Source organism: Pantoea sp. CFSAN033090 (assembly GCF_001264395.1).
In the GTDB taxonomy this organism is placed as follows: Bacteria; Pseudomonadota; Gammaproteobacteria; order Enterobacterales; family Enterobacteriaceae; genus Pantoea; species Pantoea agglomerans.
Window position 1 is genome coordinate 54,961 of record NZ_LGYX01000031.1, and the last position, 55,745, is coordinate 110,705.

At 54.3% G+C, this 55,745-nt stretch carries 59 protein-coding genes and 1 other RNA gene (2 of these 60 only partly in view); 29 read left to right on the forward strand and 31 right to left on the reverse strand.

Annotation, left to right across the window (positions count from 1 at the left end; all coding sequences use genetic code 11):
* From dnaX to AFL22_RS21145, 3 genes are all read right to left on the reverse strand, one after another.
* Positions 1-69, reverse strand: partial view of a DNA polymerase III subunit gamma/tau gene (dnaX, locus tag AFL22_RS21135; protein ID WP_052272126.1) — the 5' portion only. The gene continues 2,028 nt to the left of window position 1, outside the view; 69 of the gene's 2,097 nt are visible here — the first part of the coding sequence; the start codon lies at positions 67-69; the stop codon falls past the left edge of the window.
* A gap of 158 nt (positions 70-227) precedes the next feature.
* Positions 228-779 carry an adenine phosphoribosyltransferase gene (gene apt, locus AFL22_RS21140; RefSeq protein ID WP_010671221.1) on the reverse strand — a complete coding sequence of 184 codons (552 nt, stop codon included), beginning with the start codon at positions 777-779 and terminating at the stop codon, positions 228-230.
* Between the two features lie 144 nt (positions 780-923).
* Positions 924-1,313: a DUF454 family protein gene (locus AFL22_RS21145; RefSeq protein ID WP_010255914.1), complete on the reverse strand. Its 390-nt coding sequence runs from the start codon at positions 1,311-1,313 to the stop codon at positions 924-926.
* Positions 1,314-1,370: 57 nt separating this feature from the next.
* On the opposite strand from AFL22_RS21145, the gene AFL22_RS21150 reads away from it, so the two are divergent.
* Genes AFL22_RS21150 through rsmS form a run of 3 tightly spaced genes read left to right on the forward strand, consistent with a single transcriptional unit; the run spans position 1,371 to position 2,356 of the window.
* Positions 1,371-1,892, forward strand: a complete 522-nt coding sequence (locus tag AFL22_RS21150; RefSeq protein WP_052272127.1) for a primosomal replication protein — start codon at positions 1,371-1,373, stop codon at positions 1,890-1,892.
* A 57-nt stretch (positions 1,893-1,949) separates the two neighbouring features.
* Positions 1,950-2,195 (forward strand): hypothetical protein, encoded by a 246-nt coding sequence (locus AFL22_RS21155; RefSeq protein ID WP_052272128.1) that lies wholly within the window; start codon positions 1,950-1,952, stop codon positions 2,193-2,195.
* An 8-nt stretch (positions 2,196-2,203) separates the two neighbouring features.
* A complete protein-coding gene (gene rsmS / locus AFL22_RS23660; RefSeq protein ID WP_010255907.1) occupies positions 2,204-2,356 on the forward strand; it encodes a pleiotropic regulatory protein RsmS in 153 nt (50 codons plus the stop codon).
* On the opposite strand, the gene acrR is transcribed toward rsmS, so the two are convergent.
* Positions 2,353-2,991 carry a multidrug efflux transporter transcriptional repressor AcrR gene (acrR, locus tag AFL22_RS21160; protein WP_010255906.1) on the reverse strand — a complete coding sequence of 213 codons (639 nt, stop codon included), beginning with the start codon at positions 2,989-2,991 and terminating at the stop codon, positions 2,353-2,355. The two genes, rsmS and acrR, sit on opposite strands and share 4 nt — an antisense overlap.
* A gap of 142 nt (positions 2,992-3,133) precedes the next feature.
* Here acrR and AFL22_RS21165 point away from each other — a divergent pair, with 142 nt between their 5' ends.
* The 4 genes from AFL22_RS21165 to ykgO all read left to right on the forward strand — a co-directional run bounded on the left by AFL22_RS21165 (position 3,134) and on the right by ykgO (position 8,068).
* Positions 3,134-4,327, forward strand: a complete 1,194-nt coding sequence (locus AFL22_RS21165; RefSeq protein ID WP_010255904.1) for an efflux RND transporter periplasmic adaptor subunit — start codon at positions 3,134-3,136, stop codon at positions 4,325-4,327.
* Positions 4,328-4,343: 16 nt separating this feature from the next.
* Positions 4,344-7,499, forward strand: coding sequence for a multidrug efflux RND transporter permease subunit AcrB (locus AFL22_RS21170; protein WP_052272129.1), 3,156 nt, complete (start codon positions 4,344-4,346; stop codon positions 7,497-7,499).
* 162 nt (positions 7,500-7,661) lie between these two features.
* Positions 7,662-7,916, forward strand: coding sequence for a type B 50S ribosomal protein L31 (locus tag AFL22_RS21175; RefSeq protein ID WP_010671219.1), 255 nt, complete (start codon positions 7,662-7,664; stop codon positions 7,914-7,916).
* Between the two features lie 11 nt (positions 7,917-7,927).
* Complete coding sequence (ykgO, locus tag AFL22_RS21180) at positions 7,928-8,068, forward strand: type B 50S ribosomal protein L36 (protein WP_010255896.1); 141 nt, start codon at positions 7,928-7,930, stop codon at positions 8,066-8,068.
* A gap of 45 nt (positions 8,069-8,113) precedes the next feature.
* Here the strand turns inward: ykgO and AFL22_RS21185 are convergent, their stop codons facing one another.
* The 3 genes from AFL22_RS21185 to AFL22_RS21195 are packed head-to-tail and all read right to left on the reverse strand — an operon-like array spanning position 8,114 to position 10,512.
* The gene (locus AFL22_RS21185) at positions 8,114-8,992 is read right to left on the reverse strand and encodes a metal ABC transporter substrate-binding protein (RefSeq protein WP_052272130.1); all 879 of its coding nucleotides are present in this window, start codon (positions 8,990-8,992) and stop codon (positions 8,114-8,116) included.
* 15 nt (positions 8,993-9,007) lie between these two features.
* Complete coding sequence (locus AFL22_RS21190) at positions 9,008-9,847, reverse strand: metal ABC transporter permease (protein WP_010255890.1); 840 nt, start codon at positions 9,845-9,847, stop codon at positions 9,008-9,010.
* On the reverse strand, positions 9,844-10,512 hold the full coding sequence (locus AFL22_RS21195) for an ABC transporter ATP-binding protein (protein WP_052272156.1): 669 nt from the start codon (positions 10,510-10,512) through the stop codon (positions 9,844-9,846). Before AFL22_RS21195 ends, AFL22_RS21190 begins: the two co-directional genes overlap by 4 nt.
* 341 nt (positions 10,513-10,853) lie before the next feature.
* Here AFL22_RS21195 and AFL22_RS21200 point away from each other — a divergent pair, with 341 nt between their 5' ends.
* The 3 genes from AFL22_RS21200 to AFL22_RS21210 all read left to right on the forward strand — a co-directional run bounded on the left by AFL22_RS21200 (position 10,854) and on the right by AFL22_RS21210 (position 11,972).
* Positions 10,854-11,207: a hypothetical protein gene (locus AFL22_RS21200; protein WP_052272131.1), complete on the forward strand. Its 354-nt coding sequence runs from the start codon at positions 10,854-10,856 to the stop codon at positions 11,205-11,207.
* A 147-nt stretch (positions 11,208-11,354) separates the two neighbouring features.
* Positions 11,355-11,732 (forward strand): Hha toxicity modulator TomB, encoded by a 378-nt coding sequence (gene tomB / locus AFL22_RS21205; protein ID WP_003850455.1) that lies wholly within the window; start codon positions 11,355-11,357, stop codon positions 11,730-11,732.
* 24 nt (positions 11,733-11,756) lie between these two features.
* A complete protein-coding gene (locus tag AFL22_RS21210) occupies positions 11,757-11,972 on the forward strand; it encodes an HHA domain-containing protein (protein ID WP_003850458.1) in 216 nt (71 codons plus the stop codon).
* Between the two features lie 134 nt (positions 11,973-12,106).
* Here the strand turns inward: AFL22_RS21210 and ffs are convergent.
* Positions 12,107-12,203: signal recognition particle sRNA small type (gene ffs / locus AFL22_RS23665), an RNA gene on the reverse strand.
* A 175-nt stretch (positions 12,204-12,378) separates the two neighbouring features.
* Between ffs and AFL22_RS21215 the strand changes: the two genes are divergently transcribed.
* The gene (locus AFL22_RS21215) at positions 12,379-12,690 is read left to right on the forward strand and encodes an MGMT family protein (protein ID WP_010255882.1); all 312 of its coding nucleotides are present in this window, start codon (positions 12,379-12,381) and stop codon (positions 12,688-12,690) included.
* A gap of 39 nt (positions 12,691-12,729) precedes the next feature.
* On the opposite strand, the gene AFL22_RS21220 is transcribed toward AFL22_RS21215, so the two are convergent.
* The gene (locus AFL22_RS21220; protein WP_010255881.1) at positions 12,730-13,287 is read right to left on the reverse strand and encodes a YbaY family lipoprotein; all 558 of its coding nucleotides are present in this window, start codon (positions 13,285-13,287) and stop codon (positions 12,730-12,732) included.
* A 190-nt stretch (positions 13,288-13,477) separates the two neighbouring features.
* Here AFL22_RS21220 and tesB point away from each other — a divergent pair, with 190 nt between their 5' ends.
* Positions 13,478-14,341, forward strand: a complete 864-nt coding sequence (gene tesB / locus AFL22_RS21225; protein ID WP_045140707.1) for an acyl-CoA thioesterase II — start codon at positions 13,478-13,480, stop codon at positions 14,339-14,341.
* Positions 14,342-14,390: 49 nt separating this feature from the next.
* On the opposite strand, the gene amtB is transcribed toward tesB, so the two are convergent.
* The 5 genes from amtB to AFL22_RS21250 form a co-directional block, all read right to left on the reverse strand.
* Complete coding sequence (gene amtB, locus AFL22_RS21230; RefSeq protein WP_010255877.1) at positions 14,391-15,677, reverse strand: ammonium transporter AmtB; 1,287 nt, start codon at positions 15,675-15,677, stop codon at positions 14,391-14,393.
* Positions 15,678-15,711: 34 nt separating this feature from the next.
* The gene (gene glnK / locus AFL22_RS21235; protein ID WP_003850469.1) at positions 15,712-16,050 is read right to left on the reverse strand and encodes a P-II family nitrogen regulator; all 339 of its coding nucleotides are present in this window, start codon (positions 16,048-16,050) and stop codon (positions 15,712-15,714) included.
* A gap of 257 nt (positions 16,051-16,307) precedes the next feature.
* Positions 16,308-18,083: a SmdB family multidrug efflux ABC transporter permease/ATP-binding protein gene (locus AFL22_RS21240; RefSeq protein WP_052272132.1), complete on the reverse strand. Its 1,776-nt coding sequence runs from the start codon at positions 18,081-18,083 to the stop codon at positions 16,308-16,310.
* Entirely contained in the window at positions 18,076-19,845 is a 1,770-nt protein-coding gene (locus AFL22_RS21245; RefSeq protein WP_010255867.1) for a SmdA family multidrug ABC transporter permease/ATP-binding protein, read from the reverse strand. The genes AFL22_RS21240 and AFL22_RS21245 overlap by 8 nt, the downstream gene beginning before the upstream one ends.
* A gap of 24 nt (positions 19,846-19,869) precedes the next feature.
* The gene (locus AFL22_RS21250; RefSeq protein WP_010671213.1) at positions 19,870-20,331 is read right to left on the reverse strand and encodes an Lrp/AsnC family transcriptional regulator; all 462 of its coding nucleotides are present in this window, start codon (positions 20,329-20,331) and stop codon (positions 19,870-19,872) included.
* 117 nt (positions 20,332-20,448) lie between these two features.
* Between AFL22_RS21250 and AFL22_RS21255 the strand changes: the two genes are divergently transcribed.
* Positions 20,449-21,483 carry a PLP-dependent cysteine synthase family protein gene (locus AFL22_RS21255; protein ID WP_052272133.1) on the forward strand — a complete coding sequence of 345 codons (1,035 nt, stop codon included), beginning with the start codon at positions 20,449-20,451 and terminating at the stop codon, positions 21,481-21,483.
* A 34-nt stretch (positions 21,484-21,517) separates the two neighbouring features.
* Here AFL22_RS21255 and cof read toward each other — a convergent pair whose 3' ends face one another.
* Positions 21,518-22,339 carry an HMP-PP phosphatase gene (gene cof, locus AFL22_RS21260; protein WP_033771080.1) on the reverse strand — a complete coding sequence of 274 codons (822 nt, stop codon included), beginning with the start codon at positions 22,337-22,339 and terminating at the stop codon, positions 21,518-21,520.
* Positions 22,340-22,431: 92 nt separating this feature from the next.
* On the opposite strand from cof, the gene AFL22_RS21265 reads away from it, so the two are divergent.
* Both AFL22_RS21265 and queC read left to right on the forward strand, forming a co-directional pair.
* Complete coding sequence (locus AFL22_RS21265; protein ID WP_052272134.1) at positions 22,432-24,150, forward strand: SgrR family transcriptional regulator; 1,719 nt, start codon at positions 22,432-22,434, stop codon at positions 24,148-24,150.
* Between the two features lie 41 nt (positions 24,151-24,191).
* On the forward strand, positions 24,192-24,887 hold the full coding sequence (gene queC, locus AFL22_RS21270; protein WP_052272157.1) for a 7-cyano-7-deazaguanine synthase QueC: 696 nt from the start codon (positions 24,192-24,194) through the stop codon (positions 24,885-24,887).
* Between the two features lie 50 nt (positions 24,888-24,937).
* On the opposite strand, the gene AFL22_RS21275 is transcribed toward queC, so the two are convergent.
* The 9 genes from AFL22_RS21275 to bolA all read right to left on the reverse strand — a co-directional run bounded on the left by AFL22_RS21275 (position 24,938) and on the right by bolA (position 35,353).
* Complete coding sequence (locus tag AFL22_RS21275) at positions 24,938-25,336, reverse strand: YbgC/FadM family acyl-CoA thioesterase (RefSeq protein ID WP_010671209.1); 399 nt, start codon at positions 25,334-25,336, stop codon at positions 24,938-24,940.
* A gap of 100 nt (positions 25,337-25,436) precedes the next feature.
* The gene (locus AFL22_RS21280) at positions 25,437-25,790 is read right to left on the reverse strand and encodes a helix-hairpin-helix domain-containing protein (RefSeq protein WP_033771076.1); all 354 of its coding nucleotides are present in this window, start codon (positions 25,788-25,790) and stop codon (positions 25,437-25,439) included.
* Between the two features lie 140 nt (positions 25,791-25,930).
* Positions 25,931-27,799, reverse strand: coding sequence for a peptidylprolyl isomerase (ppiD, locus tag AFL22_RS21285; RefSeq protein WP_010255421.1), 1,869 nt, complete (start codon positions 27,797-27,799; stop codon positions 25,931-25,933).
* Between the two features lie 247 nt (positions 27,800-28,046).
* A complete protein-coding gene (gene hupB / locus AFL22_RS21290) occupies positions 28,047-28,319 on the reverse strand; it encodes a nucleoid-associated protein HU-beta (protein ID WP_009091701.1) in 273 nt (90 codons plus the stop codon).
* A 214-nt stretch (positions 28,320-28,533) separates the two neighbouring features.
* Positions 28,534-30,888: an endopeptidase La gene (lon, locus tag AFL22_RS21295; protein WP_010671206.1), complete on the reverse strand. Its 2,355-nt coding sequence runs from the start codon at positions 30,886-30,888 to the stop codon at positions 28,534-28,536.
* Positions 30,889-31,074: 186 nt separating this feature from the next.
* Positions 31,075-32,346, reverse strand: coding sequence for an ATP-dependent protease ATP-binding subunit ClpX (gene clpX / locus AFL22_RS21300; protein WP_010671205.1), 1,272 nt, complete (start codon positions 32,344-32,346; stop codon positions 31,075-31,077).
* A 134-nt stretch (positions 32,347-32,480) separates the two neighbouring features.
* Complete coding sequence (gene clpP, locus AFL22_RS21305) at positions 32,481-33,104, reverse strand: ATP-dependent Clp endopeptidase proteolytic subunit ClpP (RefSeq protein WP_010255410.1); 624 nt, start codon at positions 33,102-33,104, stop codon at positions 32,481-32,483.
* Between the two features lie 336 nt (positions 33,105-33,440).
* Positions 33,441-34,745 carry a trigger factor gene (gene tig, locus AFL22_RS21310; protein WP_052272135.1) on the reverse strand — a complete coding sequence of 435 codons (1,305 nt, stop codon included), beginning with the start codon at positions 34,743-34,745 and terminating at the stop codon, positions 33,441-33,443.
* Positions 34,746-35,038: 293 nt separating this feature from the next.
* On the reverse strand, positions 35,039-35,353 hold the full coding sequence (gene bolA / locus AFL22_RS21315; RefSeq protein WP_008924895.1) for a transcriptional regulator BolA: 315 nt from the start codon (positions 35,351-35,353) through the stop codon (positions 35,039-35,041).
* A gap of 286 nt (positions 35,354-35,639) precedes the next feature.
* On the opposite strand from bolA, the gene AFL22_RS21320 reads away from it, so the two are divergent.
* The 8 genes from AFL22_RS21320 to AFL22_RS21355 all read left to right on the forward strand — a co-directional run bounded on the left by AFL22_RS21320 (position 35,640) and on the right by AFL22_RS21355 (position 44,468).
* On the forward strand, positions 35,640-36,218 hold the full coding sequence (locus AFL22_RS21320) for a lipoprotein (protein WP_010255406.1): 579 nt from the start codon (positions 35,640-35,642) through the stop codon (positions 36,216-36,218).
* Positions 36,219-36,275: 57 nt separating this feature from the next.
* Positions 36,276-37,766: a muropeptide MFS transporter AmpG gene (gene ampG, locus AFL22_RS21325; RefSeq protein WP_010255404.1), complete on the forward strand. Its 1,491-nt coding sequence runs from the start codon at positions 36,276-36,278 to the stop codon at positions 37,764-37,766.
* Between the two features lie 444 nt (positions 37,767-38,210).
* On the forward strand, positions 38,211-39,137 hold the full coding sequence (cyoA, locus tag AFL22_RS21330) for a cytochrome o ubiquinol oxidase subunit II (protein WP_010255402.1): 927 nt from the start codon (positions 38,211-38,213) through the stop codon (positions 39,135-39,137).
* 4 nt (positions 39,138-39,141) lie between these two features.
* Positions 39,142-41,124: a cytochrome o ubiquinol oxidase subunit I gene (gene cyoB / locus AFL22_RS21335; protein WP_010255400.1), complete on the forward strand. Its 1,983-nt coding sequence runs from the start codon at positions 39,142-39,144 to the stop codon at positions 41,122-41,124.
* Positions 41,124-41,741 (forward strand): cytochrome o ubiquinol oxidase subunit III, encoded by a 618-nt coding sequence (locus tag AFL22_RS21340; protein WP_009091720.1) that lies wholly within the window; start codon positions 41,124-41,126, stop codon positions 41,739-41,741. Before cyoB ends, AFL22_RS21340 begins: the two co-directional genes overlap by 1 nt.
* Positions 41,741-42,070 (forward strand): cytochrome o ubiquinol oxidase subunit IV, encoded by a 330-nt coding sequence (locus AFL22_RS21345; RefSeq protein WP_008924889.1) that lies wholly within the window; start codon positions 41,741-41,743, stop codon positions 42,068-42,070. The genes AFL22_RS21340 and AFL22_RS21345 overlap by 1 nt, the downstream gene beginning before the upstream one ends.
* 13 nt (positions 42,071-42,083) lie before the next feature.
* Positions 42,084-42,971 (forward strand): heme o synthase, encoded by an 888-nt coding sequence (cyoE, locus tag AFL22_RS21350; RefSeq protein ID WP_010255394.1) that lies wholly within the window; start codon positions 42,084-42,086, stop codon positions 42,969-42,971.
* Between the two features lie 132 nt (positions 42,972-43,103).
* Complete coding sequence (locus tag AFL22_RS21355) at positions 43,104-44,468, forward strand: MFS transporter (protein ID WP_010255391.1); 1,365 nt, start codon at positions 43,104-43,106, stop codon at positions 44,466-44,468.
* Between the two features lie 606 nt (positions 44,469-45,074).
* Here AFL22_RS21355 and AFL22_RS21360 read toward each other — a convergent pair.
* Entirely contained in the window at positions 45,075-45,566 is a 492-nt protein-coding gene (locus AFL22_RS21360) for a YajQ family cyclic di-GMP-binding protein (RefSeq protein WP_003852530.1), read from the reverse strand.
* A 135-nt stretch (positions 45,567-45,701) separates the two neighbouring features.
* On the opposite strand from AFL22_RS21360, the gene panE reads away from it, so the two are divergent.
* Positions 45,702-46,622, forward strand: coding sequence for a 2-dehydropantoate 2-reductase (panE, locus tag AFL22_RS21365; protein WP_033756769.1), 921 nt, complete (start codon positions 45,702-45,704; stop codon positions 46,620-46,622).
* On the forward strand, positions 46,576-47,172 hold the full coding sequence (gene yajL, locus AFL22_RS21370; protein ID WP_010671202.1) for a protein deglycase YajL: 597 nt from the start codon (positions 46,576-46,578) through the stop codon (positions 47,170-47,172). Before panE ends, yajL begins: the two co-directional genes overlap by 47 nt.
* Before the next feature lie 80 nt (positions 47,173-47,252).
* On the opposite strand, the gene thiI is transcribed toward yajL, so the two are convergent.
* The gene (thiI, locus tag AFL22_RS21375) at positions 47,253-48,701 is read right to left on the reverse strand and encodes a tRNA uracil 4-sulfurtransferase ThiI (RefSeq protein WP_052272136.1); all 1,449 of its coding nucleotides are present in this window, start codon (positions 48,699-48,701) and stop codon (positions 47,253-47,255) included.
* A 235-nt stretch (positions 48,702-48,936) separates the two neighbouring features.
* Here thiI and xseB point away from each other — a divergent pair, with 235 nt between their 5' ends.
* The 4 genes from xseB (at position 48,937) to AFL22_RS21395 (ending at position 53,019) form a co-directional block, all read left to right on the forward strand.
* A complete protein-coding gene (xseB, locus tag AFL22_RS21380) occupies positions 48,937-49,179 on the forward strand; it encodes an exodeoxyribonuclease VII small subunit (RefSeq protein WP_010255382.1) in 243 nt (80 codons plus the stop codon).
* Positions 49,179-50,078 (forward strand): (2E,6E)-farnesyl diphosphate synthase, encoded by a 900-nt coding sequence (ispA, locus tag AFL22_RS21385; RefSeq protein WP_052272137.1) that lies wholly within the window; start codon positions 49,179-49,181, stop codon positions 50,076-50,078. The genes xseB and ispA overlap by 1 nt, the downstream gene beginning before the upstream one ends.
* Before the next feature lie 19 nt (positions 50,079-50,097).
* A complete protein-coding gene (gene dxs / locus AFL22_RS21390) occupies positions 50,098-51,963 on the forward strand; it encodes a 1-deoxy-D-xylulose-5-phosphate synthase (protein ID WP_010255380.1) in 1,866 nt (621 codons plus the stop codon).
* Between the two features lie 81 nt (positions 51,964-52,044).
* Positions 52,045-53,019 carry an aldo/keto reductase gene (locus AFL22_RS21395; RefSeq protein ID WP_052272138.1) on the forward strand — a complete coding sequence of 325 codons (975 nt, stop codon included), beginning with the start codon at positions 52,045-52,047 and terminating at the stop codon, positions 53,017-53,019.
* Positions 53,020-53,085: 66 nt separating this feature from the next.
* Here the strand turns inward: AFL22_RS21395 and pgpA are convergent, their stop codons facing one another.
* From pgpA to ribD, 5 genes are all read right to left on the reverse strand, one after another.
* The gene (gene pgpA / locus AFL22_RS21400; protein WP_031293112.1) at positions 53,086-53,580 is read right to left on the reverse strand and encodes a phosphatidylglycerophosphatase A; all 495 of its coding nucleotides are present in this window, start codon (positions 53,578-53,580) and stop codon (positions 53,086-53,088) included.
* Positions 53,570-54,547, reverse strand: a complete 978-nt coding sequence (gene thiL / locus AFL22_RS21405; RefSeq protein ID WP_010255374.1) for a thiamine-phosphate kinase — start codon at positions 54,545-54,547, stop codon at positions 53,570-53,572. The genes pgpA and thiL overlap by 11 nt, the downstream gene beginning before the upstream one ends.
* 55 nt (positions 54,548-54,602) lie before the next feature.
* Positions 54,603-55,022, reverse strand: coding sequence for a transcription antitermination factor NusB (nusB, locus tag AFL22_RS21410; protein WP_010255372.1), 420 nt, complete (start codon positions 55,020-55,022; stop codon positions 54,603-54,605).
* Positions 55,023-55,041: 19 nt separating this feature from the next.
* Positions 55,042-55,512 carry a 6,7-dimethyl-8-ribityllumazine synthase gene (gene ribE / locus AFL22_RS21415; RefSeq protein ID WP_010255369.1) on the reverse strand — a complete coding sequence of 157 codons (471 nt, stop codon included), beginning with the start codon at positions 55,510-55,512 and terminating at the stop codon, positions 55,042-55,044.
* A gap of 90 nt (positions 55,513-55,602) precedes the next feature.
* On the reverse strand, positions 55,603-55,745 hold the 3' end of the coding sequence (gene ribD / locus AFL22_RS21420) for a bifunctional diaminohydroxyphosphoribosylaminopyrimidine deaminase/5-amino-6-(5-phosphoribosylamino)uracil reductase RibD (protein ID WP_052272139.1). It continues 958 nt past the right edge of the window; only the last 143 of its 1,101 coding nucleotides appear in the window; the start codon falls outside the window, past its right edge; it ends in the stop codon at positions 55,603-55,605.

The window sequence follows — 55,745 nt, forward strand, 5'->3', positions numbered from 1 at the left end:
ATGTTCCTGACCGACAACATCAGCAAAAGCCTGGGGACGCCATTTTCGCGCAAGTACCTGATAGCTCATGTGGAGTTCGACGAAGTTGGATGGAAAGATGAGCGCAGACGCTCTGCAACCCCTGTATAAGATTGCAGTAGTCTATCAGCTACGCTTTTGGCTGGCACTCGTTATCTTGACGCCGAAGGCGTGACGGCCTCGCCGGATGGCAAGGCCGAAAGAGTGGCTTAGTGGCCGGGGAATTTAACCAGGCTGTAGCTCTCAACGCCCATGGCATTAAGACGCGTTTCTCCGGTCAGATCGAACAGATTAATAATGAAAGCCGCGTCTTTAACTTCACCGCCTGCACGACGAATCAGTTTAACGGTCGCTTCAATCGTCCCGCCGGTCGCCAGCAGGTCGTCAACCACCAGCACCAGATCGCCTGGCTGGATGGCATCTTTGTGCAATTCCAGCTTATCGGTGCCGTACTCCAGCTCATAGGATTCGCTGTAGACTTCACGGGGCAGTTTGCCGGGCTTACGCACCGGAACAAAACCGACGCCGAGGCCTAACGCCACCGGTGCACCAAACAGGAAACCGCGCGCTTCCGTCCCCACCACCTTAGTGATGCCTTTATTACGGTAACGCTCAACCAGCAGCGCAATCGACGCGGCATAGGCTTTGGGATCTTCCAGCAGGCTGGTGACATCGCGGAACAGGATGCCTGGCTTAGGATAATCGGGAATGCTTTTAATGCTGTTTTTAATGAATTCAAGCTGCTGCGCAGTGTCGGTCATAATGATACGCCTGGTAAAAAATTCTGTTTCGCGCAGCTTCAAAAGCGCTAATACCTGATAACAGGCTCAGCGGAAGTCAATTCACAAAGGGAAGCCACGCACGAAGACGCCCAAATCTAAGCAAATGACCGGCTAAATGCAACTTTATCGCGGCGGCGGCGGTGCGTCCGCTGCTTCTGCCACCACCGGAATACGCCACATAAACAGCAGCAGCGCCGCCAGCATGATCAGCAGCATGATGCGTACCCAGAGCTGATGCACCAGGAAGAGTGAGAGACTAAAGGTGGCGACGATCAGGCAGATAGCGCGTACTTTAGCCCCTGGCGGCATCGCGCGATGCTGCTGCCAGTGACGCAGATAGCGGCCAAATGGCGATTTCCACAGCAGCCAGTGATGAAAACGCGGCGATGAACGGGCAAAACACCAGGCCGCCAGCAGCATGAATGGCGTGGTAGGTAATAAAGGTAATACAATGCCCAGCGTCCCCAGCACAATCGCCAGCCAGCCGAGGGTTAATAACAGAATGCGTTGCATGAATGCCGCCCAACTCTTTCCTCATCAGCGTACGTTAGCACAATTGAGCGTCACGCGATGAGTGAGATCGCCATACAACAGCGCCTGCAACAGCTCCTTATCGCCCTGCGGCACGAGCTTGCCTGCCATTCAGATGGGGTTTGCCGTCTGCCACGTTTTGATACTCAGCTGTTTCGCACCAAAGGCACGCGGCTGGCTGATTACCTGCTGGAAGTGGAACAGAATTTTGCCCGGCTCTGCGACAGCAGCCACGATCTGGCCCGCAGTGCGTGGCTGGCTGAACGCCTGGTCGATCAGATTGCCGCCCTGCAACGCGAGGCGAGTACGCAACAGCTGCGTACCCGACGCGAACAGCCCATCAGGAACCCACGCGCCGCAAAATATCAGGAGTACCGTGAATTTGAACGGCGTTTACTGGCAATGATCGATCAGCGTGAGCAGCGCCTGGCGCTGGCCGAAACGCTGGCGGTACAGCATCAGCTGAAACAGGATCTGGAAACGTTAGAGCAGCGACTGGCACGCTGTCGGCAGGCGATTCGCTCTGTCGAATGGGCCTCTTCGTTGCGCGGCAGCGAATAAAGCGCAGCGTGACAAAAGCGCTCCTATACTGGGTGTGATTCGGCGCGGAGAAGAACCATGGCTTTACTTGTGTGGCTGTTAAGCGGTTTACTGCTGGGGTTGCTGAAGCGTCTGCTGATGCCGGGACCACCGGGCGGCCTGGTTGCTACCCTGACGCTGTCGATGATCGGGGCACTGATTGGCGGCTATATCGCCACCTATTTTGAACTGGGCACCCTGGCAACGCTGCATATTGGCGCACTGGGCATGGCGATTCTCGGTGCATTAGTGATGCTGCTGGTCGCGGCCCGACTACATATTTAGGAGAAGAGATGTCACTGGAAAATGCCCCTGACGACGTCAAACTGGCAGTTGATCTGATTCAGCTACTGGAAGAGCATCAACTGCCGGTAGAAACCGTGCTCTCAGCGCTGGCCATGGTGCAGCGCGATTTCGAAAACAAGCGTGATCGCCCATCGGCTTAGTGGTGGGCAGTCAGCGTCGGACTGAGGCGCAGCATATCGATAAAGGCATTGACCAGCGTCGGCGCGTCTCCGGCTAAATCAAAACTGTCCGGCGCAAACAGCCAGCTTTCCATCATACCGTTGACGTAACCGCGCAGGATAAGAGCGGCCTGACGCGTGCTGAGACTGCCAGGAAGTTGTCCGGCTTCGATACACTGGCGCAGGACATCTTCAATTTTGTCGTAGCACTCCAGCAGTAAGCTCTGCTGCATATTCTTCAGCGCCGACATTTCGCCCACAAATTCACATTTGTGGAAAATGATCTCCATCAAGGCGCGGCGCTGCGGATCCTTTGCTGTCGCGTCAAAGATATAGACCAGCATCGCTCGCAACACAGAGAGTGGATCGCCAGGGTATTTTGTCTGATACTCAAGTTCCACATCGTCCAGACCAGCATCACAACGAAGCCATATTTCATGTAATACATCGGCTTTATTTTTGAAGTGCCAGTAGATGGCCCCTCGCGTGACGCTGGCAGCGGTTGCAATATCCGCCAGAGAAGTGGCTGAAACGCCCTGCTGCGAAAACAGAACAATGGCGGCATCAAGAATTTGATGTCGCGTTTCAAGTGCTTGCGCTTTGGTTTTTCGTGCCATAAGGGGCTTTTTTTACAAACAGGTAAGTTTACATACATTTGCGAATGTATGTACCATAGCATGACCTGCGACTTGACACAGCAATGGGTTTTTCAGTTTGTGATCCATTGACCAATTGATATCGGACACTAGAGGTTTATTTATGAATAAAATCAGAGGATTATCGCCTCTGGCGGCCGTCCTGATGCTATCAGGCAGCTTTTTGTTAACAGGATGTGACAACAATAAATCCGAACAAGCCGCCCAGCAACCGCCAGCAGTGGGGGTTGTAACACTGAAAACTGAACCCCTGAAAATCTCGACTGAATTACCTGGCCGCACCTCGGCATATCGTGTCGCCGAAGTCCGTCCGCAGGTTTCCGGTATCATTCTGAAGCGTAACTTTGTTGAAGGCAGCGATGTCAAAGCGGGTCAGTCTCTTTATCAGATCGATCCTGCTACCTATCAGGCCGCCTATGACAGCGCCAAAGGTGATTTAACTCAGGCGCAGGCCAATGCTCGCATCGCTCAGCTGACCGTCAAACGTTATAAGCCTTTACTCGGCACCAAATATATCAGTCAGCAGGATTACGACACCGCCGTTGCCACGGCCGCGCAAAACGATGCTGCGGTTCAGGTAGCAAAAGCCAATGTAGAAACGGCCCGCATTAACCTGGCTTATACCAAAGTCACCTCGCCTATCAGTGGCCGCATCGGCAAATCGTCAGTAACGGAAGGTGCGCTGGTACAAAACGCGCAAACCACCGCTCTGGCCACTGTGCAGCAACTTGACCCGATGTATGTCGACGTCACCCAGTCGAGCGAAGATTTCATGCGCTTACGTTCAGAACTGGAGTCGGGTCAGCTGAAGCAGAACGATGGCAAAGCCAACGTGACCCTGCTGATGCAGAACGGCAACAGCTATCCACAGACAGGTACGCTGGAGTTCTCTGACGTTACCGTTGATGAAACCACCGGTTCTATCACTCTGCGCGCCATTGTCCCGAACCCGAACCATGCGCTGTTACCTGGCATGTTTGTTCGCGCTCGTCTGGATGAAGGTACCAATCCTAATGCGTTGCTGGTTCCGCAACAGGCGGTAGCCCGCACCCCAACGGGTCAGGCAACGGTCATGGTGGTAGGTGCAGATAACAAAGTGGAAGCTCGTCAGGTCACCACCTCTCAGGCGATTGGCGACAAGTGGTTAGTCACCGACGGTGTTAAAGCGGGTGAACGTGTGATCAGCACGGGTCTGCAGCGAGCCAAGCCGGGCGCACAGGTTACCCCACAAGAAGTCTCAGACGATGCGAAAGCGGCACCCGATTCAAAGCCGCAGTCTGACAAGTCATCGTCATAACAGGAGCCGTTGATTCATGGCTAAGTTCTTTATCGATCGGCCCATCTTTGCGTGGGTGCTCGCCATCATCATTATGCTGGTCGGTGCGCTATCGATTCTCAAACTTCCGATTGAGCAATATCCCAATGTTGCACCGCCGGCGATTGAGATTCAGGCCACCTACCCTGGTGCAGATGCTAAAACGCTGCAGGACTCGGTGACCCAGGTCATCGAACAAAATATGAACGGCATTGATGGACTGATGTATATGTCCTCAAGCAGCGACTCATCCGGTACGCTGACCCTGACGATCTCCTTTGAGTCAGGAACAGATGCCGATATCGCGCAGGTTCAGGTGCAGAACAAACTGCAGCTGGCGACGCCGCTGTTACCGCAGGAAGTACAGCAACAGGGGATTCAGGTTAAGAAATCTTCCAGTAGCTTCCTGATGGTAGCGGGCTTCATCAGCGACGATGACAATATGACGCAGAATGATATTTCTGACTTTATTTCATCGTCCATCAAAGACCCGATCAGCCGTACCAAAGGCGTGGGTGATACCCAGGTATTTGGTGCGCAGTACGCGATGCGTATCTGGATGGATCCGCACAAGCTGAACAACTACAACCTGACGCCGGTTGATGTTATCAGCGCCCTGAATACGCAGAACACCCAGGTTGCTGCCGGTCAGTTGGGCGGTACGCCTCCGGTTCCGGGACAGCAGCTTAACGCCTCGATCATTGCGCAAACCCGTCTCACCTCTACCGATGAATTCGGCAAAATCCTGCTGAAAGTGAATGAAGATGGTTCTCAGGTTCGTCTGCGTGATGTGGCAAGGATTGAACTTGGCGCGGAAAACTACGAGATCGTTGCCCGTTATAACGGCAAGCCTGCGTCCGGTATCGGTATCAAGCTGGCCACCGGTGCGAATGCGCTGGATACCGCCAATGCGGTGAAAGAAGAACTGGCCAAATTGCAGCCGACGTTCCCGGCCGGTTTGAAAGTGGTCTATCCGTATGACACTACGCCTTTCGTTAAGATCTCGATTTTCGAAGTGGTGAAAACGCTGATCGAAGCGATCGTGCTGGTGTTCCTGGTCATGTATCTGTTTCTGCAGAACTTCCGCGCCACGCTCATTCCTACCATTGCGGTCCCCGTGGTATTGCTGGGTACGTTTGCCGTTATCAGCGCTTTTGGCTATTCGATAAACACCCTGACGATGTTCGGGATGGTGCTGGCCATCGGCTTGCTGGTGGATGACGCCATCGTGGTGGTCGAGAACGTTGAGCGCGTAATGGCGGAAGAGGGATTACCGCCAAAAGAAGCGACTAAGCGTTCTATGGAGCAGATCCAGGGCGCACTGGTCGGTATCGCGCTGGTGCTGGCTGCCGTATTTATTCCGATGGCGTTCTTTGGTGGTTCGACCGGTGTTATCTACCGTCAGTTCTCCATCACTATCGTTTCGGCAATGGCGCTGTCGGTGCTGGTCGCCTTTATTCTGACGCCGGCACTCTGTGCCACCATGCTGAAACCGATTAAAAAAGGCGAGCACGGTAAAACCACCGGTTTCTTCGGCTGGTTCAACCGCATGTTCGACAAAAGCACCAACCACTATGTGGATGGTGTGGGTCACATGGTTCGCAGTACGGGTCGCTATATGGTGATCTATCTGGTGATCGTGGTCGGTATGGCGTTTCTGTTTGTGCGCCTGCCCTCTTCATTCTTACCGGAAGAGGATCAGGGTCTGCTGCTGGCTCAGGCGCAGCTGCCTGCTGGTGCAACCCAGGAGCGTACGCAGAAAGTGCTGGACCAGGTGACGGATTACTTCCTGATCCAGGAGAAAGACACGGTTAAATCGGTGTTTACCGTTAACGGCTTCGGCTTTGCCGGTCGTGGACAGAACACCGGTATCGCCTTCGTCAGTCTCAAGCCGTGGGATGAGCGTACCGGCAGCGACATGAAAGTACCGGCGATTGCTGGCCGTGCCATGCAGGCGCTGGGCGCGATCAAAGATGCAATGGTCATTCCTTTCAACCTGCCAGCCATTATTGAACTGGGTAACGCGACCGGCTTCGACTTTGAGCTGATCGACCAGAATAACCTTGGCCACGATAAGCTGACGGAAGCGCGTAATCAGCTGTTCGGCATGATTGCGCAGCATCCTGATACGCTGGTTGGCGTCCGTCCTAACGGGATGGAAGATACCCCGCAGTACAAGCTGACCATCGATCAGGAGAAAGCACAGGCGCTGGGCGTATCACTGAGTGATATCAACACCACGCTGGCGGCTTCCTGGGGCGGTTCCTACGTCAATGACTTCATTGACCGCGGTCGCGTGAAGAAAGTTTACGTCATGGGTAAAGCGGACGCCCGCATGCTGCCGGACGACATTGGTAAATGGTACGTGCGCAACAGCAGCGGAACCATGGTGCCCTTCTCTGCCTTCTCGTCAGCGAAATGGCAATATGGCTCACCGCGCCTTGAGCGTTACAACGGTCTGCCTGCGATGGAAATCCTGGGACAGGCTGCGCCAGGCAAAAGTTCGGGTGCGGCAATGGACCTGATGGAAGAGCTGGCGGCGAAACTGCCTGCCGGTATCGGCTATGACTGGACCGGTATGTCCTATCAGGAACGCTTGTCAGGTAACCAGGCCCCTGCGCTCTATGCCATCTCGCTGATTGTGGTCTTCCTGTGTCTCGCCGCACTGTACGAGAGCTGGTCGATTCCATTCTCGGTTATGCTGGTTGTCCCGCTCGGGGTCATTGGTGCACTGATCTTTACCACCCTGCGTGGCCTGAGTAATGACGTCTACTTCGTAGTGGGGTTACTGACAACCATCGGCCTCTCCACCAAGAACGCCATCCTTATCGTCGAATTTGCTAAAGATTTGATGGATAAAGAGGGTAAAGGGCTGATTGAAGCTGCGCTGGAAGCGTGCCGTATGCGTCTGCGTCCTATCCTGATGACGTCACTGGCGTTTATTCTCGGGGTACTGCCGCTGGCGATCAGTACTGGTGCCGGTTCCGGTTCGCAAAACGCCGTAGGTACCGGTGTTATCGGTGGTATGGTCACCGCGACCATACTGGCGATCTTCTTCGTTCCTGTGTTCTTTGTGGTGGTACGCCGCCGCTTTGGCAAGAAAAAAGAAGAATCAGCGAACAGTCATCCGGTTGAGCATAACCAGACTCACTAAGCTGTAAATCATCTGAGGCCGCGCAAGCGGCCTTTTTTTATGCCTGCGATTCAGCCCTTCTCATTTCCTGTTCCCTTGCTTTTCCTGTCTCACGGACAGTTGCAATCCTGGCCTGTGCATCGCATAATATTGTTATAGTATAACATTACATAGGTGTGCATTATGAAAGCGAATATTCATCCTCACTATCGTCACGTGGTTTTCCATGACACATCGGCTGATGTCTGGTTCAAAATCGGATCAACCATCAAAACCGATCGCACCGTGGAGTTCGAAGGCGAAACGCTGCCCTACGTCACCCTGGATGTGTCGTCTGCCTCACATGTGTTCTACACCGGTAAACAGAAAGATTTTGCCAAAGAGGGCAGCACCGCGCGCTTTAACCAGCGTTTCGGGCGCTTTCTTGGAAAGAAATAGAGGAGAGGATCATGCAGGTATTAAGCTCGCTGCGTTCAGCAAAAAATCGCCATCGGGATTGTAAAGTGGTCCGCCGCAAAGGCCGTATTTACGTGATCTGTAAATCGAACCCGCGGTTTAAAGCAGTACAGGGAAGAAAGAAAAAACGCTAGTTTGTGTCGTGATGACTGGCCGGGCTTGCCCGGCCTTTTTTATGCTTAGTGCATGCTCTTCAGCATCGCATTCACGTTGTGTTTAAAAGCCGCCTGATAGGTGGCTGCCGGGCCAGAGGCCGTGGATAACGCTTCCGGATAGAGCTCACCACCCGGCTCTGCCCCGGTGGCGCTGGCAATCTGTTTTACCAGACGCGGGTCGGTCTGGTTCTCAATGAAATAGCGATTGATGTGCTGCTGCTTAAGCTGGGTGATTAAATTACCCACGTTGCTGGCACTCGCTTCCGCCTCAGTAGAGAACCCTACCGGCGCAAGGAAAGTCACGCCATATCGCTGTCCAAAATAACCAAACGCATCATGACTGGTCAGCACTTTACGCTTATCGGCTGGCACAGCGTCAAAGGCGGTTTTTGCCCAGCGATCCAGCGCCTGCAGTTGCTGAATGTAATTCTGTCCACGCTGACGAATGGCCGGAGCATCTTCAGGATCGGCTTTGACCAGCGCATTCATCACGTTGGTCGCGTAGATAACGCCGTTCTGCATGCTGTTCCAGGCGTGAGGATCGGTAACGGTTTTACCCTCCTCCTCCATGCTGCGGGTGGTGATACCGGTTGAAGCGACAACGGGCTGACCGCGATACCCTGAGGCGCTGACCAGCCGATCCATCCACCCTTCCAGTCCCAGTCCGCTGACAAACACCAGATCGGCCTTCGCCAGCGCCTGACTGTCCTGCGGTGTCGGTTCAAAAGTATGAGGATCGCCATTCGGCCCCACCAGGCTTTTAACCTTTACATGCTCGCCGCCGACCTGCTTAACGATGTCAGCCAGCACGGTAAAGCTGGCCACGACATCCACCGTTTTGGCCATCGCCAGAGGCGTGGCAAACAGCGCAGCGAGCGCCAGGCTAACCGGTAATTTTTTCATAGATACCCCTTAAGATTAATGGCGGCGTAAAATTCCGCCGCACGGCCCTGTAAGAATGGAGAAAAAAAACAGCATGGCGGCGCTCAGCACTACAGCGGGACCCGCCGGCAATGAGAAGTGCCAGGAGAGCATCAGCCCGGCCAGCGCCGAAATCATTGCCATGAAAATGGCGATAACCAGCATTGCGGCGAGATGGCGACTCCAGAAGCGGGCGCTGGCGGCGGGCAACATCATTAAACCCACCGACATCAGAGTGCCCAGCACCTGAAAACCCGCCACCAGATTCAGCACCACCAGCATTAAAAACAGACCATGCACCAGCGGCGCGCTCCATTTTCCCTGCGCACGCAGGAAGTCGCCGTCAAACGCATCGATGACCAGCGGACGATAGATCACCGCCAGCAGAATCAGCGTAAAGGCAGCGATGCCGCCCACCAGCAACAGCGCTGCGTTGTCTACCGCCAGCAGCGAGCCAAACAGAACGTGCAGCAGATCCACACTTGAGCCGCGTAATGAAACCAGCGTGACGCCCAGCGCCAGTGAACCCAGATAGAACCCGGCAAAACTGGCATCCTCTTTCAGCGGCGTGTAGCGACTGACCGCGCCAGAGAGCAGCGCCACGGCTAAACCAGCGATCAGGCCGCCAACACCCATCGCGACCAGTGACAATCCGGAGATCAGATAGCCAATGGCGGCACCGGGCAGCACCGCGTGTGATAAGGCATCGCCAATCAGGCTCATACGTCGCAGGGAGAGGAATACCCCGAGCGGCGTGGCGCTGACGGCCAGCGCCAGACAGGCCACCAGCGCGCGTCGCATAAAACCAAACTCAATAAAGGGTTGAATCAGGGTCACGGCGCACGACTCCCCAGAGAGGAAGCAGGCAGGCAGGTGCAGTTAACCTCACCTTCATCCATCGACATCACGTTACTGAAGTAGCGCGCCACCAGCGGACGATCGTGCAGCACCACCAGCAGGGTTGTTCCGGCCTGCTGTTGCTGCTCAAGGATCGACATCAGTAGTGTCACTGTCTGGCTGTCAATGCCGTTAAAAGGCTCATCCAGAAGCCAGAGCTGGCTGCGCTGCAGCATCAGCCGCGCAAACAATACCCGCTGCAGTTGTCCACCGGATAACGTCGCGGGCTGCGCATCTGCATAATCACTCATCTGAACCGCTTCCAGCGACTGCCAGATCTCCCGACGCAGTATCCGGTTAATGCCGCCGAACCAGCCGCAGCGTGGCCAGCAGCCAATAGAGACCAGTTCAAATACCGTCAGGGGAAAGCGGGTCTCAAGTTCGGTGCGCTGCGGCAACCAGCCGATATCCCGGCGTGCAACCTGCAGCTCACAGCGCCCGGCTATCGGTGGCAGTAAGCCAGCAATGGTTTTTAACAGGGTTGATTTGCCGCTACCGTTCGCGCCGACCAGCGCGGTCATCGAGCCGGCTGCGAGCTGGCCGGTAATAGCCGGGGTCACAACCTGTCCCTGGTAGCCCGCGCGAAGCGCGTTAAACAGGATCATGCGCTGATCCCCCATTTTATTGCCACAGCAAGCAGCGTGATAAATAGCAGTGCTACTCCCAGCCGCCCGCCCAGTGACATAAGTAGTCCACTCTGACGCATTACTTCACCATAATGTTATAACATAACAGTGAAGATACCTGATGTTGCTCTCTGTTGAATGTGGGATTGTGTATCAAAAGATAAATATCAGCTGCACGCACTGGCAGACCCGCGCTGGCGGTAAGGCCTGCGGCTGCGTCTGGCAAATCTCAGAAACTGAGAGTTTTGTGCTCAACTGACTTGCAAACCAGTTGCAGAAAACCAATGATAGGTTTATTAACGGTTATAAGTGGAACAGATATGCTGTCACGCATTGAATGTGATATTGCCGCGGGTGAATCGGACTGCGCAAAAATAGCAGAGATTGTTCAGCGGAATATTCTCAAAATAACCGATTTGCTGGTAGGGGATTTACGCTGGTACTCACAAAATGCCCGGTTAGTTCCAGGCAGTTTAAAAATCATTTCGGTTGAATACCAGGATCTGAATAGTTTTAAATTACTTTACGATTTTGACTGGAATTTATTTAGTCCCTGCCTGGATCTAAATGAAACCGTGACGCAGTCAGAACAGGTAAAATTTCACATTAAGCCCGGTGCACTTGAGTTTGATGTGATCGACAATGAGCAACCCTCCCCTGGCGATGAATTGTAATATTTAGTAATGGAGGTGAGCAGAACTAATGGTTTTACACTATCTTTAAGGTATCCCGTTTAATAACTGCCCGAATAATCGCTTCCTGGCCGCGTGATCTTCTCTCGCCGCCCTGCGGCAACTGTGCTAGCTATGGAGGGGAAAAAGATGGACGAATACTCACCGAAACGGCATGATATTGCCCAGCTTAAATACCTTTGTGAGAGTCTGTTTGACGACAGCATGGCAACATTAACCGACAGTCATCATGGCTGGGTTAATGATCCCACTTCTGAAAGCAATCTACAGCTTAACGATTTGATTGAGCATATCGCCTCTTTCACCATGAATTACAAAATTAAGCACGTTGAAGATGAAGCGCTGATTTCGCAAATCGATGAATATCTTGATGATACTTTTATGCTATTCAGCAATTATGGTGTCAATAGTCCGGATCTTCAGCGGTGGCAACGTTCAGCAAAACGCTTATTTAATCTGTTCACTGAAGAGTGCGCTTTTCTCCAGCAACCGAGCCATTCATTATAGTAAAGACATGAGAACGGTTTATTTATGAACAAAACCCTGACTAAAACCGATTATTTGATGCGACTGCGGCGCTGCCGCTCTCTTGATACCCTGGAAAGGGTGATTGAAAAAAATAAGTATGAATTACCGGAAGATGAATTAGCGGTATTTTACTCAGCAGCTGACCATCGCCTGGCGGAACTGACGATGAACAAGCTCTACGATAAAGTCCCGGGTTCAGTATGGAAATTTGTCCGTTAATCTGATCGCTTACGGCTCAGTTTTACCCCAATAAAGTACCGGATAATCCTGCCTGCCGGCAAAGGATCGGCCCAGGCGGGTTTTGCCTGTCTGCAGCTTAGGGGGAGAATATCGAAGGGAGAAAGTGGTGGGGGCCCTGCCAGCTACATCCCGGCACACGCGTCACCTGCTACGGCTGCTTCCTTCCGGATCTGACCGAGTTCACAAGCTAGCATTGCGGGAGAACCAACAGGGCCCCCATTGACAAGCCCTCTTTACGAGAGCGGGGGCATTATCTGGGAAGGAGGTGGCAATTGCAAGCGTAGTCGGGACAACCGTTGTTTTCTTGAACAACCACCGCTTTTACGCTTTCTCCGCCTTTTCCCCGTGCTAAATTTAAAACCCTTTTTCCTGATGAAATAAGTACATGAATCAGCCAGACACTTTCCAGCAACGCATCTGGCAAATTGTTGCCGCTATTCCGGCTGGCCGCGTCACCACCTATGGCGATGTGGCGCTACTGGCCGGTTCTCCGCGCGCGGCGCGTCAGGTTGGTGGCGTGCTGAGTCGCTTACCCGAGGGCACTACCCTTCCCTGGCATCGCGTCGTAAACCGACACGGCACAATTTCTCTTCAGGGTGACCGTCTGTTGCGGCAGCGGGATGCACTGGAGGCGGAAGGCATAGAGGTGAGTGATGATGGACAGCTCGATCTCGAGGCTTATCGCTGGCGAGTTTAGACAGGGTAAAAAGGGCGACAATGTCGCCCCGAAATGAGTTTACAGACGGGTTGGAGCAGGAACCGCAGCAGACGGCGTCACCTGAGTCGGTGAGGTCGAAGGAACGGTGGTCGCTGCGCCCGGCTGGGTTGGCATCGCCATAGACGGTACCGGTACCAGCAGCAGCTCTGCTTTGGTGCCACCCTGGTTAATCACTGGCTTCACGCCTTCAGTGATAAAGGCCAGTTTACCGTCGATTGAGATAGCTGCGCTTAACAGAATGCGTGCATCAGGCTTGATGTCGGCTGGGTTAAACGGCAGCACGAACTGGAACGGTGCCTGTTTGCCTTCGGTACGCACCACGCGCTGCGACAGCACTTTTGAGGGTGCATCGGCGACGGACGCATCAGAGAGCGTCACGGTTAATACTGCATCCGGCGGCAGCGCAATGCGCTGGCGGATAAAGACTGAACCACTTACGTTAGGCTGCGCAATCGCCGCCGTCTGTCCTGCAACCGCAGAACCCAGAGTTGGCGTTGGCACGGGTTTACTCTTGTCGGCGCATCCTACAACAGCAACCGCCATAACTACTCCACTGAACACATGCCTGAGTTTCATTGATGTCGTCTCCATTTGATCAAAATGATTGTCGGCAGCGAATCCTGCTTACAGCGCTTCACTCGCCGTATGTCCTTAATGTTGGCACAAAAATGAAATTTTGCCTGGCACCGACAATGTAGAAAGTCTGATTGACGTCAACTGGTCCGATCTTTCACACTGAGCAGGTCACTATATTGAGGAACGCGCCATGAGTCAGGCACTGCAAAATCTGCTGAATTTATTAAATCTGGAAAAACTGGAAGAGGGTTTATATCGCGGCCAGAGCGAAGATATTGGCCTTCGTCAGGTGTTTGGCGGTCAGGTGGTGGGTCAGGCGCTGTATGCCGCAAAGCAAACTGTGGCGGAAGATCGCATTATTCACTCTTTTCACAGCTATTTTTTGCGGCCCGGCGATAGTCAGAAAGCGATTATTTACGATGTTGAAACGCTGCGTGATGGCAAAAGTTTCAGCGCACGTAGGGTCAGTGCCATTCAGAATGGGCAGCCGATTTTTTATATGACCGCCTCGTTCCAGTCACCGGAAAGCGGCTTTGAACATCAGAATCCGATGCCACAGGTGGCGGGGCCAGAGAATCTGTTAACTGAACAGGCGATGGCGCAGAAAATGGCGCATCTGCTGCCAGAAAAGCTACGTGAAAAATTCATTGCTGAGCGTCCGCTGGAGATCCGCCCGGTACAGATTCACAATCCTCTCCGGGGCCATGTGGATAAGCCTGAACGCCAGGTCTGGATCCGTGCCACCGGCCCACTGCCCGACGATTTGCGTATCCATCAGTATCTGCTCGGCTATGCTTCCGATCTCAATTTCCTGCCGGTCGCGCTCCAGCCGCACGGCAAAGGCTTTTTAGAGCCGGACATGCAGGTCGCCACTATCGACCACTCAATGTGGTTCCACCGCCCGTTCGACTTCAGTGAATGGCTGCTCTATAGCGTAGTCAGTACTTCGGCGTCAGGCGCACGGGGTTTTGTCCGGGGCGAGTTCTACAATCAGAAGGGTGTGCTGGTGGCCTCAACGGTTCAGGAAGGGGTCATGCGTCAGCGCAGCGAATAAAAAAAGGGGCGATTACTCGCCCCCGATTGATCTTTTCACTGCCCATCCATTACTGGTTGTAAGCATTCTCGCCGTGGCTGTTTACATCCAGACCTTCACGCTCATGCTCTTCCGGAACGCGCAGACCGACAATCAAATCAGCCAGCTTGAAGCCGATGAAGGCGACAACGCCCGACCAGACGATAGTCAGGCCCACGCTGAAGAGCTGTACCCAAACCTGATGGCCCATGGTGACACCCTCTGCGTAGCCTACGCCGCCCAGTGAAGAGGAGGCAAACACGCCAGTCAGGATACAGCCGACAATGCCGCACACGCCATGCACGCCGAACACATCGCAGGGATCATCCACGCGCAGCCATTTTTTCAGGGTGGTCACGCCCCACAGTCCCGCCAGTCCGCCGACCAGGCCGATGATTAATGCACCGCCGACGCCGACGTAACCACAGGCAGGCGTAATCGCTACCAGCCCGGCAATAAAGCCTGAACAGGCACCCAGCAGCGAAGGCTTACCACGTACCGCCCACTCGCCAAAGGTCCATGACAACACGGCGCCCGCTGTTGCGACAACGGTGTTCAGGAAGGCCAGCGCCGCGATTTCGTTTGCTGCAGAAGCAGAACCGGCGTTGAAACCGAACCAGCCGACATACAGAATGGCGGTGCCGGTGAATACCATTGGCAGGTTGTGTGGTTTGAAGGCCTCTTTACCAAAGCCGGCACGTTTGCCCACCAGATAAGCGCCCACCAGACCGGCGACAGCGGCGTTAATATGCACCACGGTGCCGCCAGCAAAGTCCAGCGCGCCATCCTGTGCCAGGAAACCGCCAGCCCACACCATGTGCGCGATAGGCAGGTAAGCCAGGGTCAGCCAGACGCCGACAAAAATCAGTACGGCAGAGAAACGGATGCGTTCTGCGATAGCACCAACAATCAGGCCCACCGTGATACAGGCAAACGAGGCCTGGAACGCGACGTGAATATATTGATAGAAGCTGCCCATGACGGCGGTCAGCTGAATGTTTTTCAGCATCACCCAGTTAAAGCTGCCAAAGAATGCGTTGCCTTCACTGAACGCCAGTGAATAGCCGTAAACCATCCACAATACGCAGACCAGTGAGAAGGTGACGGCAACCTGGGTCAGCATCGACAGCACGTTTTTACCGCGAATCAAACCACCGTAAAACAGCGCGATACCTGGAATTGACATAAACAGCACCAGCGCGGTGCAAATCATCATAAATGCGTTATCAGCCTTGTCCGCAACGGCAGGCGCAGCCATCGCGAGTGAGGGTAACAGTGCCAGGCTGGTGAGGCCCAACTTAGCGAAAATTTTATTCATTTTTATTCCATCCCATCACAGTACTGAGTCTTTATTACAGAGCGGCTTCGTCGGTCTCGCCGGTACGAATACGGATGACGCGCTGCAGTTCAGCCACGAAAATTTTACCGTCGCCAATTTTGCCGGTGTAAGCCGCTTTACTGATGACATCCACCACTTCGTCTAACTGATCGTCGGCAATAGCGATATCAATTTTGACCTTAGGCAGGAAGTTCACGCTGTACTCTGCGCCACGATAAAGCTCTGCATGGCCCTTCTGACGGCCAAAACCTTTCACTTCGGAGACGGTCAGTCCCTGAATGCCGATAGAGGATAAAGCTTCACGTACATCCTCCAGCTTGAATGGCTTAATTACGACGGTAACCAGCTTCATTGGATCCCCTCCAGCGAGTAAATAGGTAACGTTTACGGACACGCAGGGATATAAGCAAAGCCTGTGCCAGAGTGTGAAAATGACGGTAATACGTTGTTCAGGCGAGACGCGACAAGGGATGCTTTAAAGAGGATGGGAAACAGAGAGGCCGTACAGGGGAAATTGCAGCGGAGGGCTGCACTCCTTTGGTGCTTCAAGCGTCAAAGGAGTGCATTTATACAGATTAATCTGATAAAGGTGCGCAAAAAAGGTGCAACTCAGCCTTCAGTTGTTACAGCGACGCCCGATACCAGATCTTCACCTGCCTGCTGCAGCTGATACATCTGCCAGTAACGTCCCTGCATCGCCAGCAGTTGCTGATGCGTACCCTGCTCAACCACACGACCACGATGCAGCACCAGAATCTTGTCTGCTTCAATAATCGTTGAGAGGCGGTGAGCAATCACCACCAGCGTGCTGTGCTGGCGCAGCGTCTCAAGCGTCTGCTGAATGGCCTGCTCGGTGCCGGAATCAATATTGGCCGTCGCTTCGTCGAGGATCAGTATCTGCGGCAGATCAACCAGCACCCGGGCCAGTGCCAGCAGCTGCTTCTGCCCGACCGACAGATTATTGCCCTGCTCGCCCAGCCGGGTATGTATTCCCTCCGGCAACGCATGCGCCAGCGGAGCCAGCTGCACCTGTTCCAGCACCGTCCAGACGGCCTCTTCGCTGATGTCGCGTCCCAGCCGCACATTCGCCAGCAGCGTATCGGCCAGCACCACCGGATCCTGCTGCACCATCGCGATACCGCGCCGCAGCACGGCATGGCTCAGGTCACTAATGGGTCGATCATCAATGCGGATCTCGCCACGCGTCACCGGATAGTAACCCATTAACAGGTTCGCCAGCGTGCTTTTACCGCTGCCGGTATGTCCCACCAGCGCCACAAACTCGCGTGGGGCAACCTCAAGATTGATATCACTGAGCACATCGCGGTTTTCACGGTAGGCAAAGCTCAGATTGTTCAGGGTGATACGACCTGAAGCCAGCGGTTGCTGATCGGCACCATACTGCTGCTGTGCGGCATCCATCAGTTCGAAAATACGTTCACCTGAAACCACCGCCTGCTGCAGCATCGATTGCTGAGTGGTCAGCTCAATCAGCGGCTCATTCAGACGCCCCAGATAGGTAATAAAGGCATAGAGTACCCCCACTTCAAACACGCCAGGCATCGAGAAACTAAACAGGATCAGCAGCCCACACAACACCATCGCTGAAAACAGGCTCAACAGCGGACGCAGCAGAAAACCATCCAGACGCAGCGTTTCCATTCGCGCCAGATAGTGAGAGCGGCTCGCTTCGCCCATTCGCTCACCAAATCGCGCCTGCTGACGAAACTGCTGGATCACGCTCATACCGCTGATCACTTCGTTGAAGCCATTATTGATGTCTGCCAGATAGCTGCGAACCCGACGGGCAATGGGCGTGCTGTAACGCTGATAGATGAACATCACCACCAGTACCAGCGGGAATATCATCATCGCCACCAGCGCCATGCGCCAGTCAAGGCTGAACATCGCCACCATCATGGCGCCGACCAGTGCGGCACTGCGCAACACGGTTGAAACCACCGTGACGTAGAGATCGCGGATGACTTCGGTGTCGTTAGTCACGCGTGAAATAATCTGCCCGACCGGCTGGGTATCAAAGGCACTCAGCGGCTGACAGAGTGCGGCATTCATCACGTCACTGCGTAACTGCTGTACCACGCCGATAGCGGCTCGGTTAAACAACAGCGCCTGCCAGTAGTGCAGCCCGGCGGCCAGCAGCTGAAGCAGGATAAAACTGACCACCAGTCCGGCGACTACTCCCCAGGGCATCTGATGTTTCGCCACCAGGTTATCGATAAAGTAGCTGACCAGCACCGGTCCGGTCACTTCCGCCGCGGCAGCGATCCACAGCATCCCTACCGCCAGCGACAGGGATTTACGCCACGGCTTACCGTAGCTCAGCAGACGCTTCAGGGTAGGCCACAAGCGTGCAGACTTAGCCATGCGGCACTCCTTTCTCATTTTCATCATCATCCAGCGCCGCTTCCAGTTGCTGGTAACGGTACATGTCCCGATACCAGCCAGCACTGCCGGTCAGCGCATCGTGGTCGCCCCGCTGCGCCACTCTGCCCTGCTGCAGGACCAGGATTTCACTGGCTTCCGTCAGTGCCGATAAGCGGTGCGCGCTGATAATCAGCGTGCGTCCCTGCCCCCAGATGCGCAGGTTATGCAGGATTTCGTGTTCGGTACGGCCATCCACCGCGGAAAGCGCGTCGTCCAGAATCAGGATTTCCGCATTCAGCAGCAGCGCCCGGGCAATCGAAAGACGCTGCTTCTGTCCACCCGACAGCATCACACCGCGCTCCCCGACTTCCGTTTCATAGCCCTGCGGCAGACGCAGGATATCGTCATGAACGCAGGCCAGCGTGGCGGCATGCTCAATCTCCTGCTGGGTTGCGCCCGGTTTCCCCAGCGCAATATTGTTCGCCACGCTGTCTGAGAACAGGAACGGTGTCTGGCTGACCACGGCCAGACGGCTGCGCCAGCTGTCCAGCCGCAACTGCGGCAGCGGGATCTGGTGATAACGGATGTCGCCCTGCTGAATATCAAAGTGGCGCTGAATCAGGCTAAGCAGCGTACTTTTGCCACTGCCGGTTGGCCCGCACAGCCCCAGCATCTCGCCGGGTTTCAGCTGGAAGCTGACATCGCTTAAGACCGGACCCACGCTGGCCGGATAGTTAAAGGCACGAATCGCGACCTGCAGCGTGCCCGGTTCAGATGGCAGTGACTTATCGCCATCTTCCACCGCTGGCGCTTCCGCCAGCAGCGCGCCGATGCGGCTCCAGGCGGCGCTGCCGCGTTCAACAATATTAAACATCCACGCCAGCGCCAGCATCGGCCAGATCATCAGGCCGAGATACATCACAAAGCTGGTGAGCTGCCCCAGCGTCATCTCTCCATGCCAGACCAGCCAGCTGCCGCCACCAATCGCCAGCAGGTTTGAGAAGCCGATAGCGATATAGATAGTGGGGTCGAAACGGGCATCGACCCGCGCCACGCGCAGGTTTTTTTCACCGGTATCGCGGGCGATATCGGAAAATTGCTGCGACTGATGCTGTTCAAGGCCAAAGGATTTAATCATCCGGATGCTGGTCAGGCTCTCCTGCGTCTGATCGTTGAGACTGGAGAAGGCGGCCTGTGCCAGCTTAAAGCGATGGTGCAGTTGATTACCGTAGCGATGGATCACGATGGCCATAATGGGCATCGGCACCAGCGCAAGCAGCGTCAGCTGCCAGCTGATCTGCGTGCTCATTACCAGCAGCACCACGCAGCCCATGACCAGCGAGTCGACCAGCGTCAGTACTCCTTCCCCGGCAGCAAACACCACCCGATCCACGTCGTTGGTGGCGCGCGCAATCAGGTCGCCGGTGCGGTGACGCAGATAAAATGCCGGTTGCTGACGACTCAGCTGGCGATAGAAATCTTCGCGCAGCTCAACCGCCAGCTGGTAGGAGGCACCAAACAGTAGCACGCGCCAGACGTAGCGCAGCAGATAGACCACCACCGCCGTTGCCAGCATGATCCCAATCCACATCATGATGCGGCTGGTGCTCATGTTGTCACGCGTCACGCCATCGACAATCACCCCGACCACATGCGGTGGCAGCAGCTGCAGAATAGCAATAACAATCAGCAGGAGGACCGCGCCCAGATAGCGCCGCCACTCCCGCAGAAAATACCAACTTAATTGACTGAATAATCGCACAACGCTGCTCTCAATCTCAGGCCCTCAGGGGGCGACAGGTAAAGCCGTGGTGTATTTAATCTCTTCCATGGCGAAGCTGGATGTCACATCAATCAGGCCGGGCACCCCATTCACTAATCGCTTGTAGAAAGCATCATAGCTTTTCATGTCGGCCACCTGAATGCGCAGCAGGTAATCATACTCGCCTGCCATACGGTAAAAGGCCATTACCTCCGGCATGCTGCTCACCACCGAGACAAATGCCTGATACCAGTCGCGACTGTGCTGCTGCGTTTTAACAAACATAAACGCCGTCAGTGACAGTCCGATTTTATCTCCATCCAGCAACGCCACCCGTGCGCGAATAATGCCATCATCTTCAAGCTTTTTCAGGCGCTTCCAGCAAGGTGTGGTGGTGAGGTTGACGGCATCCGCCAGCGCCTGCAGCGACAGCGTGCAGTCATGCTGCAGCAGTGAGAGCAATTTAAGGTCAGTTTTATCTAACATTCGCGGCTCCGGGAGAATCATTTTCTCCATTACCGCCATTTTAGCGGTAATTGTGCAATCTCTTTTTCCTGCACGTGCCATAAAATAGCCGCATCACTTTTTTACCGGACGCCTGAGATGCACACCTGCTGGATTCGCCACGCTATCAACGAAATTAACGCTGATTTTCAACGATCGGCTGAGACCCATTTGATCCGTTTCGATCTGGCGGACTTTCCCGGTATCTGGTTCTATCTGAAAGATGAAAGTACCCATCCCAGTGGCAGTCTTAAACACCGGCTGGCACGATCCCTGTTCCTCTACGGCCTCTCCAACGGCTGGATTAAACAGGATACGCCGATTATCGAAGCCTCGTCAGGCAGCACTGCCGTTTCTGAGGCGTACTTCGCAAGGCTGCTGGGTCTGCCCTTTATTGCGGTGATGCCGGCGAGCACGGCGAAGCGTAAAATTGAGCAGATCACCTTTTATGGCGGACAGTGCCATTTTGTTGAAGATCCCTGCCAGCTCTATGCTGAATCTGAACGGCTGGCGCGGGAGCTCAATGGCCATTTTATGGATCAGTTTACCTATGCTGAACGTGCCACCGACTGGCGCGGCAATAACAATATTGCAGAGAGCATTTTCCGTCAGATGGAGCATGAACCTTATCCGATTCCCCATACGATAATCATGAGTGCGGGCACGGGCGGCACTTCAGCCACGCTGGGCCGCTATATCCGTTATCAGGGACTGGAAACCAAACTGCTGGTGGTTGATCCGCAGCATTCGGTGTTTTTTGATTACTGGCAGCAGCGTGATGCTACCCTGACCAGCGCGCGCGGCAGCTTGATCGAAGGAATTGGCCGTCCGCGAGTGGAGCCGTCGTTTATGCCTGACGTGATCGACGAAATGATCAAAGTGCCGGATGGTGCAACGCTGGCCGCCATGCTGAAACTGGAAAAGATTCTGGGACGCAAGCCTGGCGCCTCTACCGGCACCAATTTCTGGGGCATGATGCAGGTGGCAAAACGCCTACGGGCAGCGAATCAGCAGGGAGCGCTGGTGACACTGCTGTGCGACAGCGGCGAACGTTATCCCGATAGCTACTATCAGCCTGAGTGGGTGGCAAAACATATTGGCGATATCACGCCATGGCAGCGCGAGCTGGAATAAAAAACCGGACATCCTGTCCGGTTCACGGCAATCCTCAGCATTCGGGGGAATACGCGAGGTCGGGTGTTGCCAGCCAGTGATTTAAATAGTGAGACACCGCCTGTGTCTCGCAATGCCCTAATACCGGCAGATGCGGTAGCGCGGCTTTCAGCTGCGCCATCGCATTGCCCATGATAAAACCCTGTCCGGCCTGCGCCAGCATCTCGCGATCGTTCATCGCATCACCAAACGCCATACACTCCGCCATGGTCAGCGACAGATGGTCACATAACAGTGCCAGCGCGCTGCCTTTATTGCAGCTGGCGGGTAACACCTCCAGACAATCCACGGCAGAGAAGCAGATGTTAGCCTGCTCGCCCAATGCGGCATCCAGCTCTGTTTTTAGCTGACAGAGGCGCTGATGCTGATCGATAAAGCAGATTTTTGTCACCTGATGCGCGGGCAATCTTTTAAGATCGCACAGCTGATAGCCAAATCCGCTGATCTGATGGGCCACCAGCAGTTCAGGCTGTGGGTGATCGGTAAACCACCCCTGATCGTTGAAAACATGCAGGGTGGCGTGCGTATCCCAGCGGCGGTGGATCACCTCTTCGGCGACCGCAGAGGGCAGATCACGCGCAAAGATCAGATTGCCCTGCCTGTCGTGTACACGAGTGCCATTACCGGTAATCAGCCACGCGGGCAGTGTCATTTTTTCCCGTAAGATCTGCATCTCCAGCAGATGGCGGCCCGTCGCCAGCGCCAGATTAACGCCACGCAGATGCAACGCCTGCAGGCTATCCAGCGTCTGCTGACCTAGTTGATGATCCGGCAGCAATAATGTGCCATCCATATCGAACGCGGCTAAACGCACCATGATTTACCTCCTGCTGAAAGATGAACTCCACTATTGCCTGTTAATTGCGGAACTAATAGTGAATACTTTTAAAAAACTCTTCCGGGTTTAACATGCGCCAGCTTAACCGTCTTAATCAGTTCCAGCGTCTGTGGCAGCAGAGTCAGGGCGCCCCACAGCAAACCTGCGTGGCGGAGATGGCCCGCCACTGTATCTGCAGCGAGCGTCATCTGCGCACGTTGCTGTCACAGTGGCAGCATGCAGGCTGGCTCAGCTGGCGCGGCGAGCCAGGCCGTGGCAAACAGGGACAAATAGTGTTTCTGCGCTCACCTGAACAATTACGGCAGCAGTTGCTGCAACAACAGCTCGACGCCGGAGACGCCGCTGAGGCCTTGCAGCTGCTGGATCTGCCGCCGGAAAGGCTGATCAATATGCTGCGGCCATTAATGGGTGGACAGTGGCAGAACGATACGCCGGTTCTGCGCATCCCCTACTATCGTCCGATGGAGAGCACAGAGCCGCGCCAGATTACCGGTCGGGCCGAGCAGCACCTGGCTCGCCAGATCTATTCCGGTCTGACTCGCTTTGAGCAGGATGAGCCGGTCGGCGATCTGGCGCATCACTGGCAACATGACGAGGCGTCATCTGGCTGGTTATTCTGGTTACGGCCTCAGCTGATGTGGCACAACGACGAACCTGTGCAGGCCGCACAACTGGTGGCGCAGTTCCACCAGCTGTTGCGGGATAGGCGCGTCAGTATGTTACTGGCCGATGTGGTCAGCGTGGATGCGCCCCATCCGCTTGCGGTGCGTTTCGTAATGCGACGCCCTGATTTCTGGCTGCCCCATCGGCTCGCCCACTTGTTGTGCCTGCTGCCCCATCCCATCGATCTCGCCACGGGCAGCGGGCCGTGGAAACTCAGGCACTTCAGCACCGAGCTGGTCAGGATTGAAAGTCACGCGCGCTGGCATCTGCAGCGCCCTCTGCTGCAGGCAGTAGAGTACTGGATTACCCCTCAGCTGTTTGATCCCGCTCTCGGCAGCAGCTGTCGTCATCCGGTGCAGATTGCGATAGGCGATGCCACAGAGCTCAGGACGCTGCAACCGGTCAGCAGCAGTATCAGCCTCGGCTTCTGTTATCTGGTCTGCCGACCACGAGCCGGATTTACCCCTGATCAGGCGCGCACGCTTTTCCAGCTGATCCAGCAAAGCGGCATTGTCAGCCGGTTGCCTCTGGATGAGGGACTCATCACTCCCAGTAAAGAGCTGTTACCTGGCTGGAGTGTACCGCTGATTGATGCTGTCAGGGTTCCCTTACCGGCAACCCTGACGCTGCATTATCAGTTGCCGGTTGAGCTGCATCAGATGTCACAGGCGCTGGTTGCACTGTTAAAACAGCACGGCTGCACCCTGAAGGTAGTTTTTCATCCGGTAAAAAACTGGCACGGCATCGACCCGCTTGATGAGGCAGATATCGTGATGGGCGACAGACTGATTGGTGATGCGCCGGTCTTTACGCTGGCCAGCTGGTTGCAGACTGACCCGCTATGGCGGCCGCTGTGGCCCACACTGCAGGGCGAAGAGATTCAGGCGCAACTGCTGGCTATCCAGCAAATTGCTGACGACGAAACCCGTGCCCGTTCGCTGCATCAGCTTTATCATCAGCTGATGACGGGCGGCATCCTGCTGCCACTGTTCAATTATCGCTATCAAATCTACGCGCCGCCGGGCGTTGAAGGGATTGAACTGAATACGCTGGGCTGGTTCGATTTCAGCCGCGCATGGATCCCGCCGCCCATTGATCTGCCATGCAGCTGTTCAGCGGCGGACTGAGGCATTACCATAAGCGCAAAATTAATTATCAGGAAAACACCATGAAACGCGCTGTTGTAGTTTTCAGCGGTGGACAAGACTCCACTACCTGCCTGATTCAGGCATTACAGCAATATGATGATGTTCATTGCGTCACTTTCGACTATGGACAACGCCATCGGGAAGAGATCGATGTGGCCCGCGACCTGGCGATTAAATTGGGCGCGCGCGCGCATAAAGTGCTGGATGTCACCATGCTGAACGAACTCGCCGTCAGCAGCCTGACACGGGATAACATTCCGGTGCCGGCTTATAATCCCGAGGCCAGTGGATTACCCAGTACGTTTGTGCCGGGACGCAATATTCTCTTTCTGACGCTGGCCTCGGTTTACGCTTATCAGGTCGAAGCGGAAGCGGTGATCACTGGTGTCTGTGAGACCGATTTCTCCGGCTATCCCGATTGCCGCGATGAGTTTGTCAAAGCGCTGAACCATGCGGTGTCGCTGGGCATGGCGCGCGATGTTCGTTTTGAGACGCCGCTGATGTGGCTCAATAAAGCGGAAACCTGGGCGCTGGCGGATTACTGGCAGCAGCTTGCGCTGGTACGCGAGCAGACGCTGACCTGCTATAACGGCGTGAAAGGTGATGGATGCGGTGAGTGTGCAGCCTGTCATTTACGAGCCAATGGCCTGCAGGGTTATCTCAACGATCGTGCTGGCGTAATGGCGGCAATGAAAGCAAAAAGCGGCCTTAACTAAGACTGTCTGAGGTGGCGGCAGAGAATCCGGGTTGCCGCCTTTTTATCGACTCATGCCATCAGACGCATCAGTCGCTCGCGCAACTCCCCTTCCAGCGCAACCGCCTTCTGAGTCCGCAAATCAATACAGACAAAAGTGAGTGCGGCATCCGCCACCACGGTCTCCTGCCCTGCCAGCAAAACCCGCTGCGCAATAATGCCGCTTTTGCCATTCAACTGCGTGATCTCACTGTCGATAGTCAGTACGTCGCCCAGCACGGCCGGGCGACGGTAGTTGATGTTGATGTTTACCACCACAAAAGCCAGTTTCTGTTCCTGCAACCAGTGGAATGCTTCCACCTCTTCCAGCCATTCCCAGCGCGCCTCCTCAAGAAACTCAAGATAGCGCGCATTATTGACGTGCTGATAGACATCCAGATGATAGCCGCGCACTTTTATGGTGGTCTGCATGGTCATGCTCTCCTGCTGCTGTGAATTAACTGGTTGGACCTGTTCACTTTAGCAGAGTCGCCTGTCTATCGTGGGTTAAGCATCACAGATGTGTACTGCTTCACAATTTCAGCCGGGCCGCATTTCGCTCTATCAACGCATTGCCGATACCCGGTACTTCACTGAGTTGCTGAATTGCGCTAAACGGTCCGTACTGTTCGCGATAGCTCACAATTGCCTGCGCCTTTTTCAGCCCCACCCCATTCATAACGGCAGAGAGCTGTTCGGCTGTTGCTTCATTAATGCTGACCTGATCCTGCTGTGGCTGCGCGGCGGCTTCCGGCTTCGACGCAGGGTGTGAGTTCTGCGTGACGGCTGCGCTGACAGGTTCAGGTGCCGCAGAGACGCTGCTGTGACAGAGTGCGCCGCCCAGCGCGAGTGAAAGATAGAGGGCAACGAGTTTAGGTTTAGCCATGCTGTGTTTCTCCTTGTGTGTAAACAGCAGCGACAGAGTGGCACTACTGCACGCAAGGCTCAAAAGCGGGATATCAGAAATGGAAAAGGCCGCGAATGCGGCCTTTGATTGTTACAGTCGTTGCGCAGTTTCTGCGAGGCTTACTGCATTTGTGCGGCAGCGCCGTACTTAATTTTGGCCTCTTTACGCAGGTTTTGCAGTAACGCTTCAAACGCCAGCTGCGCATTATTCTGCGTGACGCCTTTGACCATTTCGTCAATCTGCGCCTGCGGCATGCTGCCGGTTTTAACTTTATCAACCGCCACCAGTACCACATTGCCCTGCATATCTTCGCTGACACCCCAGGAAGGTTTATTTTCCGCAGGCTGAGGCAGGTTAAAGGCAGTCTGTGCCACCGGATCCTGCGCATTGCGATCAACGGTCTTGCTGGCGCTCAGCGTCAGACCCGCTGCAGTCAGCGCATCCTGCTTACCGGCTTTGAGATCGGCCAGCAGCTTATCGGCCTGAGCTTTCGCCTGCTGCGTCGCTTTATCATGCTTAAGCGTGTCAGTGATCTGCGCCTTAACCTGCTCAAGCGGTTTTACCGCTTCCGGTTTATGCTCACTGATACGCAGCACAAAGGCACGGTCGCCATCGACAGTGATGATATCGGAGTTGTTGCCCGGCGCGCCGTTTTGCCCGACCAGACCGCCATTAAAGATCGCCTGCTTCACCGCATCAAAGTTAAGCTCATCTGGCAGCGTATCCTGACTGAACCAGCCAGTCTCTTTCGCTTTCAGACCAGAAGCCTGCTCTGCACCCGCCAGTGACTCATTGTCATTGCTGGCCGCTTCGCTGACTTTCTGTTGCACTTTGTAGAAGGCATCAACGCCCTTCTCCTGCTTCACTTTCGCTGCAATGGCGCTGCGCACTTCATCCAGTGGCTTAACCTGCTCTGGCTGAATATCGTCAAGACGAACCACCAGGAAGCCCACTGAAGATTTGATCACGCCTGACATCTGGCCTTTCTCAGTCAGACCGGCATTTTTCAGCTCATCCGGCGTCGTAGAGGGTTCCAGCCAGCCCATATCGCCGCCCTTACGCGCCGAGATCGGGTCAATGGATTTGGCTTTTGCCACGTCAGCGAAGCTGGCACCCGCTTTCAGCTGCGCCAGGACCGCATTGGCATCGGCTTCAGTTTTGGTCTGAATGACGCTGTAGCGCGTACGCTGTGGCTGCGAATAGTCCGCTTTATGCTGGTCGTACCAGGCCTGAATATCGGCCTCGCTGGCATCCTGCTGCATGCTGGCCGCATCCATCAGGAGGTAGCTGACACGGAACTGCTCTGGTGCCATAAAGCTGGTTTTATGCTGCTGATAATACTGACTGATTTCGTCGTCAGTAACGGCCTGCTTCGCCGCCAGTGCATTGACGTCCAGCGTCGCCTGACGAATCTCACGCTGCTGTGAAACCAGGTCCACCAGTTTGCTGGCTTCGCCTTTCAGCGTGAAGTCGGTGTTAGCCACGGCATTAATCAGCTGTTGATTGGAGAGCTGCTTACGCAGCGCTTCGGCATACTGGTCGGCGCTGAAGCCCATATTGCTGATCAGACTAAGATATTTGGCATTGTCGAATTTACCGTTGGTCTGAAAAGCCTGCTGATTGAAGATAGCCTGCTTCACCTGATCGTCGCTGATGCTGAGGTGGAGATCTTTGATGTAGCTATCCAGCAGCGCCTGATCGATTAACTGCGACAGCGCCTGCTGGCGAATCTGCTGCATGTAGCCATCGTTGCTGGCCAGCTGTGAGAACTGATCGCCCAGCATCTGCTGCTGACGACTGCGCTCGCTGTTGAACGCCTGCTCCAGCTGACCCCGGCTAATCTCCTGGCCGTTAACTTTGGCCGCATAGTCGTTATTGCCGCCAATCAGATAGTTGCCAACGCCCGTCAGCACAAAGGAGAGGATAATCAGCCCCAAAATAATCTTGAGCACGACATGGTTCGACGCCGCGCGTAAATTGTCCATCATGGTATGGCAACACTCCGCTGTAGTGTGAATGTAAAGCTCGGTCGCAATTCGCCATTGGCTGGCGACTCACGCAACTGCTGGCTTAGCTGGCAGTCTCAATCCGGTCCAGGTCCATCTTACGGCCCGATTCTCACCGGTTAAAACAAAAAAGGCACATCTGATTGATGTGCCCGTATGTTACATGAGAACGGGTTAATCGTCCTCTAATCCACTGAAGAAAATGCGTCAATGAATCTATTCGTTGTTATTAATTGACAGCGTCTTTCAATGCTTTACCAGCACGGAAGCCTGGTACTTTACCGGCCGGGATGGTGATCTCTTTACCGGTTTGCGGGTTGCGGCCGGTACGTGCAGCGCGGTCACGCACAGAGAATGTGCCGAAACCTACCAGAGCCACTTCATCACCGTCTTTCAGCGCATCTGAAACTGAGCCCATAAATGCATCTAAAACACGTCCCGCTGCAGCTTTAGAAATATCAGCATCGGCAGCAATTTTGTCGATCAATTGTGACTTATTCACTCTCTTCATCCCCTCTTTTATTATTTCACATCGTACCCTGCATCCGGCAGGGTGCGAACGCGCAGCAAGTTATATCAAGCCTGTGGAGCCGAAACAACGGAATTTCTCTGAGAACGTCGCGTCGGCAGCCACCTAAATTAACGGCACAAAAAAAAGCTGGCAAGCGCCAATTGCCTTGCCAGCTCCGCTTTTTAACGGTTTTTGCCGTTAATCACTATTTTGCTGTTACAACCTGCATACCGTATGGCGCATTTTCCAGTGCCAGATTCAGCACCTCTTCAATGCGTTTCACCGGATGAATCTCCAGATCGGCAATCACGTTCTGTGGAATCTCTTCCAGGTCGCGCTTGTTGTCATCAGGGATCAGCACGGTTTTAATGCCACCACGGTGCGCTGCCAGCAGTTTCTCTTTCAGCCCGCCAATTGGCAACACCTGACCACGCAGGGTGATCTCACCGGTCATCGCCACATCCGCCCGCACCGGGTTACCGGTCAGACAGGAGACCAGCGCAGTACACATGGCGATACCGGCACTTGGACCATCTTTCGGCGTAGCGCCTTCAGGTACGTGAACGTGAATATCACGTTTTTCGTAGAAATCACCATTGATGCCCAGCTTCTCGGCACGGGCACGCACCACGGTCAGCGCAGCCTGAATCGACTCCTGCATCACTTCACCCAGAGAACCAGTGTAAGTCAGCTTGCCTTTACCTGGTACGCAGGCGGTTTCGATGGTCAGCAGATCGCCACCCACTTCCGTCCAGGCCAGACCCGTTACCTGACCCACACGGTTTTCGCTGTCCGCACGACCGTAGTCGAAGCGCTGAACGCCCAGGAAATCCTTGAGGTTTTCGCCATTGATGTTGATGTGCTTTTTCGTCTTGTCCATCAGCAGTGATTTTACCGCTTTACGGCACAGTTTCGACAGCTCACGCTCAAGGCTACGCACACCAGCTTCACGGGTGTAGTAACGGATAATGCCCACAATCGCGCTGTCTTCAACCGTAATTTCATTGGCTTTCAGGGCATTGCGCTCAATCTGCTTGGTCAGCAGATGCTGCTTAGCGATGTTCAGTTTTTCATCTTCGGTATAACCCGACAGACGAATCACTTCCATACGGTCCAGCAGCGGTGCCGGGATGTTCATTGAGTTCGATGTAGCAACGAACATCACATCAGAAAGGTCATAGTCGACTTCCAGATAGTGGTCGTTGAACGCAATGTTCTGCTCAGGATCAAGCACTTCCAGCAGCGCTGAAGCCGGATCGCCGCGCATGTCAGAGGACATTTTGTCGATTTCATCCAGCAGGAACAGTGGGTTTTTAACCCCGACTTTCGCCATTTTCTGGATTAATTTACCCGGCATAGAGCCGATGTAAGTACGACGGTGACCGCGGATTTCAGCTTCATCACGCACGCCACCCAGCGCCATACGCACATATTTGCGTCCGGTCGCTTTGGCGATCGACTGACCGAGAGAGGTTTTACCTACCCCTGGCGGTCCGACCAGGCACAGAATCGGCCCTTTGATTTTGCTGACGCGACTCTGAACCGCAAGATACTCAAGAATACGATCCTTCACGCGCTCCAGCCCGTAATGGTCGGTATCCAGCGTCTCCTGCGCTTTACGCAGATCTTTCTTCACTTTGCTGCGCGCGTTCCACGGAACCTGCACCATCCAGTCGATATAGCCGCGAACCACGGTCGCTTCAGCGGACATCGGGGACATCATCTTCAGCTTCTGCAGCTCAGCTTCCGCTTTCTCGCGCGCTTCTTCCGGCATTTTTGCCGCGTCGATTTTGCGTTTTAACGCTTCGTACTCGTCGGGCGCGTCGTCCATCTCGCCCAGCTCTTTCTGAATCGCCTTCATCTGCTCATTCAGATAGTACTCGCGCTGGCTCTTCTCCATCTGCTTCTTAACACGGTTGCGAATGCGCTTCTCAACCTGCAGCAGATCGATTTCAGATTCCATCATCGCCATCAGATATTCCAGACGTTCGTTGACGTCGGACATCTCCAGCACAGACTGTTTGTCTGCCAGCTTCAGTGGCATATGTGCTGCGACGGTGTCGGCAAGGCGGGCCGCATCGTCAATGTTGTTCAGCGAGGTTAAAACCTCGGGTGGGATCTTCTTGTTGAGTTTGATGTAGCCTTCAAACTGATTGATCGCCGTGCGCACCAGCACTTCCTGCTCGCGCTCTTCAATCTCTGGCGAAACCAGATATTCAGCTTGTGCCACAAAATGGTCACCGTTATCGGCCAGCGTCGTAATGTGGGCGCGCTGTAAACCTTCGACCAGGACTTTGACGGTGCCATCCGGCAGTTTCAGCATTTGTAATACTGATGCAACGGTCCCTACTGAGAAGAGATCGTTAATGCCAGGTTCATCCGTTGAAGCCTCTTTCTGTGCGACCAGCATGATTTTTTTATCATGATCCATTGCGGCTTCAAGGCACCGAATTGATTTTTCCCGGCCAACAAACAACGGAATTACCATGTGCGGATAAACCACCACGTCGCGCAGCGGCAACACGGGGATTTCAATGCGTTCAGAACGCTCAGGATTCATAGAGCTCTCTCTTTGTTTAATGTCCGCCAGGTGATGGGAACCGCATCAGGCAGGTATGCAGTTAAACCCACAGGTATCTGAGTATATGGGGATGATTGTCCGACATTCAACGTCACAGAGGCGAGAAAAGCAAAAGGGGAAACATTTTCCCCTTTTTTATTACAACAAGATGGACGATCTGTTTAATTATTCGCCAGATGCCTGGGCTTCATGCTTACCGTAGATCAACATGGGCTCAGACTGACCTTCAATAACTGATTCATCAATCACTACTTTTTCCACGTCGTCCATGGAAGGCAGGTCATACATCGTTTCCAGTAACGCGCCTTCTACAATTGAACGCAGACCACGTGCACCGGTTTTACGTGACATCGCTTTCTTAGCAATGGCGGTTAACGCCTCGTCACGGAACTCCAGCTCAACGCCTTCCAGGTTAAACAGCGCCTGGTACTGTTTGGTCAGGGCGTTCTTAGGCTCACGCAGAATCTGAATCAGCGCTTCTTCGCTCAGCTCGCTCAGGGTCGCAACAACAGGCAGACGACCGATGAACTCAGGGATCAGACCAAATTTGATCAAATCTTCTGGTTCACACTGCGCAAGCAGTTCGCCTTCGCTGGCTTTCTGCGATTTCCCTTTCACGGTCGCGCCGAAGCCGATACCGGATCCGGTTTCAACACGCTGGGCAATCACTTTGTCCAGGCCGGCAAATGCGCCGCCGCAGATAAACAGAATTTTAGAGGTATCAACCTGCAAAAATTCCTGCTGCGGATGCTTACGTCCACCCTGCGGGGGAACGGCAGCCACGGTGCCTTCAATCAGTTTAAGCAGTGCCTGCTGTACGCCTTCGCCTGACACGTCACGGGTAATCGACGGGTTATCAGACTTACGTGAGATTTTGTCGATTTCATCGATGTAAACGATGCCGCGCTGTGCTTTCTGTACGTCGTAGTCGCATTTCTGCAGCAGTTTCTGGATGATGTTTTCAACATCTTCACCCACGTAACCGGCTTCAGTCAGCGTGGTGGCATCAGCCATGGTAAACGGCACATCCAGCAGGCGTGCCAGCGTTTCTGCCAGCAGCGTTTTACCACTACCGGTCGGGCCAATCAGCAGAATGTTGCTTTTGCCCAGCTCGATACCATTGCTGGTATCGCCGTTGCGCAGACGCTTGTAGTGGTTGTAAACCGCAACCGCCAGCACTTTCTTCGCTCTTTCCTGACCGATGACATAATCATCGAGGTGATGGCGAATTTCATGTGGGGTTGGCAACGCACTACGTTCACGATGCGGGGCAACTTCCTTAATCTCTTCGCGAATGATGTCGTTGCACAGGTCAACACACTCATCGCAGATATACACTGACGGCCCGGCAATCAGCTTTCGCACTTCATGCTGGCTTTTGCCGCAAAAAGAGCAGTACAGCAACTTTCCTGAACCGTCTTTGCGCTTATCTGTCATCAGTTAACCTCTTCTTGTTCTCAGGCCATACCCGCGTACGGCTCAGGCCGTGCGGAGACGGCCGAAATTCATTCAACCCATAATAGTACCGTTGTCCTGTTAACTATAGACCAGGGACAACGGTAAGTCGGGTCTTATTGGCGATGCGTCAGAATTGAATCGACTAATCCATACTCTACCGCTTCATTTGCAGAGAGGAAACGGTCACGCTCGGTGTCACGCTCAATTTCTTCCAGCGTTTTACCGGTGTGCTCAGCCATCAGCTCATTCATACGCTGCTTAACTTTAAGGATTTCGCGCGCATGGATCTCGATGTCTGACGCCTGACCCTGATAACCGCCCAGCGGTTGGTGGATCATCACACGTGAGTTTGGCAGACAGAAACGTTTGCCTTTGGTCCCCGCCGTCAGCAGGAAAGCACCCATAGAACAGGCCTGACCCATACAGATAGTGCTGACATCCGGTTTGATAAATTTCATGGTGTCGTAGATCGACATACCGGCCGTGATGACACCGCCTGGCGAGTTAATGTAGAGATAGATATCTTTTTCCGGGTTTTCAGCTTCCAGAAACAGCATCTGCGCCACAATCAGATTAGCCATGTGGTCTTCGACCTGGCCAGTCAGAAAAATGACGCGCTCTTTAAGCAGACGGGAGTAGATGTCGTAAGAACGCTCACCACGCGAAGTTTGTTCAACCACCATTGGCACCAGCGCATTGTGCGGTGCTGTATATTCACGATCGCCACTGTATGACATTACCGTCTCCTGGATAAATTTCATTGGCAACATTCTGTACCGATTCTACGTAAGACGCGCGGGAAACTCCACGCCGCGCCTTTTTCCGACACCTTCAGGACGGTTAATCAGCCAGCCTCACTCTTATTTCTGCATACTCCCTGTATCTGGGGATGCTGCACGCATGTTTCAAGCATAACAATCTTTTCCCTGTTCGCTAACCCGGAAAAAGCGATGCGTGAATAATTCGCCTGTTTATTAAACAAATAGCGGCGAAGAGTGGCTATCCGGACGCAAAACACAAAAAAGCCCGCGACTTTTCAGTCACGGGCTTAGCACAGACGGTTAAATGCGTGATCAGGCCTGAGCGGTCTGATTCATCAGATCCTGGAAGTTGGTCTCTTTCTCGGTCACTTTAGCTTTCGCCAGGACCGCTTCAACCGCTTGCTCTTCCAGCGCAACGTTGCGCATATTGTTCATCAGCTCGTTATTCTTGCTGTAGAACTCGATCACTTCCTGCGGATCTTCATACGCAGAAGCCATCTCTTCAATCATGGTGCTTACGCGTGCTTCGTCAGCTTTCAGCTCGTGGGTACGAATCACTTCGCCCAGCAGCAGACCGACAACCACACGGCGTTTAGCCTGCTCTTCGAACAGTTCGCGTGGCAGTTCCAGCGCCTGCTGTTCGTTGCCACCGAAACGCTGTGCAGCCTGACGACGCAGAACGTCGATTTCGCTGTCAACCAGCGCAGCTGGCACGTCGATTTCGTTCGCTTCAACCAGACCGTCGATTGCCTGAGTTTTGATGCGATTACGGATAGCGCCTTTCAGCTCGCGATCCATGTTCTTACGTACTTCAGTACGCAGACCGGCAACTGAACCATCTTCAACGCCGAAACGTTTGATGAACTCTTCAGTCAGCTCTGGCAGTTCGCGCGTTTCAACTTTCTTCAGCACGATCTCGAACTTCGCATCTTTCCCTTTCAGGTTTTCTGCGTGGTAGTCGTCCGGGAATTTCACGTCGATAGTGAAAGTTTCGCCCGCTTTGTGACCCACAACGCCTTCTTCAAAGCCTGGGATCATGCGGCCCTGGCCCATGGCCAGAACGAAATCAGAGGCTTTGCCGCCTTCGAACTCTTCACCATTCACAGAACCGTTGAAATCGATAGTGGCACGATCTTCCGGACCTGCTGCAGCGTCGCTTTCGATCCAGTTGGCCTGCTGCTTGCGCAGGGTGTCCAGCATGGTATCAACGTCAGCATCAGTTACTTCAACGACAGGTTTTTCGACTTCGATGTTTTCCAGGCCTTTCAGCTCAACTTCCGGATAGACTTCGAATTCAACCGCGTAGGTGAAATCCTGACCTTCTTTGTATTCGCCTGGCACGTAGTTCGGTGCGCCAGCCGGATTAATTTTTTCTTTGATGATGGCGTCAACAAAGTTGCGCGTCATCAGCTCGCCCAGCACGTCCTGACGGACAGAAGCGCCGTAACGCTGTGCCACGATGTTCATCGGCACTTTGCCTTTACGGAAACCATCGATGCGAACTTTCCTGGCAACGTCAACCAGTTCTTTTTTTACAGCGCTTTCGATGCTGTCAGCAGCGACAGTAATCGTAATGCGACGGCCCAGGCCCTGAGTGGTTTCTACAGAAACTTGCATCTTGTTACCTCAAAAAATCACGTGCTCGGTCAACTTCAGACACCACACATAGTGAAATGCGCCGTATCCAACAACCGGGACGGCTTCCGTGAAGAGAACCTGATCCCTGTTACCAGAAGCGTCCCGAAGACATTCCGGAAAAATAGACGCAGCATTATAGCGGCATCGCTGGAATGAGTCGAGGATGCTAACTCACCACTTTTCAGCAGGTTTGCTGCTTTTTTGAGCCAGGGATCGCGTTTTTCGCTAAATAACAGAAAAAACGGCCCGCAGGCCGTTTCAGAGAAGGGAGATCAGGCGAGTGTTCCGGCACCACGACAGTTAGGCGAAGCCAGTACGGTATCCTGCAACCCTTCCCACTCTTTCAGGGTGTAAGTATGCAGGGCTAAGGCGTGTACGCTGCCCGCTAACTCAGCGGCCAGTTCGCCATAAATCAGGCGATGACGCGCCAGAAAGCGCTGGCCTGCAAAGCAGTCGCTCACGATGACCACTTTGAAGTGACTTTCCGATCCGGCAGGAACATTGTGCCGGTAACTTTCGTCGTGCACTTCCAGATGAGCTGGCTGAAACGCCACACGCAGCTTTTCTTCTATTTGTTCGCGGATCATGGCTATTACTCCTCAATGGCGAGCGCAGTGCCCCATCTCATTCAATCTTAGTCGCTTTTAGTGCGCTTACCCGCAAGCGCACGCTAAATATTGCATTTTATGTCAGGCCGCTTCCGGCACGCATAATAACGCAGCTGAAACGAACAGCAAACCGACCTGTCAGAGAAGAGGCTTAAAACGGTTTCAGACACAATTTCCCCGGCAACAGGGCTTTTTTCACTGCCGGGCAATGCTATGATGACCGCAGTTTTTGCAAACCAACCCCCTGACACCAACGAGAAAAAGTATGTTGAAAAAACTGTTATTCCCACTGTTGGCTGCGTTCATTTTAGCCGGCTGTGCAACCAGCAATAATACCCTGACTATCCAGCCTAAAATTCAGTTACCGCAGCAGGACCCAGGCCTGATGGGCGTGACTGTCAGCATCAACGGTGCCGACCAGCGTAAAGATCAGGCGCTGGCAAAAGTAAACCGTGATGGTCAGTTAGTGACCTTAACGTCATCGCGTGACCTACGCTTCCTGCTGCAGGAAGTGCTGGAGAAGCAGATGACAGCACGCGGCTATATGATTGGTCCTAATGGCGCGGTCGATCTGCAGATTGTAGTGAACAACCTCTATGCCGACGTCACTCAGGGCAATGTGCGCTACAGCATCACCACCAAAGCGGACATCTCTATTATCGCAACAGCGAAAAACGGCAACAAACAGGTTAAAAACTACCGCCAGACTTACAGCGTAGAAGGCGCGTTCAACGCCAATAACCAGAAGATTACCAACGCGGTGAACGCCACTATGAGCGATGTGATCGCGGATATGGCTCAGGACACCAGCGTCAACGACTTCATCAAGCAGAACGCCCGTTAATTCAGTCTCTCCTCTGCCCTGCCTTGCGCAGGGCTTTTTGTTATCTGCAGGATCCGCATGAACCACTATCTTCGCCTCTTCAGCCAGAAAAACGCCGCCGTATTGCTGCTTCTTGGTTTTGCTTCCGGACTGCCGCTGGCCCTGACATCGGGCACGTTGCAGGCGTGGATGACGGTGGAAAATGTCGACCTGAAAACCATCGGCTTCTTTTCGCTGGTCGGCCAGGCCTATGTCTTTAAGTTTCTCTGGTCACCGATGATGGACCGCTATACGCCGCCGTTTCTGGGCCGGCGTCGCGGCTGGTTACTGGTCAGTCAGCTGGCGCTGGTTGGCGGGATAATCGCGATGGGATTTCTGCAACCGGGACGCGATCTTACCCTGATGGCCGCGCTGGCCGTGCTGATTGCCTTCTGCTCCGCCTCACAGGACATCGTTTTTGACGCATGGAAAACGGACATCCTGCCGCCTGAAGAGCGTGGCAGCGGCGCGGCGATTACCGTGCTGGGTTATCGACTGGCGATGCTGATTTCCGGCGGGCTGGCGTTGTGGCTGGCTGACCGCTATCTCGGCTGGCAGGCAACCTACTGGCTGATGGCGCTGATGATGGTGCCGGGCATTATCGCCACGCTGGTGGCGAGCGAGCCAGATACCCGTATCTCCACACCCCATTCACTGCGTCAGGCGGTGGTCGATCCGCTAAAAGATTTCTTTCAGCGTAACAACGCCTGGCTGCTTATTACCCTGATTATTCTTTACAAGCTGGGCGATGCGTTTGCCGCCTCGCTGACTACCACTTTTTTGATTCGCGGCGTGGGCTTCAACGCCGGTGACGTCGGTCTGGTCAACAAGACGCTGGGTCTGCTGGCGACCATTATCGGCGCGCTCTATGGCGGCGTACTGATGCAGCGTCTGAGCCTGTTTCGGGCGCTAATGATTTTCGGTCTGCTGCAGGCTGTCTCGAACTTTGGTTACTGGCTGCTGGCGGTGACCGACAAACAGTTGTGGAGCATGGCCAGCGCGGTCTTTGTTGAAAATCTCTGTGGCGGCATGGGCACCGCGGCCTTTGTGGCGCTGTTAATGACGCTGTGCAATAAGTCGTTCTCCGCTACCCAGTTCGCCCTGTTGTCGGCGCTCTCAGCGGTTGGTCGGGTCTATGTGGGCCCGGCGGCGGGCTGGCTGGTGGAACTCTGGGGCTGGCCGACCTTTTATGCATTCACGGTGATGGCGGGTCTGCCGGGCCTGGTACTGCTGGCTTTTTGCCGACAAACATTGAATCAGGTCGAGCAAAGTGGCAATTTTCTGACACGTAGCTACTATCCTCATGGCTATCGCTGGACTAATCGTCTGTTTGCAGCCGGATGTGGCGTGCTGGCGCTCTGGCTGGTGGCTCTGGCACTGAATGCGTTGGGCGTGACGGCGCTGACACCGCTGCTTACCCGCCTGTTTGAGCTGGGTATGACACTCTCCCTGCTGGCGGTGCTTTCGGGAGTGTTGCTGGACTATCGGGCGCTGAAGAGAACCCCTGCGTTGCCTGCATCAGATGCTTAAGTGAAATCGATAGGTTTACGGGCTGCGGCTTATTTTATGACACCCCGATAAGTCGCCGCCATTTATCATCGCGTGTTATTTTTTAAAAATAACAATATGACCTGAGGAGGCGTAGCGGAAATACTAAAAACCGGTGAGCAATTACTTTAGTTAAATTTCATCGCGCAAATGATGCAGACTTGTTAAATATTTGGGAGTTAAAAGTAAGGGTTATTCCTTTCCCTGATTTTTTTACGGTTACTTCCATTGGTTTTTGTTATATTGATGCCAACTGCTTGTCTGCGTTAATTATTTGTCACCTGGCGCAACATCTGTGACACCCTTAGCAAAAGGTGTCAACACGTATCTGACACATCCTTAAGCTGGTTTACACTGCATAAACCTTCCCGTAAAATGCGCGCACACTTAAACGACAATAGAGCCCTTTGTCATTGAGGTCGTTAAATGAGACTCAGTAAATACAATAAAAGTTTGGGGATTTTGTCATTAATTGCAGGCACTTTATTAATGAGTGGCTGCGATAGTGCATTGTTAAATCCCAAAGGACAGATTGCACTGGAGCAACGTTCGCTGATACTGACTGCCTTTGGCCTGATGTTGATCGTCGTCATCCCCGCAGTCCTGATGGCCGTGGTGTTTGCCTGGAAATATCGGGCGTCCAACACGAATGCGAAGTACAGCCCTAACTGGTCACACTCTAACAAAGTGGAAGCCGTGGTCTGGACCATTCCGATCCTGATCATTCTCTTCCTCAGCGTGCTGACCTGGAAATCAACCCACGCACTGGAGCCCAGCAAACCGCTGCAATCTGATGTGAAACCGGTTGAGATCGATGTGGTTGCACTGGACTGGAAATGGTTGTTCATTTACCCGGAACAGGGTATTGCGACCGTGAACCAGATTGCCTTCCCGGCAAATACTCCGGTGAACTTCAAAATCACGTCTAACTCCGTCATGAACTCTTTCTTCATCCCAACGCTCGGCAGCCAGATTTATGCGATGGCTGGTATGCAGACCAAGCTGCATCTGATTGCAAATGAGCCGGGAATTTTCGACGGTATCTCTGCGAACTTCAGTGGTCGTGGTTTCTCTGGCATGAAGTTTAAAGCCATTGCAACCAAAGACGATGCGGAATTCCAGCAGTGGGTGGCTAAAGTTAAAGCAGCCCCTAACACGCTGAACACTATGGATGATTTCGAGAAAGTGGCTGTGCCAAGCGAAAATCACCCGGTGGAATATTTCTCTTCAGCTGATCCGAAACTGTTCATGCAAGTCATCGACAAGTTCAAGATGAGCCACGGGAAAATGGACATGCCAAAACATGAAGGTATGGACATGAGTCACGCCGCTTCCGCGGGAGCCGAGGAATAATACGATGTTCGGAAAATTAACACTTGATGCAGTGCCGTATCATGAGCCGATTATCATGGTTACGGTTGCCGCTATCCTGATAGGTGGTGCAGCGCTGGTTGCTGCGCTCACCTATTTTGGTAAGTGGAAATATCTGTGGTCTGAATGGCTGACGTCAGTCGACCACAAACGCCTGGGTATCATGTACATCATCATGGCGTTCGTCATGCTGATTCGTGGTTTCGCTGATGCCATTATGATGCGTACCCAGCAGGTTATGGCTTCGGCCGGTGAAGCGGGCATTCTGCCACCGCACCACTACGACCAGATCTTTACCGCGCATGGCGTGATTATGATCTTCTTCGTGGCGATGCCGTTCGTGGTTGGCCTGATGAACATCGCGGTTCCGTTGCAGATTGGTGCACGTGACGTTGCGTTCCCGTTCCTGAACAACCTGAGCTTCTGGTTTACTGCGGTCGGTGTGATCCTGGTTAACCTGTCTCTGGGTGTGGGCGAGTTCGCACAGACCGGCTGGCTGGCTTATCCGCCGCTCTCCGGCGCGGAGTACAGTCCCGGGGTCGGGGTCGATTACTGGATCTGGAGCCTTCAGCTTTCAGGTATTGGTACGACCTTAACCGGTATTAACTTCTTCGTGACCATCCTGAAGATGCGTGCACCGGGCATGAGCCTGTTCAAAATGCCGGTATTTACCTGGACCGCGCTGTGCACCAACGTCCTGATCATCGCTGCGTTCCCGGTTCTGACCGTGACCCTGGCGCTGTTGACCCTTGATCGTTATCTCGGCTTCCATTTCTTCACCAATGAAATGGGCGGGAACATGATGATGTACGTCAACCTGATCTGGGTCTGGGGCCATCCGGAAGTGTATATCCTGGTACTGCCGGTGTTTGGTGTGTTCGCAGAAATTACCGCGACCTTCTCCAAAAAACGTCTGTTTGGTTATACCTCACTGGTGTGGGCGACCATCGCCATTACCGTGCTGTCGTTTATCGTCTGGTTGCACCACTTCTTCACCATGGGTGCAGGTGCCAACGTTAACGCCTTCTTCGGTATCATGACGATGATCATCGCGATTCCGACCGGGGTTAAAATCTTTAACTGGCTGTTCACCATGTATCAGGGCCGCATTCAGATGCACTCTGCCATGCTGTGGACCGTTGGCTTCCTGGTAACCTTCTCTGTAGGGGGTATGACCGGCGTACTGCTGGCCGTTCCGGGTGCTGACTTTATTCTGCACAACAGCCTGTTCCTGATTGCACACTTCCATAACGTTATCATCGGTGGTGTGGTGTTCGGTTGTATGGCGGGCGTGACCTACTGGTTCCCGAAAGCATTTGGCTTCACCCTGAACGAAACCTGGGGTAAGCGCGCATTCTGGTTCTGGATCATTGGCTTCTTCGTTGCCTTTATGCCGCTGTACGCACTGGGCTTCATGGGTATGACACGTCGTCTGAGCCAGGATATCGATCCACAGTTCCACACCTTACTGGTGGTAGCTGCGGGCGGTGCCGGTCTGATTGCGCTGGGTATTCTGTGTCAGCTGACCATGTTCTACGTCTCGGTACGTGACCGCGATCAGAACCGTGATGTGACGGGTGACCCATGGGGCGGTCGTACGCTGGAGTGGGCAACCTCTTCACCACCACCGTTCTATAACTTTGCTGTCATCCCGCATGTGCATGAGCGTGACGCTTTCTGGGAAATGAAAGAGAAAGGCGAAGCGTACAAACAGCCGGAATCTTATGAAGAGATTCATATGCCGAAAAACAGCGGTGCCGCAATTATCATCTGCGCATTTGCAACGGTAATGGGTTTCGCGCTGATCTGGCATATCTGGTGGCTGGCGGGTGTTTCATTCCTCGGCATGATCGTTTCCTGGATCGTGAAGAGCTTCGACGAAGACGTGGATTACTACGTTCCGGTTGCCGAAGTTCAGAAGATTGAGAACCAGCACTTTGACGAAATCAGCAAAGCAGGTCTGAAATAATGTCAACTGAAACTCTGATTAAACATCACCACGACGCCCATGCGGAGCATGGGCATCACGATGCAGGAGCCAATAAAGTCTTTGGCTTCTGGATCTACCTGATGAGTGACTGCATTATCTTCGCAACCCTGTTTGCGACCTATGCTGTCATGGTCAACAACACTGCCGGTGGCCCGGCAGGTAAAGATATCTTTGAGCTGCCGTTTGTTCTGGTAGAAACCGCCCTGCTGCTGTTGAGTTCGATCACTTACGGCATGGCTGTTATCTCCATGAACAAGGAGCAAAAAGGTGCCGTTATCGGCTGGCTGGCGCTGACCTTCCTGTTCGGTCTGGGCTTCATCGGAATGGAAATCTATGAATTCCATCACCTGATTGCTGAAGGCTTTGGTCCGGATCGCAGTGGCTTCCTGTCTGGCTTCTTTACGCTGGTCGGTACCCACGGTCTGCACGTGACCTCAGGTCTGATCTGGATGCTGGTTCTGATGTTCCAGATTTCCAAACGTGGCCTGAACGCGACTAACCGCACTCGTATCATGTGTCTGAGCCTGTTCTGGCACTTCCTGGACGTGGTCTGGATTTGCGTCTTCACCGTTGTTTACCTGATGGGAGCCATGTAATGAGTCATTCTGTTAACGAACATGGCGCTTCACACGGTAGCGTGAAGTCCTACATGATCGGCTTCATCCTCTCTATCATCCTGACGGCGATCCCGTTCTGGATGGTAATGGATGGCAGTGCATCTCACGGTACTATCCTTGGTGTTGTTCTGGTATGTGCAGTGATTCAGGTGCTGGTTCACCTGGTCTACTTCCTGCACTTAGACAGCAAATCTGAGGGTGGCTGGAACATGGTAGCCATTGTCTTCTCGGCCATCATCATCCTGATTGTCGTAGTAGGCTCACTGTGGATCATGTGGAACCTCAACTACAACATGATGCCTCACTAAAGAGTCACGCGTAATGTTTAAGCAATACCTGCAAGTTACAAAACCAGGAATTATTTTCGGGAATTTAATTTCTGTGATCGGCGGATTTCTGTTGGCTTCCAAAGGCAACACGGATTACGCCCTGTTTCTCATCACCCTGGTGGGCGTGTCACTGGTGGTTGCATCGGGTTGTGTGTTTAACAACGTGATCGACCGTGACATTGACATCAAGATGGAGAGAACCAGGAATCGGGTGCTGGTAAAAGGCCTCATCTCCGCGAAAGTAAGCCTGGTTTATGCCACTGTGCTGGGTATTGCTGGCTTTGCGTTGCTCTACTTCGGTGCTAATCCGCTGGCCATGTGGCTGGCGGTGATGGGCTTCGTGGTGTACGTGGGCATCTACAGTCTCTACATGAAGCGTAATTCCGTTTACGGTACGCTGATTGGCAGTCTGTCGGGTGCTGCGCCGCCGGTTATCGGCTACTGCGCAGTCTCTAACCAGTTTGATGCTGGCGCATTAATCCTGCTGGCGATCTTTAGCCTGTGGCAGATGCCGCATTCGTACGCGATTGCCATCTTCCGCTTTAAAGATTACCAGGCAGCGAACATCCCGGTTCTGCCGGTGGTGAAAGGCATTTCCGTGGCTAAAAATCATATTACGCTCTATATCCTGGCGTTTATGATTGCCACGCTGATGCTGACGCTGGGAGGCTACGCGGGCTACAAATATCTGGTGGTGGCTGCTGCGGTCAGCGTCTGGTGGCTGGGCATGGCGTTATCGGGTTATAAAACCGCTGATGACCGTGTCTGGGCGCGTAAACTGTTTGTCTTCTCTATCGTGACCATCACCGCACTGAGCGTGATGATGTCGGTGGATTCGATGGCTCCGGCCTCGAAGGACCTGCTGACTTACGTCTGGTAACCGGCACCGATACAGCATGAAAAGGGCGCGATTTTCGCGCCCTTTCTTTTTGTTACCACTGCTTAAAAACTATTGTTTTACCCGCCCTGCCCCGCCCCCTAGAATAAATGCAGCACATTAACAGAGGTTGGAATGAACGATAATAAAATGACTCCGGTGGAGCTGCGCGCCACATGGGGCCTCGGTACGGTCTTTTCCCTGCGCATGCTGGGAATGTTTATGGTCCTGCCGGTACTGACCACTTATGGCATGGCATTACAGGGCGCGAGTGAAACCTTAATTGGCCTGGCAATCGGCATTTATGGCCTTGCCCAGGCGATATTTCAGATTCCTTTTGGTCTGCTCTCCGATCGCATCGGGCGTAAGCCGCTGATCGTTGGCGGACTGTTGCTGTTTGTCCTGGGCAGTATTATTGCTGCCTGCACCGACTCCATCTGGGGCATTATTCTGGGCCGTGCACTTCAGGGCTCAGGCGCGATTGCCGCTGCCGTGATGGCGCTGTTATCCGATTTAACCCGTGAGCAGAACCGCACCAAAGCGATGGCGTTTATCGGCATCAGTTTTGGCGTTACCTTCGCGATCGCCATGGTGGTCGGCCCGATTGTTACTCACGCACTGGGCCTGCATGCGCTGTTCTGGATGATTGCGATTCTGGCGTCGCTGGGTATCGTGATCACTCTGCTGGTGGTGCCATCGGCCTCCCATCATGTTCTGAACCGTGAATCAGGCATGGTTAAAGGCAGCTTCCGCAAAGTGCTGGCTAACCCACGTCTGGTGAAGCTCAATATCGGTATTTTCTGCCTGCACGTCCTGCTGATGTCGAGTTTTGTCGCGTTACCGGGGCAGTTTGAACAGGCAGGCTTCCCGGCTCCCGAACACTGGAAAGTCTATCTCTCCACCATGCTGATCGCTTTTGCCGGCGTAGTACCCTTCATCATTTATGCCGAAGTGAAGCGCCGCATGAAGCGTGTCTTTGTCGGCTGTGTCGGGATGATTGTCATTGCTGAGATCGTATTGTGGGGCGCGGAAGGACATTTCTGGACGCTGGTAGTGGGTGTTCAGCTCTTCTTCTTCGCCTTTAACCTGATGGAAGCGATTCTGCCTTCGCTGATCAGTAAAGAGTCGCCTGCAGGCTACAAAGGCACGGCGATGGGGATCTACTCCACCAGCCAGTTCCTGGGCGTGGCCGTTGGCGGCAGCATGGGTGGCTGGGTATTTGGTCATTTCGATGCGCAGACCGTATTCCTGGTTGGCGCGATGGTGGCCGCAGCCTGGCTGTTTGTCAGCATGACAATGCAGGAACCGCCTTATGTCAGCAGCCTGCGCATCGTGCTGAGTGATGCCGCACTGGCCGTGCCGAATCTGGAGCAGCGCCTGAAAGCGCAGCCGGGCGTTAACTCTGTGTTTATCGTGCCCGAAGAGAAAAGCGCCTACATCAAAATTGATAGCAAGGTTACCAGCCGCCCTGAGCTGGAAGCTCTGCTGGGTAGTTGTTAGCTTAAAAAGTTTAGTGATAACGTCAGCTCGTTTCGCTTCAGGATCGAGCAGGCTCAGGGAACACGGTCAGATCGGAAAGTCGCAAAAGCCGCCATCCATGGCATGCTCGGCCCGCGCCGTCCCTGGCGCGGGACGCTTTCCTCCTCTGACCGTGTTCCCTGCGCCCCTGAGCTATTGAGTTGCTGCTAAGTTCCCCCAGGATTTGAATCTGTTAATAGACTCAAATCCAACTCAATCCTGGTTTCAGACAGCTTATAAACTCAAAGCAAGGGGGCCAGCATAGGCTCAACCGCGCCAAACCCGGCACAAGCCTTCTTACAGACAACTCATAAATCCAAGGCGATGGGAGCCTGTGCCTGTAGCAAAGCATCGCGGGCCAGGGATGGCCCGCGCTGAGCCGCCATGGATGGCGCTTTTGCGTCTTTGCGAAAGGCACAGGCTCCCTGAGCAAGCGCGCGATCGCACAGACGCCCTACAGCTCCCAACTCTCTCCAGAATTTCGACTTGTTTAAAGCGACAGAAGCCCACCCAAACTCAACAACAAAAAACCCGGCCTTAGCCGGGTTTTTATCACTGCATTCATGCTGAAATTCAGCCGGCCCCCGCTTAATCGCGGAAGTTTTTAAACTGGAATGGCTGCCCCAGATTGCTGCCGCGCACGATTGCCATCGCACCCTGCAAATCATCACGCGCTTTGCCGGTTACACGCAATGCTTCACCCTGAATCTGGGTCTGCACTTTCAGCTTGCTGTCTTTGATCAGCTTCACCAGCTTCTTCGCCACGTCGCTTTCAATGCCTTTTTTCAGTTTGGCATCGACCGCCCAGCTTTTGCCGCTGTGCTCAATCTCTTCCGGCACCTCTAAAGCACCGCCTTCAATCCCGCGCTTCAGTAACTTCTCACGCAAAATATCCACCAGCTGCTTAACCTGAAAATCGGACTCGCTGGTGATTTTGATGGTTTCATTCTTTTCGTTGAGCTCAAACTCGGCGCTCACGTTGCGGAAATCGAAGCGGGTAGACACTTCACGGTTGGCATTTTCCACCGCATTGCGAATTTCCTGCAGATCGACTTCTGAAACGATATCGAAAGATGGCATCTCTTCTTCTCCTGACGCTAAAGTGACATGCATAATACGCGTCTTAAGGTGCTAAATAAAATCAGGCTGCACACAACGCTATAATGACAGTGTGACAGTAAATAATAGATGGATAGCCCGCCAGCGGGAGGCAGCATGAAAATTACCGTGTTAGGTTGCGGTGCTCTGGGTCAGATCTGGATGACAACCCTTGCCCGCCAGGGACATGAGGTGCAGGGATGGTTGCGGGTGCCGCAGCCCTACTGTTCAGCCAATGTGATTGATCCACAGGGTAACATTTCGAACCGCACGTTTATCGCCAACGATCCGCTGTTTCTGGCAGAAAGCCAGCTGCTGCTGGTTACGCTCAAAGCCCCGCAGGTCTCGCCCGCGGTGAAAAACCTGGAAAGCGTGCTGCCAGAAAACTGCCCGGTACTGCTGCTGCACAACGGCATGGGGACGCTGGAAGAGCTGAAAGGGCTGACTCAGCCGCTGCTGCGAGGCGTCACCACCCATGCGGCGATGCGCGACGGCACCGTTATCAAACACATAGCCAGTGGCATCACCCACATCGGCCCTGGTAACCGCAAAAGCGCCGCTTACAGCGATCTCGCCGACATCCTGCATCATGCCCTGCCTGATGTCGCCTGGCATGACAACATCCGGGCGGCCTGCTGGCGCAAGCTGGCAGTGAACTGCATCATCAATCCGCTAAGCGTGGAGTATGAGTGCCAGAACGGTGCCCTGCGCGCTTATCCGGAGCAGATCGCGCAACTGTGCGAAGAGATCAGCTGGGTCATGGAGCGCGAAGGTCAGAACGTTGCCAGCGAAAGCCTGCAGGACATCATCTTTGACGTGATTGAAAGCACCGCGGCCAACACCTCTTCGATGCTGCAGGACATACGCGCCCAGCGTCTCACCGAAATCGACTATATCAGCGGTTTTCTGCTGCGCCGCGCCCGGACGCACGGCCTGGTGCTGACGGAGAACACCCGTCTGTATGACATTGTAAAACGCAAGGAGTCCCATTATGACCGCGAACGCATCAGTGCTGGTTTGCCTGGCACATGGCAGTGAAGAAACCGAAGCTGTCACCACCATCGACCTGCTGGTACGCGCCGGGCTGAACGTTGTCACCGCCAGCGTCGAAAGCGACGGCAACCGGGAGATCGTCTGCTCACGCGGTGTTCGTCTGCTGGCTGACGTGACGCTGGTTGAAGTCGCCGACAATGATTTCGCCGCCATCGTCCTGCCCGGCGGCCTGAAAGGCGCCGAAACCTTCCGTGACAGTCCGCTGTTAGTCGAAACGGTACGCCAGTTTCACCTCAATGAAAGGATCGTCGCCGCTATCTGCGCCGCGGCAGGCACGGTACTCATCCCCCACGATCTCTTTCCGGTCGGTAACATGACTGGCTTTCCCGGCTTAAAAGAGACCATTCCGTCAGACAAGTGGATGGAGCGGCGTGTGGTCTGGGATCCGCGCGTCAATCTGCTGACCAGCCAGGGGCCTGGCACGGCAATGGATTTTGCGCTGAAGCTGATCGATTTGCTGGTGGGAAAAGAGATGGCGCGCGAGGTGGCCGCACAGCTGGTGCTGGCTCCCGGCATTTATGACTATCAGGCGTAAACACGCTGAGTTGAACAATCTGTTTTAAGACAATGCAGCCAGTCAGACCTGAACAGGCGCTGACTGGCTCTGAGGCGTCACTACGGGCGGTAGACTTTCACGTTTTTAAAGCCCTGCTCATGCAGATAGAGTGCCTGCAGACGGCTCATCACACCACGATCGCAGTAGAGCAACCAGGTCCGGTTCTGATCGAGATCGCCAAACTGCGTACTGAGTTTGTAGAACGGCAGCGACTTCACTTCCGTGGCTTTCAGTGCCAGAGGCTTCTCTTCCTGCTCATCAATAGAGCGGATATCCAGCACCACGTCGTTCTCGCTCAGCAGGGCGACGGTCTCAACTTCAACCACCTCCTCTTCTGTCTGCTCAGCGATGGTACGGATATCGACGTTGGTCGCCTCTTCAATGACCCGATCCAGAATCGTGAAGTCGAAATTCTGCTCTTCAGCCTCGATCTTCTCTTTCATCGCTTTCACGGTCGGGCTTTTTGAGATGACACCGCAATATTCCGGCATGGTGCTGGCGAAATCTTCGGTGCCGATCTCACGGGCAATCCTGATGATGTGCTCTTTGTCATGAGAGATCAGCGGACGCAGAATCAGCGTATCAGAAGCGTTATCAATCAGGCGCAGGTTGGTCAGCGTCTGGCTCGACACCTGACCTACCGCTTCACCGGTAACCAGCGCCTGCACGCCGTAGCGCTCAGCAATCGTCGAGGCGGCACGCACCATCATGCGCTTCAGCACCACACCCATCTGACCGTCATCCACTTTTTCGAGGATCTCACCCACTACCGGCTCAAAATTGATCGCCACGAACCGCACGCGGTGTGAACGACCAAAACGATTCCACAGATAGTGCGCAACCTGACGGACGCCAATCTCATGGGCGGCACCGCCAAGATTAAAGAAGCAGTAATGTACGCGACTGCCGCGACGCAGCAGCATATAGCTGGAGACGCCGGAGTCAAAGCCACCGGAAATCAGTGACAGCACATCTTCCTGCGTGCCGATCGGGAACCCGCCCAGACCTTCGTAGCGCGCAGTCACCAGCGTCAGACGATTCTCTTCAACTTCAAGATTCACCGTCACGTCCGGGTTTTTAAGCTGTACGCGGGCGCTTTCAATATGCTGATTCAGACCACCGCCAACATAGCGCTCCACATCCTGTGAACTGAAGCTATGCTTACCACGACGCTTAACACGCACGCAGAAGCTCTTCCCTTCAAGGCTGTCGCGATACTGCACTAAAGTCTGTTCAAAGATGTGATGAATATCGGTGTACTCACGATCTTCAACCGCTAAAACGTGATGAATCCCCGGAATGCGCGTCAGCTCATCGGGAATAATGTCCCGCAGCACCGGATTTTTCGAACGCACTTCAATGTGATCCCAGTGACGCACAACGGCGATTTCGTCGCTAACGGTTTTCAGGACGTTGCGGATATTGCTGGCAAGAATCTTGATAAAGCGCAAACGCACCGACGGACTCTTGATGGTGATTTCAGGAAATAACTTGATGATAAACTTCATGGCGGCGACACAGCTTCGTTGGGCAAATAAGTGCTAAAACAGGCAGCACTTAGCTGGTAAAATCACAAAATTGCGGGCTGCAAGGCGCAACCGCATCCGAGGCGCGGGAGTATATCACCTTTGTCAGGTGACTGCTTCTTCATCAGCCGCCGCATTGATTATTTTGCTAATCATAGGGTCTCAGCTACCATGACCGATTGCGAGATAATGTCCCAACCGTGAGTCGACACGAAATATGCCGAAAAAAGCCGAACAGCCAGCCAGCTTTGAAACGTCATTGCAGCAGCTGGAGCAGATTGTCAGCCGTCTGGAAAGTGGTGAACTGCCGCTGGAAGAAGCCCTGAACGAATTTGAGCGCGGCGTGCAGCTGGCGCGGACTGGCCAGCAGACGCTGCAGCAGGCTGAACAGCGGGTCCGTATTCTGCTGAACGATGATAAAGATGCCGACCTCACTGCTTTCACGCCGGAAAACAGCTAATGGATTTCGCCCGATTACTCGACGCGTATCAGCAGCAGGTTAACGCCGCGCTGACGCGTTTTATAGAGCCACTTCCTTTTCAGAGTTCTCCTCTGGTGAATGCCATGCATTATGGGGCATTATTAGGCGGTAAACGCCTGCGTCCTTTTCTGGTCTACGCTACCGGCGAAATGCTCCACGCCGACCCGGCGAGTCTGGATGTCCCCGCCGCCGCGGTTGAATGCATTCATGCGTACTCTCTGATTCATGACGATCTCCCCGCAATGGACGATGATGCACTGCGTCGCGGGCAGCCAACCTGTCACATTAAATATGGCGAAGATACCGCGATTCTGGCGGGCGACGCCCTGCAGACGCTGGCCTTTTCAATTCTGGCCGACCAGGCGATGCCCGGTGTCAGCGCTGAATATCGTCTGATGATGCTCTCTGAACTGGCGAAAGCCAGCGGCGTGGCCGGCATGTGTGGCGGACAGGCGCTTGATTTAGCGGCGGAAGGTAAATCTGTGGATCTGGACCAGCTGGAGCAGATCCATCGTCATAAAACCGGCGCGCTGATCCGTTCAGCGGTACGGTTAGGCGCCTTAACGGCGGGCGATGCTGGCCGGGAAGCCCTGCCGCTGCTCGACCGCTATGCAGAGGCCATTGGTCTCGCGTTTCAGGTGCAGGACGACATTCTGGATGTGATCGGTGACACAGCGGTGACAGGAAAACGCCAGGGTGCCGATCAGCACCTGGGAAAAAGCACCTATCCTTCACTGTTAGGCCTTGAAAATGCCCAAGCTAAAGCGCGGGATTTGTATCAGGAAGCTCTTGATACGTTAGAAATGCTCGCTGCGCACTCTTATAACACTACAGCACTGCAGGCGCTGGCGAGCTTCATAATTGAACGCGACAAATAACTTCCATAATGAGTCTCTGATGAGTTTTGATATTGCTAAATACCCGACACTGGCGCTGGCAAACACGGTTCAGGAGCTGCGCGCCCTGCCGAAAGAGAAGTTGCCTGCGCTCTGTGATGAACTGCGTCAGTATCTGTTAGACAGTGTAAGCCGCTCCAGCGGCCATTTTGCGTCGGGTCTGGGCGTGGTCGAACTGACGGTCGCGCTGCATTATGTCTATAACACCCCCTTCGACCATCTGGTATGGGATGTGGGTCATCAGGCTTATCCCCATAAAATTCTGACCGGTCGCCGCGATCGCATCGGTACGATTCGTCAGAAAAATGGCGTACACCCGTTTCCATGGCGCGGCGAAAGTGAATATGACGTATTGAGCGTCGGTCACTCGTCAACCTCCATCAGTGCCGGTCTCGGCATGGCCGCGGCGGCAGAACGTGAAGGTCAGGGTCGTCGCACCGCCTGTATTATTGGCGATGGCGCCATCACCGCTGGCATGGCGTTTGAAGCGATGAACCACGCCGGTGATATCAAGCCGGACATGCTGGTGATCCTCAACGACAACGAGATGTCGATCTCCGAAAACGTCGGCGCGCTGAATAACCGTCTGGCGCAAATCCTGTCGGGTAAAACCTATGCGCGACTGCGCGAAGGCAGCAAGCGTGTGCTGACCAGCCTGCCACCGATCAAAGAGCTGGTAAGACGCACCGAAGAGCATCTCAAAGGCATGGTCGTGCCGGGTACGCTGTTTGAAGAGCTGGGCTTTAATTATATCGGCCCGGTAGATGGTCACGATGTGCTGACGCTGGTCAATACACTGAGCAACATGCGCAGCCTGAAAGGGCCGCAGTTCCTGCATATCATGACGAAGAAAGGCAAAGGCTACGCTCCGGCAGAGGAAGATCCGATTGCCTGGCACGCCGTGCCTAAATTCGATCCTGCGATTGGCGAACTGCCAAAAAGCGCAGAAGGCCTGCCGAGCTACTCTAAAATCTTCGGCAACTGGCTGTGCGAAATGGCCGCCGACGATCCGAAACTGATGGCGATTACGCCAGCAATGCGCGAAGGCTCCGGCATGGTGGCCTTCTCACGCGAATTTCCGAAACAATATTTCGATGTGGCAATTGCCGAGCAGCACGCCGTGACCTTCGCTGCCGGTATGGCGATTGGCGGCTATAAACCGATTGTTGCTATCTACTCCACCTTCCTGCAGCGCGCCTACGATCAGTTGATCCATGACGTCGCCATCCAGAAACTGCCGGTCCTGTTTGCTATCGATCGCGGTGGTATTGTTGGCGCGGATGGTCAGACTCACCAGGGCGCGTTTGATCTCGCCTATCTGCGCTGCGTGCCGGATATGGTGATCATGACCCCCAGCGATGAAAATGAGTGTCGGCAGATGCTCTACACCGGCTATCACTATCAGGATGGTCCAAGTGCAGTGCGCTATCCGCGCGGCACCGGTGTCGGTACGCCACTGGCTCCGCTGCAGAGCCTGCCGCTGGGTAAAGCCGTGGTGAAACGTCAGGGTGAAAAGCTGGCGATTCTGAACTTCGGCACCCTGTTGCCGGAAGCGGCCGCCACGGCGGAAGCACTGAATGCGACTCTGGTCGATATGCGCTTTGTGAAGCCGCTGGATGAGGCGCTGATTGCCGAGCTCGCCGCCACGCACGACTCGCTGATTACGCTGGAAGAAGGCGCCATCAAAGGCGGTGCCGGCAGTGGCGTCAATGAGTTTGTTATGGCGAAACGTCTGGCTGTTCCGGTGCTGAACATCGGTCTGCCTGATGAGTTCATCCCGCAGGGGACGCAGGATGAAGTGCGTCATGACTATCTGCTGGACGCGGAGGGCATTCAGCAGCAGATCGCCCACTGGCTGGCGCAGTAACCTCCCCTCTCTGCGCTCCCCCTCGGGGAGCGCAACATCCTGCTATGCTAAGACCTTTGCACTTTCGCAGGAGCCTCCACCATGAAAACGATTCAACTGGGTACCACCGATCTGCAGGTGTCGCGTCTCTGTCTTGGCTGCATGACTTATGGCGACCCCACGCGCGGCAACCATGCCTGGACGCTGCCGGAAGCGAGCAGCCGTCCGCTGATCCAGCAGGCGCTGAACGCAGGGATCAACTTTTTCGATACCGCCAACAGCTATTCAGATGGCAGCAGTGAAGAGATCCTGGGTCGGGCGCTGAAAGACTTTGCCCGCCGTGAAGAGATCGTGGTCGCCACCAAAGTCTATTTCCCGCTGACCAATCTGTCACAGGGATTGTCGCGCAAGAATATTCTGCAATCCATTGATGACAGCCTGCAGCGTCTCGGCATGGAGTATGTCGACCTGCTGCAGATTCACCGCTGGGATTATGGGACGCCGCTGGAAGAGACGCTGGAAGCGCTGCATGAAGTCGTGCAGTCTGGCAAAGCACGTTATATCGGTGCCTCGTCGATGCACGCCAGTCAGTTTGCCCAGGCGTTGCAGATGCAGTCGGAACAGGGCTGGCATCGCTTTGTCAGCATGCAGGATCAGTACAACCTGATTCAGCGCGAAGAGGAGCGTGAAATGCATCCGCTCTGCCTGCAAGAGCAGATTGCCGTGCTGCCGTGGAGTCCGCTGGCGCGCGGTAAGCTGACCCGCCCGTGGGGGGAAAATACCGCGCGTTCCGCCTCTGACAAAGTGATGGCGTCGCTCTATGACAATACCGAAGAGAATGATGCCGTGATTGCAGAGCGGCTGGCGCAGGTGGCGGAAGGTAAAGGTGTAACGCGGGCGCAGGTGGCTCTGGCCTGGCTGCTGAGCAAGCCTGCCGTTACGGCGCCGATTATTGGTGCGTCGCGTGCTGAGCAGTTTGAGGATCTGGTGAAGGCGGTGGATGTCACGCTGAGTGACGAGGAAGTTGCACTGCTGGAAGAGGTCTATCAGCCGCATCAGCCGGTAGGATTCGAATAAGGCTGGCAACAAAGTGACGCCCTCCCCGGGCGTCACCTTCTGTCGCGGTGTGATGAGCCCTGGCCGTTAACCTGCCAGCCAGACCCCAAAGCCATACAGCATGGCAGCGGAAATCACGCCAGCAATAATGTCATCCACCATAATGCCCATGCCGCCATGCACATTGCGATCAAACCAGCGAATCGGCCACGGCTTCCACATATCAAGAATACGGAACAGCACAAAGCCACCCAGAACCCACTGCCAGCTGTTAACCGGAATCGCCATCAGCGTAATCCACATGCCGATAAACTCATCCCAGACAATGCTGCCGTGATCGTGTACGCCCATATCTTTGGCAGTGCGATGGCAGAGATAGACGCCAACACAGATACCGACCAGCACCACCAGCGAATAGAGATCCTGCGGCAGATAGGTCATCAGCCACCAGAACGGAATGGCCGCCAGCGATCCCATGGTGCCAGGCACGACCGGGCTTAATCCGCTGCCGAAACCGGTCGCCAGCAGATGCCAGGGATTGCTCATCCGCAGGCGACTCTTCGCCACGTCGTTATTTAGCATCAAAGTGATCAAACCCTTTATGACGGAATGTGGCGGGCTTGCCATTATCCAGCAGCGTTAAGCCTTCCGATTCCGGTGCCATCTGTCCGATGCAGGTATAGGGCACGCCCAGGTGACCCAGCGCTACATCGAGCGCGCCGCGATTGACCTCGGGCACCGTAAAGCAGAGTTCGTAATCTTCTCCGCCACTCAGCGCCCAGCGCAGGACCTGCTCAGGGTCGAAATGGTCGCGTAGCGCAGCCGAAAGGGGCAACGCATCCAGATTAAGCCGTGCGCCACAGCCGCTGGCTTTCAGCACGTGGCCGAGATCGGAAATCAGGCCGTCGGAAAGATCCACCGCTGAGGAGGCCAGCGAACGCAGCGCCTGGCCCTGCAGAATGCGCGGCATAGGACGCAGATGACGTTTAATCAGCGCTTCATGCACCGCCGGATCGCTGATACGGCAGTGATGCTGCAGCAGCGCCAGGCCCGCGGCGCTGTCACCCAGCGTTCCGGTCACGTAAATCCAGTCACCCGGCTTCGCGCCTGAACGTTTCAGGGCGCGGCCCTGCGGCACCAGACCGTGAATCGCCAGCGTCAGGCTCAGCGGGCCACGGGTGGTGTCGCCGCCGACCAGCTGCATGTCGTAATATTCCAGCAGTTCAAACAGGCTTTCGCTGAAGGCAGAGAGCCAGCTCTCATCGACCTGCGGCAGCGTTAAGGCCAGCGTCAGCCATGCGGGATCGGCGCCCATGGCAGCAAGGTCGCTGAGATTCACAGCCAGGGCTTTATAACCCAGATCGGCAGGATGGATATCCCGTAAGAAGTGCACACCCGCGACCAGGGTATCGGTGCTGATCGCCAGCGTCTGTTTTTCCGGCACGCTAAGTAACGCACAATCGTCACCGATGCCGAGTTCGACATCACGGCGGCTGCGTGTTCTGCGGTTGAAGTAGCGTGCGATGAGTTCAAATTCACCACAAGACATAATTGCGTTCCGCTTAACCCTTCATGAAAAAAGGCCGGCAAGCCGGCCTTTTTGTTTATTTGCGATTGGGTCGAATTTGTGGACCGGCTTTATCAAGCACGCCGTTAACAAATTTATGACTGTCTTCGGCACCGAAGACTTTCGCCAGCTCAATCCCTTCGTTGATGGCCACTTTATAAGGCACATCATTACGTTTGCTCAGCTCATACAGCGAGATGCGCAGGATAGCTTTTTCAACCTGGCCCAGCTCTTCGAGCTGACGCGACAGATAGGGCTTCATCAGTCCATCCAGATACGCACTGTTGGTCGCCACACCGGACAGCAGTTCGCGGAAGTAGGTAATGTCGACGTCTTTGACGTCCTGTTCCGCCAGAAACTGGTATTCCACATCGGCAATGTCGTTATTCGACAACTGCCAGGAGTAAAGCGCCTGAACAGCGCACTCACGGGCGCGACGACGAGCAGCAGGTTTCACAAAATTCCCCTTACAAAAATCAGGCTTTAATGGCTTTCAATACGTTGATCATTTCGAGCGCAGTCAGAGCCGCTTCAGCACCTTTGTTACCCGCTTTGGTGCCGGCACGCTCAATGGCCTGCTCGATGCTTTCAGTGGTCAGCACGCCAAACGCGACAGGAATCTCGCTGTTCATGGCAACGCTGGCGATACCGGAGCTGGCTTCACCCGCCACATATTCGAAGTGCGCAGTGCCACCACGAATAACCGTACCGAGTGCGATAATCGCATCATATTTGCCGGTGTTGGCCAGCGCGCGTGCTGCCAGAGGCAGTTCGTATGCACCAGGCACCCAGACTACGGTGATATTGTCATCTTTGACCTGGCCGATACGTTTCAGGGCATCAACTGCGCCATCCAGCAGGCTGTCATTAATGAAGTTGTTAAAACGCGCGATAACGATGGCAACATTGGCCTCAGGCGTTGCAACAGCAGCTTCGATAACTTTCATACTTATCCTTTCAGGGGTTTGGTTGGCCCCGCGCAGGGGGGCGGATTCTATCATACTCTTGGGCGGCGTGCTCTCGCTTTTCCGACCGTGTTATTGTGGTGTCAGGGTCAGGCGTAAATCGTCACCGACCTGGCGGACATCACTGAAACGGAAGGCAGGTGCGTCAGCCAGCTGGCTCAGTCCCGGCAGCTGACACAGCCCGCGTCCTTCATGACCTAACAGCTTAGGCGCCA

Excerpts from the sequence above, each read along its gene's own strand:
- apt (WP_010671221.1), bottom strand. The coding sequence starts at position 779 with ATGACCGACACTGCGCAGCAGCTTGAATTCATTAAAAACAGCATTAAA.
- AFL22_RS21145 (WP_010255914.1), bottom strand. The coding sequence starts at position 1,313 with ATGCAACGCATTCTGTTATTAACCCTCGGCTGGCTGGCGATTGTGCTG.
- AFL22_RS21150 (WP_052272127.1), top strand. The coding sequence starts at position 1,371 with ATGAGTGAGATCGCCATACAACAGCGCCTGCAACAGCTCCTTATCGCC.
- AFL22_RS21155 (WP_052272128.1), top strand. The coding sequence starts at position 1,950 with ATGGCTTTACTTGTGTGGCTGTTAAGCGGTTTACTGCTGGGGTTGCTG.
- rsmS (WP_010255907.1), top strand. The coding sequence starts at position 2,204 with ATGTCACTGGAAAATGCCCCTGACGACGTCAAACTGGCAGTTGATCTG.
- acrR (WP_010255906.1), bottom strand. The coding sequence starts at position 2,991 with ATGGCACGAAAAACCAAAGCGCAAGCACTTGAAACGCGACATCAAATT.
- AFL22_RS21165 (WP_010255904.1), top strand. The coding sequence starts at position 3,134 with ATGAATAAAATCAGAGGATTATCGCCTCTGGCGGCCGTCCTGATGCTA.
- AFL22_RS21170 (WP_052272129.1), top strand. The coding sequence starts at position 4,344 with ATGGCTAAGTTCTTTATCGATCGGCCCATCTTTGCGTGGGTGCTCGCC.
- AFL22_RS21175 (WP_010671219.1), top strand. The coding sequence starts at position 7,662 with ATGAAAGCGAATATTCATCCTCACTATCGTCACGTGGTTTTCCATGAC.
- ykgO (WP_010255896.1), top strand. The coding sequence starts at position 7,928 with ATGCAGGTATTAAGCTCGCTGCGTTCAGCAAAAAATCGCCATCGGGAT.
- AFL22_RS21185 (WP_052272130.1), bottom strand. The coding sequence starts at position 8,992 with ATGAAAAAATTACCGGTTAGCCTGGCGCTCGCTGCGCTGTTTGCCACG.
- AFL22_RS21195 (WP_052272156.1), bottom strand. The coding sequence starts at position 10,512 with ATGATCCTGTTTAACGCGCTTCGCGCGGGCTACCAGGGACAGGTTGTG.
- AFL22_RS21200 (WP_052272131.1), top strand. The coding sequence starts at position 10,854 with ATGCTGTCACGCATTGAATGTGATATTGCCGCGGGTGAATCGGACTGC.
- tomB (WP_003850455.1), top strand. The coding sequence starts at position 11,355 with ATGGACGAATACTCACCGAAACGGCATGATATTGCCCAGCTTAAATAC.
- AFL22_RS21210 (WP_003850458.1), top strand. The coding sequence starts at position 11,757 with ATGAACAAAACCCTGACTAAAACCGATTATTTGATGCGACTGCGGCGC.
- AFL22_RS21215 (WP_010255882.1), top strand. The coding sequence starts at position 12,379 with ATGAATCAGCCAGACACTTTCCAGCAACGCATCTGGCAAATTGTTGCC.
- AFL22_RS21220 (WP_010255881.1), bottom strand. The coding sequence starts at position 13,287 with ATGAAACTCAGGCATGTGTTCAGTGGAGTAGTTATGGCGGTTGCTGTT.
- tesB (WP_045140707.1), top strand. The coding sequence starts at position 13,478 with ATGAGTCAGGCACTGCAAAATCTGCTGAATTTATTAAATCTGGAAAAA.
- amtB (WP_010255877.1), bottom strand. The coding sequence starts at position 15,677 with ATGAATAAAATTTTCGCTAAGTTGGGCCTCACCAGCCTGGCACTGTTA.
- glnK (WP_003850469.1), bottom strand. The coding sequence starts at position 16,050 with ATGAAGCTGGTTACCGTCGTAATTAAGCCATTCAAGCTGGAGGATGTA.
- AFL22_RS21240 (WP_052272132.1), bottom strand. The coding sequence starts at position 18,083 with ATGGCTAAGTCTGCACGCTTGTGGCCTACCCTGAAGCGTCTGCTGAGC.
- AFL22_RS21250 (WP_010671213.1), bottom strand. The coding sequence starts at position 20,331 with ATGTTAGATAAAACTGACCTTAAATTGCTCTCACTGCTGCAGCATGAC.
- AFL22_RS21255 (WP_052272133.1), top strand. The coding sequence starts at position 20,449 with ATGCACACCTGCTGGATTCGCCACGCTATCAACGAAATTAACGCTGAT.
- cof (WP_033771080.1), bottom strand. The coding sequence starts at position 22,339 with ATGGTGCGTTTAGCCGCGTTCGATATGGATGGCACATTATTGCTGCCG.
- AFL22_RS21265 (WP_052272134.1), top strand. The coding sequence starts at position 22,432 with ATGCGCCAGCTTAACCGTCTTAATCAGTTCCAGCGTCTGTGGCAGCAG.
- queC (WP_052272157.1), top strand. The coding sequence starts at position 24,192 with ATGAAACGCGCTGTTGTAGTTTTCAGCGGTGGACAAGACTCCACTACC.
- AFL22_RS21275 (WP_010671209.1), bottom strand. The coding sequence starts at position 25,336 with ATGCAGACCACCATAAAAGTGCGCGGCTATCATCTGGATGTCTATCAG.
- AFL22_RS21280 (WP_033771076.1), bottom strand. The coding sequence starts at position 25,790 with ATGGCTAAACCTAAACTCGTTGCCCTCTATCTTTCACTCGCGCTGGGC.
- ppiD (WP_010255421.1), bottom strand. The coding sequence starts at position 27,799 with ATGATGGACAATTTACGCGCGGCGTCGAACCATGTCGTGCTCAAGATT.
- lon (WP_010671206.1), bottom strand. The coding sequence starts at position 30,888 with ATGAATCCTGAGCGTTCTGAACGCATTGAAATCCCCGTGTTGCCGCTG.
- clpX (WP_010671205.1), bottom strand. The coding sequence starts at position 32,346 with ATGACAGATAAGCGCAAAGACGGTTCAGGAAAGTTGCTGTACTGCTCT.
- clpP (WP_010255410.1), bottom strand. The coding sequence starts at position 33,104 with ATGTCATACAGTGGCGATCGTGAATATACAGCACCGCACAATGCGCTG.
- tig (WP_052272135.1), bottom strand. The coding sequence starts at position 34,745 with ATGCAAGTTTCTGTAGAAACCACTCAGGGCCTGGGCCGTCGCATTACG.
- bolA (WP_008924895.1), bottom strand. The coding sequence starts at position 35,353 with ATGATCCGCGAACAAATAGAAGAAAAGCTGCGTGTGGCGTTTCAGCCA.
- AFL22_RS21320 (WP_010255406.1), top strand. The coding sequence starts at position 35,640 with ATGTTGAAAAAACTGTTATTCCCACTGTTGGCTGCGTTCATTTTAGCC.
- ampG (WP_010255404.1), top strand. The coding sequence starts at position 36,276 with ATGAACCACTATCTTCGCCTCTTCAGCCAGAAAAACGCCGCCGTATTG.
- cyoA (WP_010255402.1), top strand. The coding sequence starts at position 38,211 with ATGAGACTCAGTAAATACAATAAAAGTTTGGGGATTTTGTCATTAATT.
- cyoB (WP_010255400.1), top strand. The coding sequence starts at position 39,142 with ATGTTCGGAAAATTAACACTTGATGCAGTGCCGTATCATGAGCCGATT.
- AFL22_RS21340 (WP_009091720.1), top strand. The coding sequence starts at position 41,124 with ATGTCAACTGAAACTCTGATTAAACATCACCACGACGCCCATGCGGAG.
- AFL22_RS21345 (WP_008924889.1), top strand. The coding sequence starts at position 41,741 with ATGAGTCATTCTGTTAACGAACATGGCGCTTCACACGGTAGCGTGAAG.
- cyoE (WP_010255394.1), top strand. The coding sequence starts at position 42,084 with ATGTTTAAGCAATACCTGCAAGTTACAAAACCAGGAATTATTTTCGGG.
- AFL22_RS21355 (WP_010255391.1), top strand. The coding sequence starts at position 43,104 with ATGAACGATAATAAAATGACTCCGGTGGAGCTGCGCGCCACATGGGGC.
- AFL22_RS21360 (WP_003852530.1), bottom strand. The coding sequence starts at position 45,566 with ATGCCATCTTTCGATATCGTTTCAGAAGTCGATCTGCAGGAAATTCGC.
- panE (WP_033756769.1), top strand. The coding sequence starts at position 45,702 with ATGAAAATTACCGTGTTAGGTTGCGGTGCTCTGGGTCAGATCTGGATG.
- yajL (WP_010671202.1), top strand. The coding sequence starts at position 46,576 with ATGACCGCGAACGCATCAGTGCTGGTTTGCCTGGCACATGGCAGTGAA.
- thiI (WP_052272136.1), bottom strand. The coding sequence starts at position 48,701 with ATGAAGTTTATCATCAAGTTATTTCCTGAAATCACCATCAAGAGTCCG.
- xseB (WP_010255382.1), top strand. The coding sequence starts at position 48,937 with ATGCCGAAAAAAGCCGAACAGCCAGCCAGCTTTGAAACGTCATTGCAG.
- ispA (WP_052272137.1), top strand. The coding sequence starts at position 49,179 with ATGGATTTCGCCCGATTACTCGACGCGTATCAGCAGCAGGTTAACGCC.
- dxs (WP_010255380.1), top strand. The coding sequence starts at position 50,098 with ATGAGTTTTGATATTGCTAAATACCCGACACTGGCGCTGGCAAACACG.
- AFL22_RS21395 (WP_052272138.1), top strand. The coding sequence starts at position 52,045 with ATGAAAACGATTCAACTGGGTACCACCGATCTGCAGGTGTCGCGTCTC.
- pgpA (WP_031293112.1), bottom strand. The coding sequence starts at position 53,580 with ATGCTAAATAACGACGTGGCGAAGAGTCGCCTGCGGATGAGCAATCCC.
- thiL (WP_010255374.1), bottom strand. The coding sequence starts at position 54,547 with ATGTCTTGTGGTGAATTTGAACTCATCGCACGCTACTTCAACCGCAGA.
- ribE (WP_010255369.1), bottom strand. The coding sequence starts at position 55,512 with ATGAAAGTTATCGAAGCTGCTGTTGCAACGCCTGAGGCCAATGTTGCC.